Consider the following 56,784-nt stretch of genomic DNA (forward strand, 5'->3'; position numbering starts at 1 on the left):
ACCGTCCATCGGCACCAGCCGGGCGGTCGGGCCGACCGCCGCGACGATCCGCTCGGCCAGCGTGGACTTGCCCGCACCGGGCGCACCGGTGATGCCCAGCAGCTGCCGGGGGCCGGCGTCGGCCAGCGACCGGGCCCGGGCCACCAGGTCGTCGAGGGAGCACGGACGCGCCTCGGGCATCAGGTCAGGACCGGCTCGCTGATGGTGAACCGGGCCCGCACCACCGCGTGCACCGACTGCGGGCGGGGGTCGAGTTCCAGCTCCGGTGAGCCGGCCATCCGGTCCTGGCGGGCGTACATCGCCCCGCCCCCGGCGAACCCCTCGTCGGTGTCGGCCAGCTCCAGCAGGGCGGTCACCCGGGCACCGAGCGCCTCGGCGTACTCCCGGGCCCGGCGCAACGCGTCGGCGATCGCCTCGTGCCGGGCCTCCCGGTGGGCCGGGCTGTCCGGCCGCAGCGACCACCAGGGGCCGGCCACCTCGACGTGGTCCAGCTCGGCCAGCCGCAACATCAGCTCGGCCAGGGAGCCGAAGTCGGTGACGGTGACCGTGGTGGAGACGCTGCCCAGGTAGCCGACGACCCGCTCACCGGACCGGTTCGTCTCGGGTCGCACCCGCAGCTCCCCGGCCTCCCGGCGGTCCACCGCCGGCTCGTGCTCGTCGAGCAGCACCCGGACGGCGGCGGCCCGCTCGGCGAGCCGGGTCAGGGCGACCTGACGGTCCCGTTCCCGGGCCGTCGCGGTCACCTCGAACCGGGCCAGCTCGGGTGCCACCTCCCGGTACGCCTCACCGCGTACCGCCACCACCGGTCCGTCCGCCACGCACCCACCCTAACGGCGCAACCGGACCGCCGCCGGTTTCCGCACGGTCAGGCCGGGGCCTCGGCGGGCCGCAGACCGGTGTACGTCACCGTCTCCCCCGCCACCGTGCAACCGGTGAGGTGCCCACCGGACTCACCCACCGACCGGACGAACGCCAACTCCTGCGCCGGGTCCCCGGCGAGGGCGAACCGCCGGTGGACGGGTCGCACGTCGCCCGGCGGCAGCCGTACCGTCCGGGCCCGCTCGTAGTGCGCCACCAGCGCGGGCAGGTCGTCGTCGCGGACCGCCTCGGTCAGCCCGTCGAGCGCCGCCCGCACCTCGGCCAACTGCCGCAGCACCTGCTCCCGGTTGGCCAGCAGCATGTCGGCGGTACGCCGGGCCGGGGTCGTCGCGACCCGGGTGCCGTCACGGAAGCTGCCCGCCGCGAGCCGGACCACCGCGTCCCGCACCGCCGAGTCGGCGGCGGCCCCGGCCAGGCTGCCGGCCAGCAGGTGCGGTACGTGGGAGGAGAGCGCCACCACGGAGTCGTGCACCCCCGGCGACATCGGTACGACGTGCGCGGCGAAGACGTCGACGATGAGCCCGACCAGCGTCCGGAACGGCACCAACCCGTCGACGCTCGGGCAGAGCACCCAGGCCGCGTCGACGAACAGCCCGGCCAGCGCGGCCGTCAGCCCGGCCCGTTCGGTGCCGGCCATCGGGTGACCGGGGACGAACCGGCCGGTCAGCCCGTGCGCCCCGGCGAACCCGGCGACGGCCGCCTTGGTGCTGCCCACGTCGGTGACGACACACCGGTCGTCGGTCAGCCCGGACACGGTGAGCAGGGTCTGCGGCAGACTCGGCAGGGGACCACCGAGGAACACCACGTCCCGGTCCCGGACCGCGTCGGCCAGCTCGTCGGGGAAGGTGAGGCCCCGGCGACGGCCCTCGGCCCGGGTCGCCGGGTCCGGGTCCCAGCCGGCCACCGGCGTACCCGCCTCGTGCAGCCGCAGCAGGATCGAACCGCCGATCAGGCCGGTGCCGACCACGGCGACCCGGGGCCGGCCCACCTCGTCACCCACCGCAGCCGCCCCTACGGCTGGGCGAGCCGCTGGGCGACCGCCGCGACGTGCGCGTCCGACCCGGTCAACGCCACCCGGACGTGCCGCTGCCCGGCCGGGCCGTAGAAGGCCCCGGCGGCGACCAGGATGCCCCGTCGGGCCAGCCGGTCGACGGTGTCCCAGCAGTCCTCGTCGCGGGTGACCCAGAGGTAGAGGCCCGCCTCGGAGTGGTCCACCCGGAAGCCCGCCCGGGTGAACGCGGCGAGCAGTGTCTCCCGCCGGGCCCGGTAGCGTTCCCGCTGCTCGTCGGCGTGCGCCTGGTCGGCCAGCGCGGCCACCATCGCGGCCTGCACCGGAGCCGGGACGATCATGCCGGCGTGCTTGCGGATCTTCAGCAGCTCGGCGACGAGCGCCGGATCACCGGCGACGAACCCGGCCCGGTAGCCGGCCAGGTTGGACCGCTTGGACAGCGAGTGCACCGCCAGCACCGAGTCGTACGACCCGCCGCAGACCTCCGGCGCGAGCACCGACACCGGCGCGGCGTCGGCCGTCCAGCCCAGCGGCAGGTAGCACTCGTCGCTGGCCACCACGGCACCGCGCTCCCGGGCCCAGTCGACCACCTTGCGCAGGTGGGCGGCGGGCAGCACCCGACCGGTCGGGTTGCCGGGCGAGTTGACCCAGACCAGGCGTACCCGGGAGGTGGGGCCGACCGCGGTCAGCGAGTCGGCGCGGACGGTGGTGGCGCCGGCCAGCCGGGCCCCGTCCTCATATGTCGGATAGGCGACCGACGGCACCACGACCACGTCGCCGGGGCCGATCCCGAGCAGGGTGGGCAGCCAGGCGACCAGTTCCTTGGAACCGATCGTCGGCAGCACCCCGAGCCCGTCGGCACCCGCACCGCAGGCGCGGGCCACCCAGCCGGCGATGGCGTCGCGTAGCGCCGGGGTGCCCGCCGTCAGCGGGTAGCCCGGCGCGTCGGCGGCGTCCGCCAGCGCCTGCCGGATCACCGGGGGCACCGGGTCGACCGGCGTGCCCATGGAGAGGTTGATCAGGCCGTCCGGGTGCGCCGCGGCCAGGGCGGCCGCGGCGTCCAGCGTGTCCCAGGTGAACTCGGGCAACCGCGCCGACACCGGACCGGGCCGGGCCGGGCCCGACGCGGACCCGGCCGACGACCCCGACGCACCACCGGCCGGCACCACCGACCCGGGGCCGACCGGCACCACAGCCGGCCCGGCCGGCGAGCCCGGCACCGCAGCCGGCGAGCCCGGTGTCCCGGCTGCCGGCCGGTTCAGTGGCCCTCGCCGCGCGGCGGCTGGCCGGCGACGAACGTCGCGTCCTTCTCCACCTTGCCGATCTTCGACGCGCCGCCCGGCGAGCCCAGGTCCTCGAAGAACTCGTAGTTGGCCCCGGTGTAGTCCTTCCACTGCTCCGGGACGTCGTCCTCGTAGAAGATGGCCTCCACCGGGCAGACCGGCTCACAGGCACCACAGTCGACGCATTCGTCGGGGTGGATGTAGAGCATCCGGTTGCCCTCGTAAATGCAGTCGACCGGGCATTCCTCGATGCATGCCTTGTCGAGCACATCCACGCACGGCTCGGCGATGATGTAGGTCACCGGTCTTCTCCTCCGCCAGACTCGTCGCGATCACCCGCGACGCTAAGAGCCTAGTATCTCGCCGGGGAGGAGGTCGATCGTGCTCCGACAGCAGGATGTGGGACACCGGATCGTGGTTCGCCGCATTGTGGGGATTCGCGAGGGCCGGCCCCTCTTTTCGGACGCCCTCGGTGAGCTGGTCGAGCTGAGCGAGACTCATCTCACCATCGCCACCGCCCAGGGCCGGCTCCGGGTGCCGGTGGCCGAGGTGCACCGGGCCAAGCGGGTGCCCCCCACCCGCCGGCCCACCGCCTCGGCCGTGGTCGAACTGGAACTCGCCGCCGACGAGGCGTGGCCGGCACCGGTACGCGCCCGGCTCGGCGACTGGCTGCTGCGCTCCGCCGACGGCTGGACCGGCCGGGCCAATTCGGCGCTGCCGGTCGGCGACCCGGACCGCCCGCTGCCGGCGGCGATCGACGCGATCGAACGCTGGTACGCCGAACACGGCCAACCCGCCATGGTCAACACGCCGTTGCCGCTGGCCGTGCCGGTCGGCGCCGAACTGGACGCCCGGGGCTGGACCGCCCGGCCGCTGACCCTGGTGCAGACCGTCCCGCTGGCCACGCTGCGGCCGGCGGAGCCGCCCCCCGCATCGCCCCCCGGTCCCACCCCGCAAGGCCCGGCCGGCGGTGCGGCGGTCGCCCTCACCGGCGTGCCGTCCGAGGAGTGGCTCGCGGTCGCCGCCGGGCGCAAGGGCGGCCTGCCGGACTCCGCCCGGCACATCCTGACCGCCGTGGCCCAGGTCCGCTTCGCCCAGGTGTACGCCGACGGCGCGCTGCTGGCGACGGGCCGGGGCACGGTCACCGGGCAGGGCCGCTGGCTGGGGCTCAGCCTGATCGAGGTGGCCCCGCAGGCACGCCGGCAGGGGCTGGCCGCCCGGGTGATCCGGGCGCTGGCCGACTGGGGCACGGCCGAGGGCGCGACCCACGCCTTCCTCCAGGTGGAACAGCGCAACATCGAGGCGGTCTCGCTCTACCGCAAGCTCGGCTTCACCACCCACCACACCTACCTCACCCGCGTCGCCCCTCCCACCTGACCCACCCCGGGCGGGTGGGTCAGCGGCGGACCACCCGGCGGGGCTTGCCCACGTTACGCTCGGCGTACCGTTGGAGCTGGCGGGAGCGGTGGTCGCGGCCGAGGGCGATGAGCACCAGGTAGCCGATCGCCACGCCGGCCGCCGCGGCGGCGAGATAGAGCCAGATCTGGGCGAAGAAGAGCCCCGCTCCCCCACCGAACGGATCGTTGCCGACCAGCAGCGGGCCGACGAGCACGGTCAGCAGCAGCGCCACCGCCACCGCGGCGGCCACGTCGGCTCCCCAACGCGCCGCCGGCACGACCCGGCCCCAGGCGAAGACCACCCCGGCCAGCACCAGTCCGACCACGATGAACATGCCCAGCGAGACCCGGTCGGCGGCAGTGTCGTTCCCGTCGAAGCCGAGCTTGATGATCACCCGGGCCACCACGTTGACCGCGAACAATGCCGCCGCGAGTACGCCGACAGCCCGCCACCGATCTCTCATCACACGCCTCCTGCCACACCGCCCGCCGCGTCGACGGGGCTCCTGGCAGGAATATCTACCACCGTCGGCTGTGTGCCGTCATCACCCGTCGTGGCGGCGCGGCTGCGGGCTGAGGATCTGCCGGAACGCCATCACCGCGAACGTCATCGCGCCGGTGGTGATCATCGCCAGCCCGACCCAGTTGTCCCCGGCGACCAGCAGGTCACCCTCGGCAGTACGGACCGCTGCCACCGCCATCAGCACGAACCACGGCAGGGCCGGCAACGCCACCGCCCACTTGCGGCCGATCGTGGCGTACGCGAACCAGCTCACCGCGATCGCCCCCAGGATGGTGACCACCACCGACACCCCGATCAGCTGCCCGCCGACCCGGACGGTGGACAGCAGCAGGCCGATCAGGGCGGTGAGCACCCCGCCGACCACGGCGACCAGCCCGCCGACCAACCGCAGCACGACGTCGAACAGGCGTACCGTCGGGCCGGGTGGCGGCGGGACGGCGGCGGTCTCCTCCTCGACTACCGGCATCGGCGTGGCGGGCAGCGTCACCGGAGCCCGGCCGTCGCCGAGGCCGGCCCGCCCCCCACCGGGTACGCCTGCTCCGGCCGACGTGCCGCCGCCACCGGCTGACCGGCAGCCGGGTCGGGCCGGCCGGCGGACGAGCCCGACGGGTTCGTGTCGATCCCGGCGAAGAGGTCACTCTCCCAGCCGTTCGGTCCACCGGCTGGGCCGGGTTCCCCCACCGCCAGGGTGAAGAACTCCACACCCATGAACTCGGCGCCGAAGTTGCCGGCGATCGCGTACAACCAGGAGTTGGCGGGGATCTGGGTGCCGTGCGCCCGCATCGCCGCCTCTTTGGCGGCGTGCTGGTCGGTGGCGTCGATCCGGGCGGCGATCTGGTCGTCCGGGGTGCCGAAGGGCAGTTCGTCGACGCTGTCGATGCCCGCGAACGGGTTGTCCGAGGACTCGGTGAAGTGGCTCATGCCGGCCTCCAGGACGCTGCGTGGCAGCGCCGTCCAGTAGACCTTGGCCGGGGCGATGCCCTCCGCGGCGGCCAGCTCGTGTGCCCGCATCGTCACCCGGTGCGCCTGGATGTGGTCCGGGTGACCGTAGAAGCCGTTCGGGTCGTAGGTGACCATGACCTGCGGGCGGATCTCCCGGATGACGTCCAGGAGCTGACCGGCGGCCACGTCGAGGTCGGCCGCCCAGAACGCCCGGGGGTGCTCGTTGGTGGCCAGCCCCATCATGCCCGAGTCCCGGTAGCGGCCCGCGCCACCGAGGAAGCGGTGGTCGGTGACGCCGAGCGCGGCGCAGGCGGCGGCCAGCTCCCCGATCCGGAAGCCGCCGAGCTGGTCGGCCTCGGCAGCGGCGAGCTGCGCCAGCTCCGGCACGTGGATCTCGCCTTCCTCGCCGAGGGTGCAGGTCACCAGCGTGACGTGGGCGCCGTCGGCGGCGTAGTGCGCCATCGTCGACCCGGTGCCGATGGACTCGTCGTCGGGATGCGCGTGGACCAGCAGCAGGCGTCGGTCGGGCAGCGTCGTCACGACGGTCACTCTAACCGGCGGTCCGTCCGCGCCGGGGCGTACGCGTCCACCCAGGTCGGCCACATCACGCCCGGCACCGCTCTACGATCCGGGTTGTGGACTTTCCCGAGCTGGCCGCCCGTACCCGTCGGTTCAGCCACGGGGCGCCGCGTGCCGTGTCCGTGACCGGTGACGGTTCCCGGGTGGTCTTCCTCCGCTCGGGCGGCCCGGAGGACCCGGCCGACGCGCTCTGGGCGCTGGAGACCGCCTCCGCCGAGGAACGCCTGGTCGCCGACCCGGCCGTGCTGCTCGGCGACGACGCCGACCCGGTGGCGCTGGCCCCCGGTGAGCGGGCGCTACGCGAACGACGTCGGCTCAGCACCGCCGGCATCGGCTCGTACGCCCTGGACGGGGCGGGCCGGGTGGCGGTGTTCGCGCTGGCCGGCCGGCTGTTCCGGGCCGATCTGGTGCACGGCGACGTGATCGAGGTGGCCACCGTCGGCCCGGTGATCGACCCGCGTCCCGACCCGACCGGTCAGCGGGTGGCCTACGTGACCGACACCGCCGACGGGGTACGCCGGGGCGAGCTGCGGGTGGTCGCCCCGGACGGCACCGACTCCCTGCTGGCCGGCGAGGACGGTGGGGTGAGCTGGGGGCTCGCCGAGCATGTGGCGGCGGAGGAGTTCGGCCGGTTCCGGGGTTACTGGTGGGCCCCGGACGGGCGGATGGTGCTCGCCGCCCGGGTCGACGAGTCCCGGCTGCCGCGCTGGCACCTGCACGACCCGGCGGACCCGGCGACCCCGCCGACCACCGTCGCGTACCCCCGGGCGGGTGGGCCGAACGCCGAGGTCAGCCTGCACCTGCTCGACCTGGACGACGGCTGGGTCGACGTGCACTGGGACCGGGAGACCTACCCGTACCTGGCCTCGGTCGACTGGGCCGACGGCAACCCGCTGATCACGGTGCTGCGCCGGTCGCAGCAACACGGCCTGGTGCTGGCGGTGGACCCGCGTACCGGGGAGACGCAGGTGCACGCGGAGCTGGCCGACCCGCGCTGGGTGGAGCCGATCCCGGGCACCCCCGCGCACCTGCCGGACGGCCGGGTGCTGGTCGGCGGCGAGCTGGCCCACGACGGGTACGACGCCCGCTGCCTGTTCGCCGACGGCACCCTGCTCACCCCGCCCTCGCTGTACGTACGACGGGTGGTGGGCCGGCTGCCCACCGGTCCCGGGCCGGCCGACCTGCTGGTGGAGGCGAGCGAGGGCGAACCGAGCCAACGGCACCTCTACCGGGTCCGTACCGTGATCGGTGGTGGGGTGGACGCCCGCCGGATGAGCAGCACCCCCGGCTGGCACACGGCGGCGGTCGGCGGGGACACCCTGGTGGTCGGCACCGCCTCGCTGGACGAGGCCGGGACGAGCTGGTCGGTGTGGCGCGGCGACCGGGAGGTGGCCCGGCTACGGTCGCTGGCGGCGACCCCGTCGTCGGCGCCCCGGCCGATGCTGGTCCGGGTGACCGACCGCCGGTTACCGTCGGCGGTGCTCTACCCGACCGAGCACGTCAAGGGCACCCGGCTGCCGGTGCTGCTGGACGTCTACGGCGGCCCCGGCCACCAGGAGGTGGTGGCCGCCCGGTCGGCCTGGCTGGAACGGCAGTGGTGGGCGGACTGCGGGTTCGCCGTGGTCACCATCGACAACCGGGGTACGCCGGGCGTGGCACCGTCGTTCGAGAAGGCCATCCACCGGCGGGTGGCCGACGTGATCCTGACCGACCAGGTGGACGCGTTGACCGCGCTCGCCGGCAAGCACCCCGACCTGGACCTCGACCGGGTGGCGATCCGGGGCTGGTCGTTCGGCGGCTGGCTGGCCGGGTTGGCCGTGCTACGCCACCCGGAGCTGTTCCGGTGCGGCATCGCCGGCGCCCCGGTCACCGACTGGACGCTGTACGACACCGCCTACACCGAGCGCTACCTGGGCCTGCCCGACGACGGCATCGACGTGTACGGGCACCACTCGCTGGTGGAGCTGGCGGCGGAGCCGCTGCATCCCGGCGAGCCGGCCCGCCCGCTGCTGCTGGTGCACGGGATGGTCGACGACAACGTGGTCGCCGCGCACACGCTGCGGCTGTCGGCGGCACTGCTGTCGACCGGCCGGCCGCACGCGGTGCTGCCGCTGACCGGGGCCACCCACATGGCGGCCGGTGGGCTGTCCGAACGCCTGCTCCGCCTGGAACTCGACTTCCTCCGCACCCACCTGGGTTGACCTGGTCGGCGCGGACCGGACCGGTCTGCTGGTCGGGGCGGGCCAGCAGGGCGAACGCGTTCGGCAGGCGGCCCCGAAAGCCCGCCGCGTCAACGTCACCACCACCCCACCCCCACCCCACCCCACCCCCGCCCCGGTGATCAAGAGGTTTACGTCATTCTGCGGCCGAATTCTGACGCATACCTCTTGATCACCGGGGCGGGGCGAGCAACCGGTCACCGGGTGGGACGGGGAACGGAAACAGGGCTGCGGTGGGGGGCGGGTTCGCGCAGACTTTCCGGTGATTCCGCCGCCCCGAACCCGGAGATGACATGCAGACGTTGCGTCCAGAGCCGACCGCGCGGCGTGCCGGCTGGATGTGGGCCGGGGCTGCGGCTGGGCTCCTGCTCGCGGTGGGCATGTTCGTGAACAGCAACAAGTCCCGTACCCCTGCCTCGGCGAGCCGGCCGCCGACGGAGACCTTCGTGGCCTCCGGCACGGTGCTGCTCGGCGACGGGGCGTCCTTCGTCGCCGACGGGCACGGCGGCTGCGCCGGTACGGGCGACCATGCCGGCGTCAAGGAGGGGGCAGCGGTGATCGTCACCGCCGGAGCCGGGTTCGCCGGCGGACGCTTGACCGATGCCCGGGCGTTCCCTGGCGGCAGTTGCCAGTTCCGGTTCTCCGTGCCGGGGATACCCACCAAGCAGGACGGCTACCTGCTGATGGTCGCCGACGGCGACCCTCGCCGGTACCTCGAACACGAGTTGAGGAGCGCCCTGCTGGCTCTGAGGGTCGACTGACGATCCGCGCGGAGGCTCCCGGACGCTGGAGCCCACCCGCCCGCCGGAGCCGTGACCCGATTTCACCCAAGGTCACGCTGGATCCAGGAGGTAGTGGCCTCGCAGTCGCCGGAAGCCACTACCTCCTGGATCCAGCACGATCTCCAGCCGAGGCCGGGCCGGGTGGCGGGTCTACACCGGCGTCGGCAGCCTCAGAGCAGTCCGAGACTGACGGCGAGCGGGGTGATCGTGGTGGGGGCGTGCGGGTCGTGGGCGACCTGGGCGACCACCTCCCGTACCGCCGGCCGGTGTCGGACCTCGGCGGGAGCGATGCTGTCGGCGCGGATCAGCACCCGCGCCGCGCTGACCGCATCGCCGGTCAGCAGGTACCCGCGAGCGGCGTCGACCAGGTGCGCGGCCCGGTGCTCGACCGGCAGCCAGCGCCACCCCTCCCAGCCGATCACCTCATCGTGCCGGGCGACCGCCTGCGGGCCGTCGCCCAACTCCACGGCGGCGGTGACCCGTCCCGCCTCGACGGCAGCCGGCCCGAACCCCGTCCGGTGGTGGTCGTGCCCGTCGCCCACCCGGGCGGCCATCTCGGCGGCCTCGTTCAACAGCTCACCGGCCGCCCGGTCGTCTCCGGCCCGCGCCGCGATCAATGCGGCCTGCACCAGCAGCGACCCACACAGCGACCACTCCTGCGGCGTACCACCGTCAGGGTCGGCCGGGGCCACCTGGTAGGCCGCAGCCAACATCACGGACCGCGCCCCCGCCGACGCCCGCAGCACCTGACCGAGTTGCACCGCCGCACCCGCCAGCAACACCCGCTCACCGGTGGCGGCGCACATCGCCCGCTCGGCGGCCATCCAGGCAAGACTCCCCTCGTCCAGCTTCACCAGCAGCGCCGCCGTCACCCGGTACGCCTGCACCACCGCCGCCCGACCCGCCTCCGGGTCCCGCACGTGGGCGCGGTGCACCTCGGTCAACAGCCCCGGCAGCAACTCCACGAGGCGCGGGTAGCGGGCCTGCTGGAATGTCGTCCACGCGTGCTCCACCGCCCGCGCCAGTCGATCCGTCGACGGCACCTCCCGGCCCGCCGTCGGCCGACCAAGTGCCATCTCGTACGTCGACAACGCCGCCCTGATCCGGCCGACGTCTCCTCTACGGGTATCCGCTCCGCCTCGGCCTGCGCCAGAATCCGCTGCCGCGCCGCCTCCCGCTCGGCGGCGTCGATCTGCTCGCCCCGGCCCGTCGTCGACCCGTCGCCACGACGCTTCATCGTCACCCCCATCAACATCGCGGCGGCAAGCTCATGCCAACGCGTGCTTCATAGATTGACGCTGGAGTGTCGCCATGCGCGGCGGCATAAGGAGTGACAATAGGGTCACTTAGTGGACGACATTAAGGCGACAGAGCGGTACGGTGACCGGCATGGCTGCCCCCAACATCACGCTGCGTACGGTCCGGACCAGGATGCGGATGAGCCAGGACGACTTCGCCCGTGCGCTCCAAGCAGCCGGCCACCGCGTCGGCGAGCCCAATGACGCCAACAAGCGACTCGTCCAACGCTGGGAGGCCGGGGTGATCGCCGCCCCTCGGCCCCTCTACGCCCGCGCGTTGGAGGTCGTCACCGGCCTGCCCATCACACTGCTCGGTTTCGCCGCGATGCCGGACGGCGGCGCGGTGGATGATCCCCACGGCGGCAACGGCCTCACCTCGCCCATGGGCGACCTGGCCACCCCGACGCCCAGATCAGCCGCCGTGCACGGGTCACACGAGGGGGTGTGGCTGAGCCGCTATCAATACCACTCCAGCAGCCGGGGCGAGTCCTTCGCCGGGCAGCACTTCATAGTCGTGCTCCAGCACGGTGACCGGTTGACCGTGCGCAGCCTGCCCGGCTCGGCGGCCTCGTCGCTGTCGCTGGATCTCAGCGTGGACGGTGCCGTCGTCACCGGCACCTGGGTGGAGCAGACCGACCCCGCCGGCCACTACCGGGGAGCCCGCTACCACGGCGCGATCCAACTGCTGGTGGAGCCGACCGGCCGGCGGATGGCGGGGAAGTGGGTCGGGTTCGGCAAGGACATGGACGTCAACACGGGCCCCTGGGAGCTGACCTTCCAGGACGCTTCGACGTCCAAGACGACGCTCGACCGCTACAACACCCCGCCCGAGTAGTCTCTTGACGCCATGTGCCTCCGTTCGGGATCCCACTACTCACCGATCAGGGCGCGAGGGGGCGATTCCCCCGCCGCCACAGGGCCGTCCATGGGTGGCATGCTTCGTCGGACCGTCGCGGCGAAGCGTCGTGCGCCTGCGCTGGCCAGGTAGTCCAATACCTGGTGGGCCGTCAACTGACGACCACGTCGGCCCGTGCCGGCCGCCTGCTCGCCGAGAATCCGCAGCAGGGTTCGCGGCTCACGGGCCCACAGATCGAGGAGAACGGTGTCGGGGTGTTCGGCGACCACCCCGTGGGGTTCGCAGGCGGCGAGGGGGAAGTCCCGCAGGTTGCAGGTGATGATCGAGTCTGCTCCGGTTGCCACCGCAGCGGCCAGCACGTGCCGGTCCTTGGGGTCGTTGCGCATCTGGTCGATCAGGTGCTCGTAGCCGGTGACCAATGCGTCCTCGAAGGCCGCGTTCATGAACGCGATTCGCCGGTCGATCGCGGCTGCCGGCACCGGCACGTGTCGTCGGACCTCCGCAAGAATGGCCGGTGACCAGCGCGGTTGATAGAGGTCTTCCTCAGCCAGCCGCAACAGGAAGTCGCACAGTGCGTTGGGGATCAGAACGTTGGCGTCCAGGACCGCGATCGTCGTCACCCGTCAGGCCGCGTCATCCGTCTCGACCGGTGCGGGCTGTCCGTACATGCCCATCTCGACCGCGTCTGCAGTCAACTCGTCGAGGAGCGCCCGCCGGGCCTGCCCACGCCGATCCCGATAGGCCAGAACCTGGTCAAGCGGGATCCGGCGCGACGAGTTCGGCCGCGAATAGCCGATCTCGCCGGCCTCCAGCAGTTTGATCAGGGTGGGACGGGACACTCCGAGCAACCCCGCTGCCTCGGTGGTCGTCAACTCCCGGTCCACCGGCACGATTGCCACCCCCCGACCGGAGGCCAGGACATCGGCGATCCGGGTCAACACGTCCCGCACGGACGACGACACCTCGACCTGCACCCCACCACGGGTTACCGCCAAAGCCCCCGAGCCGTCGTGGAGCAGGCTGACCAACTCGGTAAGCGAATGGCGTTCGCTGTCCCCCGGCATGATCGCTTCCGCAGCCATAGCCCCTCCCTACCGTTCGACGCCATCACCATCATCCCCTGAAGTGAAAAAAGTGCAACCACCTTCGCGGTTCGGAGCGGCCCGAGCTGGCGGCGGGCTCGCTCATGTCACCAATTGCGCAAATCGTACGAGTCGTACAAGCTTCGACGGACGCCGCCATTACCACTCAGCGCGCCCACGAGCGCCGACGGGCTCCCTCCCGACGCCGACCGGGGAGGGAGCCCGCCGGCTCAGGGTGGCGTCACTGTTTGACGTGGGCGTTGACGAAGGACGGGTAGCCGAAGACGCTGGAGATGAAGACCCCGCCGGCCTTGGACCCGTGGACCGTGTAGGCCACGTCGACGAAGAGCGGCACCACCGGGGCGTACTCGGTCATGATCCGCTGGTCGAGCTTGCCCCACTCGGGCCCCTGGTCGGCCGGGGGCATCGCCTGGATCCGGTCGATCTCGGCGTTGACCGCCGGGTCGTTGAAGTACGCCTGGTTGCTGTTGCCCTCGGCCTTGATGGTGCGGCCGTCGTAGAGCACCGGCAGGATCGACGCGCCGCTGGGCCAGTCGGCGGCCCAGTTGCCGATGTAGAGGTCCCACGGGTTGTTCTTCTTCTTGATCTCGTCGAGCTTCGCGTCGTCCGGGATGTTCCGCACAGTGATCTTGAAGCCGGCGCGTTCCAGGTTGCCCTTGAGCTGGGTGCCGATCTGCTGTTCGGTGGCGCTGTCGGCCACCCCGAGGACCAGCTCCGGGGTTTTCCCGCCGAGCAGTTCCTTGGCCTTGTCGACGTCGCCGTTGGCACCGGCCGGGTAGGCGTCGTACGCCTGGTAGCCGATGGTGGACGGCGGCATCAGGGTGGTCATCGGCTGGGCGACGGTCTGCCCACCGAGGGCCTTGACCAGGCCGTCCCGGTCGATGGCGTAGTTGAGCGCCCGCCGGACCGCGAGGTCGGTCACCCGCTGGTTGTTGATCACCAACTGGTTGGCGCTCGGCGTCGGGGACAGGATGCTCCGCGCCTTGAGGGCCTGGTCCTGGGCGACCCGCGCGACCAGCGAGGCGGGCACGTAGTTCCAGGCCAGCGCGCTCTGGTCGGTGCCGTTGTCGGCGATCACCCGGTTGACGGCCGCGTCGGGTGTCGGCCCGAAGGTCCAGACGAACTGGTCCGGATACTGGTGGCGGACCGGGTCGGTGGCGGCGTCCCAGTGCGGGTTGCGGTCCAGGGTGAGTTGCACCCCGGCCTGGTTCTTGGCGATCTTGTACGGTCCGGAGGAGAACGGCTTCTGGTCCAGGTTGACCCCGGTGTCCCGGTCCGGCCGCAGTGGCGCGGTCGTCGGCAGCGAGACCGCGAACGGCAGGTCGCAGCGGGGCTTGGCGAACTCGAACCGCACCGTCTTGGCGTCCGGGGTGGTCAGGCCCGGCGGCAGCGACGTCCTGTTCTTCGCGAAGTCCCACTTCGTGTCGTACTGCGGGCTGTCGGCCAGCCACTCCTGCAGGTAGGTGGGGCCGCCGGTCAGGTCGGGGTCGAAGGAGCGGGCGATGCCGTACGCGATCTCCTTGGACGTGATCGGGCTGCCGTCCTCGAACTTGACCCCGTCCTTGACGGTGAACTCCCAGACCCGGCAGTCGCTGTTGACGTTGTTGCCGGGGGTCTGCGCCAGGTCACCGACCAGGACCAGGCCACCCTTGCCGTCGTCCTTCCAGGTGGTCAGGTAGCGGGCGAAGAGCGGGTTGGCCATCAGCCCGGCGAAGGAGTACGTCCGCTGCGGGTCCAGGTGGGAGATGGGCGTCTCCCGGATGACGGTGAAGGTGCCGCCCTTCGCCGCGCCGGCCACCTCGGCGGCGGGGCCCTGCGAGTCCTTCGGGTCGGTGGCGATCACCCCGGTCTGCTGCCGGCCGGTGTCCACGGTGGTGCCTTCGCCCGTGTTCTCCGAGCAGGCCCCCAACGCCACCACCAGGGCGATCGCGCCGCCTGCGGCGGCTGCTGCGCGTGGTCGCATTCCTACCTCCTCCACCCCGTCACCGTCGGGCGTGAACGCCGACGTCCCGAGGATCGTCAAGAAGAAAAACTTCGGACTGTCTAACAGATGTCGACAACTCTTGTCGCCCGGCGGGCCGGGTGCGCTGCACCCGACAGGCCGCCCGCCGGCTCAGCGCAGCCGTACCCGGGGGTCGATCGCCGCGTACAGCAGGTCCACCAGCACGTTCGCCAGCACCACGAAGACCGCCGCGATCAGCACGGTCGCCATGATGGTGGGCAGGTCACCGGCGCGCACCGCGTCGACCGCCGTGCGCCCCATGCCGTTGAGGCCGAAGGTGGTCTCGGTGATCACCGTGCCGCCGAGCGCGCCGCCGACGTCCAGGCCGGCGATGGTCACCACCGGGGTGATCGCCGCGCGCAGCGCGTGCCGGCCGTACACCGTGGGTTGGGACAGACCCTTGGCCCGCGCGGTGCGGACGAAGTCCTCGGACAGCGTCTCCAGCATCTGCGCCCGGGACAGCCGGGCGTAGATGGCGGAGAAGAGGAACGCCAGCGCCAGCCAGGCCAGCACCAGGCCACTGGCCCAGCGCACCGGGTCGTCCAGCAGCGGCGTGTAGCTGGGCACCGGCAGCCAGCGCAGCGTGTAGACGAACACCAGCAGCAGCACCGCCCCCACGAAGTACAGCTGCAACGACGCCCCGGTCAGTGAGAAGCCGATCGCCGCCCGGTCCAGCCAGGTGCCCCGGCGCAGCGCCGACACCACACCCAGGCCCACCCCGAGCAGCAGCCACAGCACCGCCGCCGGGACGACGATGCTCAACGTCACCGGCAGCACCCGGGAGATGGTGTCGCTGACCGCCTCGTTGGACACGTACGACCAGCCCAGGCAGGGCGCGTCGCACCGGCCACCCTGGGCGCTGCCGAGGTCCCGGCCGGTGACGATGCCCTTCATGTAGCCGGCGTACTGGCTGATCAGCGGGTCGCGCAGGCCCAACTCCTGACGGACCCGTTCCAACCGTTCCGGGTTGCAGTTCTTCGGGCACATGCCGGTGACCGGGTCCCGGGGCAGGGCGAAGAACATCAGGAAGCTGAGCACGCTCACCGCGAAGAGCGTCAACGTCGCCGAGAAGAGCCGCTTGACCAGGAACCGCGCCACCGCCGCGCCCTCCTACCGGGACGACTTCGGGTCGAGCGCGTCGCGCAACGCGTCACCGAAGAGGTTGAAGGCGAACACGAGCGCAAAGATCGTGACGCCGGGGAAGAAGACGTACGCCGGGTCGGTCTGGAGGTAGTCCAGGCTGCGGTAGATCATCCGGCCGAAGCTGGGGGTGGCGTCGGTCAACCCGACCCCGATGAACGACAACGCCGCCTCGCCGGTGACGTACGCCGGCACCGCCAGCGAGAAGGACACCAGGATCGGCGCCCAGAGGTTGGGCAGCAGTTGCCGGAACAGCATGTGTCCCAGCCCCGCGCCGCTGGCCCGCGCCGCCTCCACGAACTCCCGCTCGCGCAGCGCGATCACCTGCCCGCGCACCAGCCGGGCGGTGCTCGTCCAGCCGAACAGCGCGAAGACGGCGATCAGCACCCCGATCTGGAACGCGGCCGGCACCTCGTCCCGCTGGCCGTAGAAGCGCAGCGCGAGGGTCGGCGTCAACGCCAACGCGATGATCAGGAACGGCATCGCCAGGGTCAGGTCGGTGACCCAGTTGACCACCGCGTCCACCCAGCCGCCCAGGTAGCCGGCGACGGTGCCCAGCACGACACCGATCACCGCCGTGGTCACCGCCGCCGCCACGGCGATGAACAGTGAGGTACGCAGCCCGTGCACCAGCCGGATGAAGATGTCCCGGCCCAGCCCCGGCTCCAGCCCGAACCAGTGTTCCCCGGTCACCCCGCCGGCATAACCGAGCGGCATCCCGAACCCGTCCAACCGGGACTGGAACTGCTCCCGGGGTCCGACCCCGTACGCCCACTCGATCAGCGGGACGGCGAGCGCCACCAGCACGAAGAAGACCAGCAGCGCACCGCTGAACAGCCCGGTCCGGTCGCGCCGCAGCCGGGCCCAGGCGAGCTGTCCGGGCGAGCGTCCGACGAACCCGGGCCCGGACCGGTCGCCACCCGGCCCCGTCCCGGTCTCGGCTTCGGCCAGCGCCGCCGGATCGACCGGGGACACACTCATCGCGCCACCTCCCCGGCGTTCCCGTCCAGCCGACCCGCACCGTCGCCCGCAGGCGTCGCGTCCACGACGGCACCGCCCGGACCGGCCGCGCCCGGGTGGGACGGGGTCGGCGGTCCGGCCTCCGGGAAGTGGCAGGCGGCCGCCTGCCGGGCCTCGTCGCGGGCCACCAGCGTCGGCTCCTCGCGGGCGCACACCTCCTGCGCCCGGGGGCACCGGGTACGGAACCGGCACCCCGACGGCGGGTCCAGCGGCGTCGGCACCTCCCCGGTCAGCCTGATCCGCCCGGCCGGGCCGAGCGTGCCCACGTCCGGGATCGCCGACAGCAACGCCCGGGTGTACGGGTGCCGGGGTCGCTGGTAGATGTCGTCCCGGTCGCCGATCTCCACGATCCGGCCCAGGTACATCACCGCGACCCGTTGGCAGAAGTGCCGCACCACGGCCAGGTCGTGCGCGATGAACACGAACGCCAGGCCGAGGTCGCGTTGCAGGTCCCGCAGCAGGTTCACCACCTGTGCCTGGATCGAGACGTCGAGGGCGGAGACCGGCTCGTCGGCGACGATCAGCCTGGGTCGCAGGGCCAGCGCGCGGGCGATCCCGATCCGTTGCCGCTGCCCACCGGAGAACTCGTGCGGGTACCGGTTGTAGTGCTCCGGATTGAGCCCGACCAGTTCCAGCAGTTCCCGGACCCGCGCCTTCACCCCGCCGGGTGGGTCGATCCCGTTGACCTGCAACGGCATCGCCACGATCCGCCCGACGGTGTGCCGGGGGTTCAGCGAGGCGTACGGGTCCTGGAAGATGATCTGGAGGTCCTGCCGCAGCGGGCGCAGCTCACGCCGACGGGCGTGGGTGATGTCCCGGCCGGCGAACTCGATCGTCCCGGCGGTCGGCTCCAGCAGCCGGACCAGCATCCGGCCGGTGGTGCTCTTACCGCAGCCGGACTCCCCCACGAGCCCCAACGTCTCGCCGGGCCGCACGTCGAAGTCGAGCCCGTCGACGGCCCGCACCAGCCCCCGGGACCGCAGGCCGCTGCGTACCGGGAAGTGCTTGGTCAACCCCCGCACCCGCAACAACGGCTCGGCCGCGTTCACGGCATCCGCCTCTCGCCCGCGACTGCGGGACTCCGCTGCGCTACGTTCCTCGCGCTCATGGCAGCCGCCTCTCGCCAGCGACTGCGGGACTCCGCTGCGCTACGTTCCTCGCGCTCATGGCAGCCGCCTCTCGCTCAAAGCCCCGGCTGCCAGGCGGGTGCGCTCGTCGGGGGGCAGGTGGCAGGCGACCAGGTGGCCGTCCGCGCCGGTCGGGACGAGGCGCGGCACCTCGGCGCGGGAGCGGTCGCCGGCGTACCGGCAGCGCGGGTGGAACGCGCAGCCGGGGGGCAGGTGGATCAGGGAGGGCGGGTTGCCCGGGATGGGCACCAGGTCCGCGTCCGGGTCGCCGTGCAGCGACGGCACGCTGGAGAGCAGTCCCCAGGTGTACGGATGCTGCGCCCGGCGGAGCACCTGTGCCGCGCTGCCCTGCTCGACCACCCGACCGGCGTACATCACCAGCACGTCGTCGGCGACCTGGGCGACCACCCCCAGGTCGTGGGTGATCAGGACGATCGCGGTGTGGAACTCGGCCTGGAGGTCGGCGAGCAGATCGAGGATCTGCGCCTGCACCGTCACGTCCAGGGCGGTGGTCGGCTCGTCGGCGATGATCAGCGCCGGGTCGTTGACCAGCGCCATCGCGATCATCGCCCGCTGCCGCATGCCGCCGGAGAACTCGTGCGGGTACTGGTCGTGACGGCGGGCCGGCTGCGGGATGCCCACCCGGTCGAGCATGTCCACGGCACGGGCCCGTGCCGCCCGCCGCCCCGCCCGGGGGTGGTGCACCCGGTACGCCTCCGCGATCTGCCGCCCCACGGTGTAGTAGGGGTGCAGCGCGGAGAGCGGATCCTGGAAGATCATCGCCACGTCCCGGCCGCGCAGCCGGCGCATCCGGTCCTCGGGGAGGCCGACGAGTTGCCGGCCGCCGACGGTGATCGCGCCGGTGACGGTGCTGCGCCGGGGGTCGTGCAGGCCGAGGACGGCCAGCGAGGTGACGCTCTTGCCGGAGCCCGACTCGCCGACGATGCCGAGCGTCCGGCCGCGCCGGACGGTGAAGGACACCCCGTCGACCGCGCGCACCACACCGTCGGCGGTGTCGAACCGCACCCGCAGGTCGTCCACCCGCAGGTACGGCTCGTCGCCGACGCGCTGTCCCGGCACGGCCGGGCCGGCGTCCGGCGGACCGGGCGGCGCTGCTTGCGGACTGTCCACGACCGCCTCCCTCGGGTTGTAGGGAACCTACAACAAAGAGCCGAGGCTGAAAATAAGCTACGGACCGTGAGCTGACAGCGGACCACAGCGTAACGACCCGATGACCCCGCCGCGCGCCCCGGCCGCCCCGCCCGAACCAGCGCGCCCGCCGTCGCGGCCCCGCGTCGCCGTGCGGTGTCGTCACCCGCCTGTCGCACCCGGGGTGCGACCATGGCCATGGTGCCCGATGGAGGATGCCCGGCGACACGAGGTGGAGGTGACCGACCATGACCGCAGCGGTGTTCGGCCACGACGGACCGTGGACCGAAGAGGAGTACCTCTCCCTCGATGAGACGTCCCAACGCGTCGAACTCTTCGACGGGAGCCTCCAAGTGACCCCAGCCCCCACCCCCCGCAACCAGCGCATCTCGCGCAAACTGGGCAACATACTCGAACCGGCGGCCGAGAAGGTCGGTCTGGAACTGCTGGAGGCGGTGAACGTTCGACTCCGGCCCGGCCGCATCCCCATCCCCGACCTCATCATCACCGACCCGGTGAATCTGGACGTGCTCATGATCGAGGCAGATGAAGTGCACCTCATCTGCGAGATCATCTCGCCGAGCAACGCGTCCACCGACAAGGTCCTGAAGATGCACTACTACGCGGCAGCCGGCATCGAGTGGTACCTGCTGGTGGAGCAGAAGACCGGCACGCTACGCCTCTACCGTCGGCGGGGCCGCCACTACACGGAACACTCCGCCACCAAACGCGGAGAAACCCTGCGCCTGCTTGAGCCGGTGCAGGCCACGATCCGCCCGGAGGAGCTGGTGCCCTGACGGATGTCGGTCGGCTCGCTAGGGTCGGTCCATGACCGAGTTCGATGCCGCAGCCGCCGCCGTGCAGGCCGCCCTCGACGCGGGCGCCCGGTATGCCGACGCCCGGGTGATGCACCTGCGCTACGAGTCGATGTCCGCGCGCAACGGCGACATCGAGGAGCTGACCCAGGACGAGAGCCTCGGCCTGGGGGTGCGCGCGCTGGTCGGGTCGGGGTGGGGCTTCCACGCCGTACCCGAGCTGTCCGACGCGGCGGCGCGCGAAGCCGGCCGGCGGGCCGCGCAGGTCGCCGCCGCGAGCGCCCGGGTGCCCGGCCCGCCGATCACGCTGACCCCGGCCGAGCCGGTGGTGGCGAGCTGGGCCTCCGACTGCGCCGTCGATCCGCTCGGGGTGGCCCTGTCCGACAAGGGCGACCTGCTGGTCCGGGCCACCGAGGCGGCCCGCGGGCAGGGGGCCGACCTGGCCCAGGGGCTCTACCAGGTCTGGGACACCCGCAAGTGGTTCGTCTCCAGCGAGGGGCACCGCATCGACCAGCACATCCGCGAGTGCGGCGGCGGCATCTCGGCCACCTCGATCGGCGAGCACGAGACCCAGCGCCGCTCCTGGCCGAGCTACCGGGGCCAGTACGGCACCACCGGCTGGGAGCTGGTCGAGTCGCTGGATCTGACCGGGCACGCCGCCCGGATCGCCGACGAGTCCCGGGCGCTGCTCACCGCCCCGGAGTGCCCGGCCGGCGAGACCGACCTGATCCTCGGCGACGAGCAGCTCGCGTTGCAGATCCACGAGTCGGTCGGGCACGCCATCGAGCTGGACCGCATCCTCGGCTGGGAGGCGGCGTTCGCCGGCACCTCCTGGCTCGACCTGGCCCAGCTCGGCTCGCTGCGCTACGGCTCCGAGCTGATGAACGTCACCATCGACCCGACGATCCCCGGCGCGCTGGGCAGCTTCGGCTTCGACGACGAGGGCTCCCCGGCGGTCAAACGCGACGCGGTACGCGAAGGCCGCTGGGTCGGGGTGCTCGCCGGCCGGGACTCGGCCGCCGTCGCCGGCCTGGACCACGGCGGCAGCGTACGCGCCGACGGCTGGGCCCGGCTGCCGATGGTGCGGATGACCAACGTGGGCCTGGAACCCGGCCCGCACACCCTCGACGAGATCATCGCGGCGACCGACGACGGGGTGCTGATGGACGTCAACCGGTCCTGGTCGATCGACGACCGGCGGCTCAACTTCCAGTTCGGCTGCGAGATCGCCTGGGAGGTGCGCAACGGCCGGCGCGGCCGGATGCTGCGCAACCCCACCTACACCGGCATCGGGCCGCTGTTCTGGCGGTCGATGGACATGCTCTCCTCCGAGATCGTCCCGTGGGGCACCCCGAACTGCGGCAAGGGTCAGCCCGGCCAGATCGGGCACACCGGCCATCCGGCCGCACCGGCCCGGTTCCGGGGCGTCCGGGTGGGGGTACGGGCATGACCGGCCTGCGGGACGCCGGGGCGACCGAGCTGGACGTCGCCGCCCGGGTGGTGGAGCTGGTCCACCAGCTCGCCGGGCCGGCCGCCGAGGCCGAGGCCATCGTCGTCCGGCACGACCTGGCGCTGACCCGGTTCGCCAACTCGTTCATCCACCAGAACGTCGCCGGGTCTCAGGTGACGGTGCGGCTGCGGGTGCACGTCGACGGCCGCACGGCCACCGGTGGCGGCAGCCTGGTCGACCCGGACGGGCTGCGCGCCCTGGTCGGGCGGACCCTCGCCGCGGCCCGGCTCTGCCCGCCCGACCCGGCCTGGCCGGGGCTGACCCCACCGTCGGCGGTCCACTCCAACGGCCTGCTCGACGAGGCGACCGCCTACGCCGAGCCGGCGGACCGCGCCGACCGGGTCCGGGCCTTCGTCGACGCGGTGGGCGGGCTGGAGGCAGCCGGCTACTGCCGCACCTCCTACCGGTCGGGGGCGTTCGCCAACTCGGCCGGCCAGTCGGCGCAGGGGCGCACCACCGAGGCGGCGATGGACGGCATCGCCCGCACGGGCGGCGCGGACGGGGTGGCCCGGCTCTGCGCCGGTCGCCTCGACGAGGTGGACGGCACGCTCCTGGGGGTCCGGGCGGCGGCGAAGGCACGGGCCGCCGCCGACCCGGTCGAGCTGCCCCCGGGCCGGTACGAGGTGGTCCTCGAACCGGCCGCCGTGGCCGACCTGTTGCAGAATCTCGCCTGGTCCGGTTTCAACGGCAAGCGGTACGTCGAACGTCAGTCGTTCGCCCGCCCCGGCACCGCCCAGTTCGATCCGGCGGTGACCCTGGTCGACGACCCGACCGGCACGCTGCCGTTCGACCTGGAGGGCACCCCGCGTCGGGCGCTCACCCTGGTCGAGGCGGGCACCACCCGTGCGGTGGCCCACGACCGGCGCAGCGCCGTCGCGGCGGGCACGACGTCGACCGGGCACGGGACGCCTGACGGGTCCACCTTCGGCCCGGTCCCCAGCAACCTGCGGTTGCTCGGGGCACCCGACGGCGGCCCGACCGGCGGGGCGGTGGACCCGGCGACAGACGGCGACCCGACCGGCGACCCGGTGCCGGGGGCGGTGGTGGATGCGGACACCGCCGCGCTGGTCGCCCCGATGACCCGGGGGCTGCTGGTCAGCGACTTCTGGTACACCCGGGTGCTCGACCCGTTGAGCCTGGTGATCACCGGGTTGACCCGCAACGGGGTGTGGCTGGTGGAGGACGGTGTGCCGGTGCGGGCGGTGCGGAACTTCCGCTTCACCGAGTCGTACCCCCGGGCGTTGGGGCCGGGCACGGTGCTCGGCCTCGGCCGGCGGCCGGTCCGCCAGCCGGACCGCACCGACGGCGGCTGGTGGGAGGGACCACCGCTGCGGCTGGCCTCGTGGAACTTCACCGGTGGCGCCTCGGGCTGACCGGTTCCCGCTGGTCCGCCGGGGGGTGTGGCCGGTTGGCCGCAACCGGTCAGGATTGATCACGGTCCGGGTCTTTCCAAGGTGCGGGACACACGGGACACTGCGTTGCGCGGCCCGACCGTGATGATCGGCGTAACGTGTGTCACTTAGCTGCGCCGATGTCCCGGCGTGGTCGCCTGCTTGCGCACGACGCGGCAGTGGACACGGTCCGGCCGGTCCACTGACCGGCACGGAACGTGAACCGCCCGCCCGCGAGGGCCCGTCCCGTCAGGAAGACGACTCGAATGACATCAACGGCAACGAAGCCGCGGGGTGCGCGGGCGCGCGCCGCCATCGCGGCGAAGACGTTGCGGACCGACCGCTGGTGGTTCGCCCCCCTGATCACCGTCGTCGGGCTCAGCGCCTGGGTGGCGTACGCGACCGTCCGGGTGTTCATGCACAAGTGGTACTGGGTGGACCAGTACCACTACCTGACGCCGTTCTACTCCCCCTGTGTGACCGACCGGTGTGTCGAGGGTTCCTCGCACTTCGGCACTCTCCTGCCCGGCTGGTGGATCATCCCGGACGCGGCGCTGACCCTGCCGTTCCTGCTGCTGTTCCGGTTGACCTGCTACTACTACCGCAAGGCGTACTACCGGTCGTTCTGGTTGTCGCCGCCGGCCTGCGCGGTGCCGGACGGGCACAAGTCCTACTCCGGGGAGACCCGGTTCCCGCTGCTCGGGCAGAACCTGCACCGCTACTTCTTCTACGCCGCCGCGATCATCTCGCTGATCAACACCTGGGACGCGGTCCTGGCCTTCCACTCGCCCGAGGGCTTCGGCTTCGGGCTGGGCAACATCGTCCTGCTGGTCAACGTGGTGATGCTGTGGGCGTACACGATCTCCTGCCACTCCTGCCGGCACATCATCGGCGGGCGGCTCAAGCACTTCTCCGCGCACCCGGTGCGGTACCGGGCCTGGACGTTCGTGTCCAAGCTGAACACCCGGCACATGCAGCTCGCCTGGATCACCCTCGGCACGCTGGCCTTCACCGACTTCTACGTGATGGCCATCGCCGCCGGCTGGTTCACCGACCTGCGGTTCATCAACTAGAGGGCGCGGCGACATGACCACTACCACTCGCATCGAACGACACCACTACGACGTCGTCGTGATCGGGGCCGGCGGCGCCGGCCTGCGCGCGGCGATCGAGGCCCGGCTCGCCGGCAAGAAGACCGCGATCATCTCCAAGTCGCTCTTCGGCAAGGCGCACACCGTGATGGCCGAGGGCGGCGCGGCTGCCGCGATGGGGAACGTGAACAGCCGGGACAACTGGCAGGTGCACTTCCGCGACACCATGCGCGGCGGCAAGTTCCTCAACAACTTCCGGATGGCCGAGCTGCACGCGAAGGAGTCGCCGCAGCGGATCTGGGAGCTGGAGACGTACGGGGCGCTCTTCGACCGGACCAAGGACGGCAAGATCTCCCAGCGCAACTTCGGTGGGCACGAGTACCCCCGGCTGGCGCACGTCGGTGACCGGACCGGCCTGGAGCTGATCCGCACCCTCCAGCAGAAGATCGTCTCCCTCCAGCAGGAGGACAAGCGCGACCTCGGCGACTACGAGGCCCGGATCAAGGTGTTCTCCGAGACCACCGTCACCGAGCTGCTGCTCGACGGCGACCGGGTGGCCGGGGCGTTCGGCTACTACCGGGAGTCCGGGGAGTTCATCCTGTTCGAGGCCCCGGCGGTGGTGCTGGCCACCGGCGGCGTCGGCCGCTCCTACAAGGTCACCTCGAACTCCTGGGAGTACACCGGGGACGGGCACGCGTTGGCCCTGCGCGCCGGGGCCACGCTGATCAACATGGAGTTCCTCCAGTTCCACCCGACCGGCATGGTCTGGCCGCCCTCGGTGAAGGGCATCCTGGTCACCGAGTCGGTGCGCGGTGACGGCGGGGTGCTGAAGAACTCCGACGGCAAGCGGTTCATGTTCGACTACGTCCCCGACGTCTTCCGCAAGCAGTACGCGGAGACCGAGGAGGAGGCGGACCGCTGGTACACCGACCCGGACAACAACCGACGCCCGCCGGAGCTGCTCCCCCGCGACGAGGTCGCCCGTGCGATCAACAGCGAGGTCAAGGCCGGTCGGGGTACGCCGGCCGGCGGTGTCTACCTGGACATCGCCTCCCGGCGTTCGGCCGACGAGATCCGTCGCCGACTGCCGTCGATGTACCACCAGTTCAAGGAACTGGCCGACGTCGACATCACGGCCGAGCCGATGGAGGTCGGGCCGACCTGCCACTACGTGATGGGCGGCGTCGAGGTGGACCCGGACTCCGGGGCCGCGTACGGCACCGTGCAGGGGCTGTTCGCCGCTGGTGAGGTGTCCGGTGGCATGCACGGCTCCAACCGGTTGGGCGGCAACTCCCTGTCCGACCTGCTGGTCTTCGGCAAGCGGGCGGGCGGGCACGCGGCGTCGTACACCGATCAGCTGACCTCGCGGCCGAAGGTGCCGGTGGGTGCGGTGGAGACCGCCGTGGAGGCGGCGCTGGCGCCGTTGCAGCGGGACACCGGGGAGAACCCGTACACCCTGCAGCAGGACCTCCAGGCGGTGATGGGGGATCTGGTCGGGATCATCCGCCGGGAGGGCGAGCTGGTCGACGCGCTGCACAGGCTGACCGAGCTGCGCGAGCGGGTGGCGAAGGTGAGCGCGGCCGGCGGCCGGCGCTACAACCCGGGCTGGCACCTGGCGTTGGACCTGCGCAACATGCTGGTCGTCTCGGAGTGCACCGCGAAGGCGGCGCTGGAGCGGCAGGAGTCGCGCGGCGGGCACACCCGCGAGGACTTCCCGACCATGGATCCGAGCTGGCGTCGGGTCAACCTGGTCTGCGCCCTGGACGGCGACACCGTCCGGCTGGAGCACAAGCCGCTGCCGAAGATGCGGGCCGAGTTGATCGGTCTCTTCGACCGGACCGAGCTGGCCAAGTATCTGACCGACGAGGAGCTGGCCGACTTCGACGCCCTCACCGAGGAGGCGAACTGATGGGAAGCAAGAGGGAGTTCCGCATCTGGCGGGGCGACGAGACCGGCGGTGACCTCCAGGACTACTCGGTCGAGGTGAACGAGGGCGAGGTCGTCCTCGACGTCATCCACCGGCTCCAGGCCACCGAGGCGCCGGACCTGGCCTGCCGGTGGAACTGCAAGGCGGGCAAGTGCGGCTCCTGCTCGATGGAGATCAACGGCAAGCCCCGGCTGAGCTGCATGACCCGGATGTCGACGTTCGAGGAGTCGGAGACCGTCACGGTCACCCCGCTGCGGACCTTCCCGGTGATCCGGGACCTGGTCACGGACGTCTCGTTCAACTACGAAAAGGCGCGGGAGACGCCGGCCTTCGCCCCGCCGGCCGACCTGGCCCCGGGCGAGTACCGGATGCAGCAGGTCGACGTGGAGCGCTCGCAGGAGTTCCGCAAGTGCATCGAGTGCTTCCTGTGCCAGAACGTGTGCCACGTGATCCGCGACCACGAGGAGAACAAGCCGGCCTTCTCCGGCCCCCGGTTCTTCATCCGGGCCGCCGAGCTGGACATGCACCCGTTGGACGCGAAGACCGACCGCAAGCAGTACGCGCAGCAGGAGCAGGGGCTCGGCTTCTGCAATATCACCAAGTGCTGCACGGAGGTCTGCCCCGAGCACATCAAGATCACCGATAACGGGATCATCCCCATGAAGGAACGGGTCGTCGACCGCAGGTACGATCCCCTGGTATGGCTCGGTAGCAAGATCTTCCGTCGGGGCGAGACGCCCCAGAGCACCGCGAACAGCGCGGGAAAGGGGTCCGTGGTGCACAGCGGCGCTCGTCAGACCGGGGTCCACTCGCACGCCGGCGGTTCCGGCGACCCGGCCGCGGAGGCCCAGGCGCAGCAGGGTGTGAACTGGCACCGCGAGGTCCCGCACCCGACGATGCCGGCGGTCGACGACCGGGGCAGGCTCCCGCTGACGGAGCTGACCTTCGACCGGGCGGCGGCCCCGTCGCCGTTCGGTGACGACGTCACCTTCCCGCTGCCGCCGGAGCACCTCAACTTCGCCCACCCGAGCCAGGACGACAAGCCGGCAGGCGAGGGCGACAGGCACTGACGCCACCCGGCGGGCCCGCAAGCACTGACGCCACCCGGCGGGCCCGCAACGGGCACGACAGACGACGGGGGTCGCGGCGCAAGCCGCGGCCCCCGTCGCCGTCCGCACCCGGGTGGCCGACCCGTCAGTCGGCGGCCAGCAGCGGGCGGAGGGCGGCGACGATCGGCGCGTCGGCGGGAAGCCAGGTGACGCTGTCCAGCTCACCGGCGGCGAGCCAGCGCAGCGCGGAGTGTTCCAGCGCGCGCGGCTGGTCGCCGTGCAACAGGCGGGCCGCGTACACCTTCAACACCGACCGGCCGTGGGCCATCCGGACGTCCCGGCCGATCCGGTCGCCGATCTCCACCCGGACGGCCAGCTCCTCGGCGCACTCGCGGATCAGCGCGGCCGTCTCGCTCTCGCCCGGCTCGACCTTGCCGCCGGGAAACTCGAACATGCCGGCGACCTCGGGGGGCGCGGTGCGCGCACAGGCGAGCACCCGCCCCGCGGAGATGATCGCCGCACCCACGACCACCCGCGGCTCACGCCGGTCGGTCTGCCCGTCACCGCTACACCGTTCGGTCTGCACGGGCGTCCAGCGTGCCAGATCAATCGTCGGTTTGGGTACCGTCCTCGACCGGTAGGCCAATAAGAGACGGAAGTGTGGGCGTGGACACACCGCCGTCAGGTCGACAGACTGTTAACACCACGAGGACACGGGACGGCGACGATTTGGCCACAAGCCGGCAACGGCGCCTGGGAGGTGCGGTGATGCGTGCGCTGTTCACCAGCCGAACCAAGCACGACTATCTCAGTGACGCCCTCACGCTCCTGCACGGGTGGACCCGTGACGGTGAGCAGATCCGCCGCACCCTGGTAATGGACGACTCCCAGCACGCGGAGCTGACCGAGCGGGTCAAGGTCGTCGCGGACGCGCTGCGGTTGCGACCGGACATCAGCCGACAGGACACCGAGACGCGCATCCGGGTCGGCCACGGCGACGGCGAGCCACTCACCGACGGTGAGGTGCTGCTCGCCGCCCGCATCGAGGACGCGTACCGTGCGGTGACGGCGGACTGAGCGCCCCGCGACGGCGGGCACCCGTCCGACGGCAGCACGCCCACGGCCACCCCCGTCATCGTCGGCCCCCGTCCGCCACCGCACCGTCGCCACCAGCCTCAGCCTAGGGCCGATCAGCGGCCGACCAGCTCCCCGGAACGTCCGACCCACCCCCACCGAGTGGTCAACTCGACACCGTCGGTCACGGTCACCGCATCGGTTCACCCTGCGCGGTGGGCAACCGAAGGGCCTGGCGTACGGCGAGCTCGGTGGCCGGGTCCGGGTGCTGCCCCGCCTGTGCCACGATCTGGAGCAGCCTGCCCCGGTCGGGCTCGCCGTCGGCGTCCCGCCAGGCCGGCTCGTCCTGCTCCATCTCGGTGAGCAGCCGTTCCATCGCCGGCCGGACCGCCTCCGGCCAGGGTTCCCGGCGCAACCGGAACCACATGTCGGTGTGGGTGCCCTCGGCCCGGCGGACCGCGTCACGCAACGTCGCCGGGGTGGCGGTCGACCCGCTGGCCACCAGGGCGGCCCGCGCCTCGGTCCAGTCCCGGCTGGCCAGCAGGTAGCCGAGCTGCGCCGGGTCGAGCACCGTACTGTCCATCCGCAGCGGACGGGACAGCTGGGTCGGTGAGGTCAGATAGCAGGTGATGGTGGGATCGGTGGACCAGTCGACCCGGGTCGGCAGGTACCAGCTCAACCGCACCTCGGCGGGCAACCCCAGCGGGTCCACCACGTAGCTGCGCTGGCGCTGCCGGCAGAGCGTCTCCGCCCGCTGGGAGAGCGCCGCCGCGCCGGGGTAACGCTCGTCGGCGGAGCGTTCGTACGCCGGAAAGTCGTCGACGTACTCGGCGTTGTGGGGCGCGTCACAGCCGACCCGGGTGACCTGCTCCGGCGCGGTACGGCTGGCGGTGGCCCCGGTTGGCACCCGGAAGCAGTCCCCCACCCGTAGCCCCCGCAGCCCGGTGTCCGGGTCGGTGCCGGTCGTCGTGACGCCCCACGCCACCAGGCCGGCCAGCACCCAGCCGCCGAGAAGCACCAGCCCGGCGGTCACCAGACCCTTCCCCCGCTCGCCCTCGCGCCTGATCCGTCGCAGCGCGAACACGGCGGTGACCGGCGCGAGCACCCCGCCGAGCAGGCCGAACACGAGGGTGACGACGGCCATCCGGTTCAGCCGGCCCCGGGTGGGCGGCCGCTGCGGCCACGGCTCCCAGTCGGGCACGTCGGTGGTGCCCGCCCGGCGGGGCGCAGCCGCGTCCGCGCCACCGGTCGGTGCCGACGAGGGCTCCGGCCGGGCCTCGTCGGTGGGTTGCGCCTCGGAATGCTCGCTGGTCACGCCGCTTCCCTCCCCCGTCGCCCGCGTCTGGCCAGGCATGGGGAGACTAGTCGACGGGGCCAACCGGCGGGCAACCGCCGACGCTGGCGGGCACCTCCTACCGTGGATTCCATGGCAAATGCGACGTACGACCGCAAGGAGCAGTTCAACCAGATCCGCAGTGGACTGCTCGACGGGGAACAGATCATCGCCGTCTACGACGCCGTCGGCACCGGCACCGGGTTCATCGGCCTGACCGACCGGCGGGTGATCATCCAGGACCGGTCATTCGTGGGGAAGAAGTTCGCGATCACCAGCATCCCGTACTCCAAGATCACTAGCGTGAGCGTGGTGAGCAACAAGTCGTGGGGCGGGGAGTTCTTCTCCACCGGCTCGATCGCGGTGCACGTCGGCACCCACACCTACGAGGTGGAGTTCCGGGGGGCGCAGAAGAGCCACCACGTGCACAACGTGATCCTGCACTACATCTCCTGACCGCCCCCGCGCTGCCGGCCACCGACCCGCCCGCCGACCCGCCCCTCCCGCCGCGCCGCCGACGGGTGCCCACCCCGCTCCGCCTGACCCCCGGATCGGGCGGTCCCTGGAATACTCGGCCCATGCGGACGACTCTCCACTGTGGCCGGCGGGGGCAGGTGCGGCGTGTTCCTGCGTGACGTGCTGGCCACCGACGTCGAGGCGTACCTGCGGATGCGCTGCGACCCGGTGATGATGGCCGAACTCGGCGGGCCGCTGCCGCCGGCCCACGTGACCCGGCAGGTCCGCCGGGACGCCCGGTTGGCCGCCGACGGCACCGCCCTGATCAAGATGATCGTGGTGGACGACGCCGTCGCCGGGACCGTCACCCTCTGGCGGCCCGCGCCGGACGACGGGACGGCCGCCGAGATCGGCTGGATGGTGCTGCCCGAGTTCCAGGGCCGGGGCCTGGCCAAGCGGGGCGTCCGCGCGCTGCTCGACCAGGCCCGGGCCGAGCGACGGTGGGACACCGTGCACGCCTTCCCGGCCGTCACCAACGGCCCGTCCAACGGGATCTGCCGGGCACTCGGATTCACCCCGCGCGGCGAGGAGGACGTCGAGTTCAACGAGCAGGTGATCCGTACCCGGCACTGGACGCTGGACCTGGCCCGCCCGCCGGAAACCGGGTTGCCCCACTGACGGGCCGCTGCTTGGCTGGGCGTGAAGCCGACCGGAAGGAGCTGACGACATGTCGTACCCGACGGGGTCCACCCAGGCACCGACAATCCTCCAGCAGCGGGAATCGAGGCTTCGTGACCACCAGCGACACGGCAGTGCCGGCGCGGCTCAGCGCCGGTAACGACAGAGCGGTCCGGCCCGGGGAAGGGGGCCGCTGATGTCGGTCTTCGACGACCCGGGCCACTTCGGCAGGATGTGGGCCGACAGCTACGACAACCCCGGCAACCCCGACCCGGCACCGGCGGTGGACTTCCTCGCCGGTCGGGCCGACGGCGGACGGGTGCTGGAACTCGCCATCGGGACGGGCCGGGTGGCGTTGCCGCTCGCCGCCCGGGGCGTACCCGTCGACGGGGTCGAGGCGTCACCGGAGATGGTGGCGAAGCTGCGCGCCAAGCCCGGCGGAGACGGCATCCCGGTCACCGTCGGCGACCTGGCCGACGTGCCCGTCACGGGTCCGTACCAGCTGATCTACCTGGTGTTCAACACCCTGTTCAACCTGGTGCGCGCGGAGCGGCAGCAGGACTGCTTCCGCAACGTGGCCCGGGTGCTGGCCCCCGGTGGCGAGTTCGTCGTCGAGGCGTTCGTGCCCGACCCGGCCAACTTCGACCGGGACGAGCAGGTACAGATGCGGGCGGTGACCGAGGACTCCGCCACCATCCGGCTGCACCAGTACGACCGGGCCGCACAGACCTTCATCCGGCAGACGATCACCTTCGACCGCGACGGGGTGCACCTGGAACCGTTCGCGATGCACTACCGCTGGCCGGAACAGATCGACGAGCTGGCCGAACAGGCCGGTCTACGGCTCGTCGCCCGGTACGCCGACTGGCACCGGCAACCCTTCGACGACGGCAGCAGATCGCACGTCTCGGTCTACCGGCGCTGACCCGGTGACCGGCCGGGCCAGCCGTCGATCGTCGAGGTGCCGGTGTTGGCGCCGGCACGCCGTCGCCCGCTCCCGGGGCGCTCGTTCGGGCGGCCCGGGATCCGCACGTCACAGCCGCTTGGCCATCCGGATCGCGGTCACCTCGAAGCCCATCTGCTCGTAGAGCGCCCGCGCGCCGGTGTTGAACCCGAACACGCTCAGCCCGATGGCGACCACGCCCCACTCCCGGCAGAGCCGCTCGGCGGCCTCGATGATCGCCCGGCCGTAGCCCCGGCGGCGCAGCTCCTCGCGTACCGCGAAGTCGTAGCCGAAGGCGTGCAGGCCGTCGGACTTCTGCTCCAGGTGCAGCCAGAGCCGACCGACCTCGACGTCGTCGTCGTACGCCGTCCAGAGCCGGTGCCCCTCGGTGGCCAGGCCGTCGGGCAGCAGGCCCTGGAAGTCCTGCCGGGCCTTCTCCCGCGCCTCCGGCAACGGCATCGCCCCGGAGGCGGCGATGTTACGCGCGTAGTCCTCCTCGGCGCGTTCCCGGTAGCGGAGGTACTGCTCGTCGGTCATCGGTTCCAGCCGCAAGGTCACCACACCACCACCGTAGGGTCAGCACCACCCCGCCCGCTGTCCCGTGGTCGCAGGGTCGACCGGTGACCCGCGAGAGCGCCGGTTCCCGACTGGCGTCCGGCGGGGCCGGCTGTCAGCCTGGGTCCCGTGCGGTACGACCCTCAACGGCACCTCTGGTCCGCGCTCTCGGTCGCCGAGGTGCACGAGTTGTTCGCCGGCTGCCCGGCGCGCTGGTGGCTCTCCGGGGGATGGGCCATCGACCACTGGCACGGCAGCCCGAGCCGACCGCACGGCGACATCGACGTCAGCACCCTGCGGCCGGCGCTGCCCGCCCTGCTGCACGCACTACCGGCGGACCTGCGGCCGTTCGCGGCCCGGCGGGGGCACCTGTTCCCGCTGGCGGACGGGCACGACGCCACCGGGCTGCACAACATCTGGGTGTACGACGCCGGCCGGGACCGCTTCGTCCTCCAGATCAACCTGGAGGACGGTGCCGAGACGGACTGGCGCTACCGCCGCGATCCACGGATCACGCTCCCGTGGGACTCGGCGGTAGTGTCCGTCCGCGCCGTACCGACCGGGACGCCCGGCACCCAACTGCTGTGGAAGTCACCCGACCCGCGCCCCCGCGACGAGCACGACCTGGACGTCGCCCGACACCTGCTGACCCCGGCGCAGCGCCGGTGGTTGCGCGACGCGGTCCGACTGGCCCACCCGCACTCACCGTGGGCGGACGACCCCCGGCTGGGGCACCCCTGACCCGCGCCCCTCGGCGGCGGCGAGGCACCCGCGGTCCGCGGCTGGGCGGGCTGGGATCAGACGTTGAAGCGGAACTCCACCACGTCGCCGTCCTGCATGACGTACTCCTTGCCCTCGATCCGGACCTTGCCGGCGGCCTTCGCCGCCGCCATCGAACCGGCCGCGACCAGGTCGCCGTAGGAGACCACCTCGGCCTTGATGAAGCCGCGCTGGAAATCGCTGTGGATCACCCCGGCGGCCTCCGGGGCGGTCGCGCCGACCGGCACCGTCCAGGCCCGCGCCTCCTTCGGCCCCGCCGTGAGGTACGTCTGGAGCCCGAGCGTGCGGAAGCCGACCCGGACGAGCTGGTTCAGCCCCGGCTCGGACTGCCCGATGGACTCCAGCAGCTCGCGGGCCTCCTCCTCGGGCAGATCCACCAGCTCGGATTCGATCTTGGCGTCCATGAACACCGCCTCGGCGGGGGCCACCAGGGCGCGCAACTCGTCGAGGAAGGCGGCGTTGGCCAACTCCGCCTCGTCGACGTTGAAGACGTAGAGGAACGGCTTGGTGGTGAGCAGGTGCAGCTCCCGCAGGTGCTCCAGCTCGATCTTGGCGGCGGCGGCCCCGGCGTACAGGGTGATGCCGCCGTCGAGCACCTCGACGGCCTGCTTCGCGGCGGCGACGGCGGCGGCCCGGTCCTTACGGAGCTTGGCCTCCTTCTCCAGCCGGGGCAGCGCCTTCTCCAGGGTCTGCAGGTCGGCCAGGATCAGCTCGGTGTTGATCGTCTCGATGTCGTCGGCCGGCGAGACCTTGCCGTCGACGTGCACCACGTTCGGGTCGGAGAAGGCCCGCACCACCTGGCAGATGGCCGAGGCGTCCCGGATGTTCGCCAGGAACGCGTTGCCCCGGCCCTGCCCCTTCGACGCCCCCCGGACCAGACCGGCGATGTCGACGAACGACACCGGCGCGGGCAGCACCTTCTGCGACGAGAAGATCTCCGCGAGCTTGTCGAGCCGCCCGTCCGGCAGCCCCACCACCCCGACGTTGGGCTCGATGGTGGCGAACGGGTAGTTCGCCGCGAGCACGTCGTTCTTGGTCAACGCGTTGAACAGGGTGCTCTTGCCGACGTTGGGCAGGCCGACGATGCCGATGGTGAGACTCACGACGGGCCAGCTTACGCCGTCGGCCCCCGGTACCCGGCAGGCAGGCCCGTCGGAGACTCTCAGGCGGTCAGCAGCCGGGGCTCGATCCGGGTCTCCCGCACCCCACCCGCACCGTCCGGCACCACCTCGTACGCGGCCACGCCGGGCCGGTCGGCGACCGCCTCGGCCAGCCGGGTGCCCCGGTAGACCAACCCCACCCCGTCGTCGGTGCAGTGGCTGGCCGGCAGGGTGCCGTCGGCGACCAACCGGTGCAGCAGCGGCCGGCGCTGCGCCTCACTGTCGTAGTGCACCCCGTTGCCGTACCGCAACCAGCCCAGGCCGTCGGTGTAGGCGCGCAACTGCCGCCCGAAGCTGTCGGTGGGCCCGCCGACGTGCCAGCAGATCGAGCCCGCGGAGACCCCACCGAGCACCACCCCGGCCTCCCAGCACTCGCGCAGGATCTCCGGCAGGCCGTGCACCCGCCACACCGCGCACAGGTTGGCCACGCTGCCGCCACCGACCCAGATGATGTCCTGGCCGAGCAGGTGGGCCCGGACGTCCTCGACGTTGGGCATCGGAAACAGCGCCAGGTGCGACGGGCGGTAACGGGTACCGGCGAATGCGCCGTGGAAGATCGTCAACGAGGTGGGCTGGTCGCCGACGGCCTGGTTGAGATAGCAGATCCTCGGCTCGTCGACCTGCGCCAACTCGGCCATCAGGTCGAAGACCGGCCCGGGGGCGGCATCCAGGGGCCCCCGACCCCGGCTGGTGAAACCCATGCTGGTGGCGACGATCGTCGGTTGAACGGCGGGCATCCTGGTCCTCTCGCTGGCTGACTCCCGCCCCATCCTGCGCCACCGCCGGCCCCGCCCACCCCAACCCCCGGCAACCGCCACCCGGCGGGTCGCCCCGCCGCTGCGGTCACCGGCCCGGGTCACCCGGCGAGACGCCAGCCCACCCCGCCGTCGGTCACCCCGGGCAACTCACCCGCCGCCGCGAGCGGCAGGGTGAACCGGTCCGGAGCGGTCGGGCCGGCCCGCTCGGACTCACCGAGCATCCAGTGGACCTCGTCGGCCGTCCAGCCCAGCCCCCGCCGGCCGGAGATCTCCCGGACCAGCCGCCGGCCGACCCGGGTGTCGTCGTCGTAGAACCGCATGCACCAGTGGTGCGCCCACATGCCCAGCGCCCGCAGACCGGCCGCGTCGAGGGACCCGGCCAGCCGACCGCACGCGGTGTCGGCGAACGGCCGCGCCGGGTCGTCGGCCCGGTCCCGCTCGATCGCGCCGAAGGCGGCCGGCGCGACCACCCGCATCCGGTCGTAGAGGCCCTGCGCGGCGGCCTCGTCCAGCCGCGCCCGCCCTGACCGAGGGTCGCCCCGCCCGGTCACGCTCGCCATCGCCGCACCCTTCTGGAGTTGGTGCCGGGACGCTACCGACCACTACCGACACTTTGCGGCGGGAAACTTCCCGCGGATCCCGGGATAGCTGCGCCGGGCTGGGGCGTCTGTATCGGTGACAGCCAACATCGGGGAGGGCGGGTGGACGAGGACGACCGGGCCCGGCTGGCCGAGTTCGTGGCCAGCCGGACGCCGGCCCTGATGCGGGTCGCGTACCTGCTCACCGGGGACCGGCACGCCGCCGAGGACCTGTTCCAGTCGGCGCTGGCCAGGACCATTCCGAAGTGGCGCGACCTGCGTCACGCCGACCCGGAGGGTTACCTGCGCGCGGTCATGTACCGGGAGCAGGTCAGCTGGTGGCGGCGACTGCGCCGGTACCGGGAGACGTTGCTCACCGGTGCCGCCGAACGGGCCGGTCCCGACCCGTTCGGCGGCACCGACGTACGCCTGGCGATGCGGGCCGCGCTGCGCGCGCTGCCGGCGGCCCAGCGCACGGTCGTGGTCCTGCGCTACTACGAGGACCTGACCGAGACCCAGGTGGCCGCCGCGCTCGGCTGCTCGGTCGGCACCGTGCGCAGCCGCACCCACCGGGCCGTGGCCCGGTTGCGGCAACTCCTGCCGGACATCGAACTGCTGGAGGTACGGCGGTGACCACGCCCATCGAGGACCTCATCCGCGCCACCCTCACCGACCTTGCCGAGGAGGCACCGACAGTGCACGACCAGTTGACCCGCGCGGAACACCGGGCCCGCACCCGACGCCGCGCCACCGTGACGATGAGCGCCGTGGGTGCCGTCGCCGCCGTGCTGATCGCCGCCCCGCTCGCGATGGCCGCCAGCGGTCGCGGGGACGCCCCGCCCGCCGTACCGGCCTCGACGCCGAGCAGGGGGCCGGCCGCGCCGGTCCCCGCCCCGGCCCGGACCGCACCACCCGTAGACCGGCCACCGCTGACCGGCCGGACCGCCGAACCGGGCGCACCCGTCCCGGCCCGCACCGCCGCACCGGCGGCACCCGGGATGCCCGCACCGGCCCGCACCGCACCACCCGTCGACCAGCCCCGGACCGGCCGGGTCCCCGCCGCACCGGTCCCCGCCCGCACCGCACCGCCCGTCGACGAGGGCCCGCGGGGCGGCCGGCCGGCCGCCCCGACGACGGGGAACTGACGCACGGCGACCCTGCCGGCCGTCGACTTACTGCTGTCGGCCGGCGGGGTCGCCCGCCCTCGCGCCGGGTGGCGCGGACGGTGGCCGCCCTCGGACCGGGCACGCTCAGGTCCGATTCCCGCGAGCCACCGCTGCTGAGCTGCGGGCATGATCGGTGGCGTGGAGTTGGACTTTGAACGGTGCTATCGGGCCGTGGACAGCCGTGACCAGCGGTTCGACGGCTGGTTCTACACCGGCGTCACGTCGACCGGGATCTACTGCCGGCCGTCGTGTCCGGCGATGACGCCGAAGCGGCGCAACGTCCGGTTCTTCCCGTCGGCCGCCGCCGCGCAGGGGGCCGGGCTACGGGCCTGCCGCCGGTGCCGGCCGGACGCCGCGCCCGGTTCCCCGCAGTGGGACGTCCGCGCCGACGTGGTGGGTCGGGCCATGCGGCTGATCGCCGACGGGGTGGTCGACCGGGACGGCGTGCCGGGGCTGGCCGCCCGGCTGGGCTACACCGAGCGGCACCTGCACCGGATGCTCCGGGCGGAGTTGGGTGCCGGCCCGTTGGCGCTGGCCCGGGCGCAACGGGCACAGACCGCACGGACGCTGATCGAGACCACCGGACTGGGCCTGGCGGAGGTGGCGTTCGCGGCCGGCTTCGGCAGTGTGCGGCAGTTCAACGACACCGTCCGCGAGGTGTACGGGACGGTGCCGTCGCAACTGCGTACCGGGCGGGGCAGCCGACCGGCACCGGGCGGGGCGGGCACGATCACGCTCCGGTTGGCGTACCGGCCGCCGCTGCACGCCGCTGCCCTGCTGGAGTACCTCGCCGCCCGGGTGCTGCCCGGCCTGGAGGAGGTGCGCGACGGGACGTACCGCAGGGGGTTGCGGTTGCCGCACGGCCCGGCGGAGGTCGCGTTGACGCCGACGAGCGGACACGTCGTGGCGACGCTGCGGCTGGCCGACCTGCGGGACCTGGCCCCGGCGGTGGCCCGGTGCAGGCGTCTGTTCGACCTGGACGCCGACCCGGAGGCGATCGACCAGACACTGGCCGCCGACCCGGTCCTCGCCGGGGTCGTCGCCGCCGAACCCGGGGTCCGTGTGCCCCGGTCGGTGGACGGCTTCGAGTTGGCCCTGCGCGCCATCGTCGGCCAGCAAGTCTCCCTCCCCGCCGCCCGCACCACCCTCACCCGCCTCCTGACCCACCCCACCCCCACCCCCGGCCCCACCCCCACCCCCGGCCCTGGCCCCGGTGATCAAGAGGTTTGCGTCACGGAGAGCGCTTCCCCGCGACGCAAACCTCTTGATCACCCCGGCGGGGCGGGCGGGGGCGGCGGGGCGGGCGGGGCGGGCAGTGGGGGGTGGGGGGTGTGGGGGGTTCCGGGGGCGGAGGAGGTGCTGGGGTTGCCGGATGCGGCGTTCGGGATGCCGGTCGCCCGACGGGAGACGATCCGGGCGCTCGCCCGGGCGGTCGCCGCCGGGGAGATCGACCTGGAACCGGGCGGGGACCGGGCCGAGACGGTACGACGGTTGACCGCGCTGCCCGGGATCGGCCCGTGGACGGCCGGTTACCTGGCCATGCGGGCTCTCGGCGACCCCGACGTGCTGCTCCCCACCGACCTCGCGATACGCCGGGGCGCCGCCGCCCTCGGCCTGCCCCACACCCCCACCACCCTGGACGCGTACGCCGACCGTTGGCGGCCCTGGCGGTCGTACGCGGCGATCAGACTCTGGAGAGCGGCATGACCACCATCGGCACCACCACCATGGACACCCCGGCCGGCCCGCTCAGCGTGCTGGTCGACCCGGACGGCGCGGTCCGGGCCGCCGGGTTCACCGCCGACCCGCAGAGCCTGCTGCCGTTGGTGCACCCGAGCCTGCGTGGCCCACTGGAGCCGTACGCCGACCTCGGGCCGGTGACCGCCGCCGTCCGCGCCTACCTCGACGGGGACCTGACCGCGATCGACGGGGTGCCGGTACGGCAGCAGAGCGGCGGCGCGTTCCAGACCCATGCGTGGACCGTGCTGCGCGACGTCAAGCCCGGTGAGCCGATCACCTACACCGGGTACGCCGCGCTGGCCGGCCGGCCCGCCGCGGTCCGGGCGGCCGCCGCCGCCTGTGCCCGTAACGCCGCCGCCCTCTTCGTCCCCTGTCACCGGGTGCTGCGCACCGACGGGACCCTCGGCGGCTACCGGTACGGGCTGCCGGTGAAGAAGTGGTTGCTCGGGCACGAGCGCCGGCTGACGGCAACCTGACAGCGGCATCGACGCGGATCGACGCTACCGTCGGGTAGTGCCTGCGCAGCGCGACGGCGACCCGGCCATCCCGAGGGCGGACGGCCGGGTCCCTCCGCTGCGCAACCTCTGGCGGCTGCGCCGCTACCTGCGCCCGTACGCCGCCGCGTACGTGCTGTTGCTGCTGGCCGCGCTGGCCGCGACGGGGGCGGGTCTCGCCGTACCCCTGGTGGCGCAGCGGGTGGTGGACGGGCCGATCGCCCGGCACGACCCGGCGGGGCTGCTCCGCCTCGGCGGGCTGGCCCTGCTGCTCGGGCTGGTCGAGGCGGTGCTGATCTTCATCCGGCGGTGGAGCCAGTCGTCCTCCTCGGTCGGCATGGAGGCGACCATCCGCGCCGACCTCTACGCCCACCTGCAACGCCTGCCGGCCGGCTTCCACGACCGCTGGCAGTCCGGGCAGCTGCTCTCCCGGGCGATCAGCGACCTGTCGGTGCTGCGCCGGTTCCTCTCCTTCGGCCTGCTGTTCCTGGTGCTCAACGTGGTCACCTACGTCGCCGTGGTGGCCCTTCTGCTCCGGCTGCACGGGCCGCTGGGGCTGCTGGTGGCCGCCAGCGCGGTGCCGCTGTTCCTGATCAGCCGCCGGTTCGGCCGGCACTACCACACGGCGTCGCGGCGGATGCAGGACCAGCAGGGCGACGTGGCCACCCTGGTCGAGGAGACCGCGCAGGGGCTGCGCACCATGAAGGCGTACGGGCGGGGGCCGGAGCTGGCCGACCGGTTCGCCGGGCGGGCCCGCGCGCTGCACGACACCGGCGTCGGCAAGGGCGCCCTGCTGGCCCGCGCGTCGGCCCTGTTCGACCTGGTGCCCAACCTGACCCTGGGGGCGACCCTGGTCGGCGGCGCGACGCTTGTCGCCCGGGGCACGTTGACCATCGGGGAACTGGTCGCGTTCGTCAGCCTCCAGCTCATGCTGATCTGGCCGGTGCAGTCGCTCGGTTGGATCATCGCCAACGGGCAGGAGGCGGCGACCGCGGCGGACCGCATCCAGGAGGTGATGGACACCCCGCCGTCGATCGTGGACGCCCCGGACGCGGTCGCACTGACCCGGTCGGCGGTGCGCGGCCGGCTCCGCTTCGAGGGGGTGTCGTTCCGCTACCCGGGCAGCGCCGAACCGGTGCTGCGGGAGATCGAGCTGACCGTCGAGCCGGGCGAGACGCTGGCCCTGGTCGGGGCGACCGGCTGCGGCAAGAGCACCCTGCTCTCCCTGGTCCCCCGGCTCTACGACGTGACCGCCGGCCGGATCACCCTGGACGGACACGACCTGCGGGGGGTACGCCTGGACGCGCTGCGCCGGCTGGTCGGGGTGGCCTTCGAGGAGCCGACCCTGTTCTCCATGTCGGTCTGGGAGAACCTCACCCTGGGCTGCCCGGACGCGACCGGCGACGAGGTCCGGGCCGCGTTGGCGCTGGCCCAGGCCGACTTCGCGTACGACCTGCCGTGGGGGTTGGCGACCCGGGTGGGCGAGCAGGGCCTGTCGCTCTCCGGCGGGCAGCGGCAACGGTTGGCACTGGCCCGCGCGGTGCTCGGCCGGCCGGCGCTGCTGGTCCTCGACGACCCGCTCTCCGCCCTGGACGTGCAGACCGAGGCGCTGGTCGAGGCGGCGTTGCGCCGGGTGCTGCGGGACACCACCGCGCTGCTGGTGGTGCACCGGCCGTCGACCGTCGCGCTGGCCGACCGGGTGGCGCTGCTCGACGGGGGGCGGATCACCGCCGTCGGCCGGCACTCCGAACTGCTGGCCACGGTGCCGGCGTACCGTGCGGTGCTCGCCGCCGAACCCTCGCCGGCACCGGGCCTGGTGCGTTCGTGAGCCGTCGACCACCGCGGCAGCACCCCCCGGCCGGTGACGACGGCCAGCCCGGCACCGCGTTGTCGCACTGGCGGGGCCGGGCCACCGACCCGGACGCCGACCGCAGCCGCGCCGAGGACGACTCCCCCGAGGCGGTGGCCCGGCTGCGGGGTCGCAGTCGGGCGCTGCTGCGGGACCTGCTCCGTCCGCACCGCCGGCCGTTGGGCGTGGCGGTGGCCCTGCTGCTGGCCCAGAACACCGCCGCGATGGCCGGTCCGTACCTGGTCATGCTCGGTATCGACCGGGCGGTGCCGCCGCTGCGGGCCGGCGACCCGGGTCCGTTGGCGGCCGTCGCGGGCGCGTTCGCCGTCGCGGCCGTCACCGAGTACGTCGCCCGGCGCAGCTACCTCACCCGCTCCGCCCGGATCGGCCAGGCCGTCCTGCTCGACCTGCGCCAGCGGGTGTACGGCCACCTGCTGACCCTCTCGGTCGGGTTCCACGAGCGGTACACCTCGGGTCGGGTGGTGTCCCGGCTCACCAGTGACGTGGACTCCATCGCCGAACTGGTCGACGGGGGGATCGACACCCTGGTCGCCGCCGCGCTGTCGGTGCTGTCGGTCGCCGCCATCCTGCTCTGGCTGGACCTGCCGCTGGCGGCGGTGACCCTGCTGGCGTTCCCGTTCCTTTTCTGGCTGTCCCGCTGGTTCGCCCGGGCCTCGGCCCGGGCCTACCGGCACAGCCGGGAGGCGGTGGCGCTGGTGATCGTCCACTTCGTGGAGTCACTGCGCGGCATCCGTGCGGTGCAGGCGTTCCGGCGTGAGCCGCGCAACCAGCAGATCTTCGTGACGGTCAACGACGAGTACCGGCGGACCAGCCTGCACGGCTTCCGGCTGATCGCCACCTACTCGCCGGGGATCAAGGTGATCGGCAACGTGACCGTGGCGATGGTGCTCGGGTACGGCGGTTGGCGGGTGCTGGGCGGCGCCACCGAGGTCGGGGTGCTCGCCGCGTTCCTGCTCTATCTGCGCCGGTTCTTCGAGCCGATGCAGGAGCTGAGCCAGTTCTACAACTCCCTCCAGTCGGCGACCGCCGCCCTGGAGAAGCTCGCCGGGGTGCTGGACGAGCAGCCCGGGGTGCCCGAACCGGCGTCGCCGGTGCCGTTGCCGGCCGGGCCGGGCCGGGGTGCGGTGACGTTCCACGCGGTGTCCTTCGGCTACCTGCCGCAGACGCCGATCCTGACCGGGTTGGACCTGGTCGTGCCGGCCGGGCAGACGGTCGCCCTGATCGGCCCGACCGGCGCCGGCAAGTCGACGGTGGCGAAGCTGCTCGCCCGGTTCCACGACCCGGACGCCGGCACGGTCGAACTGGACGGCGTCGACCTGCGGGACCTGTCCGACGCCGAGCTGCGGCGCGCGGTGGTGCTGGTGACCCAGGAGAACCACCTGTTCGGCGGCTCGGTGGCGGAGAACATCCGGTTCGGGCGGCCGGACGCCACCGACGCGGCGGTGCAGGCGGCGGCGCGGGCGATCGGTGCGCACGACTTCATCGCCGCCCTACCCGACGGGTACGCCACCGAGGTGCACCGGCGCGGCGGCCGGCTCTCCGCCGGGCAGCGGCAGCTCGTCGCGTTCGCCCGCGCGTTCCTGGCCGACCCCCGGGTGCTGATCCTCGACGAGGCCACGTCGTCGCTGGACGTGCCGACCGAGCGGTTGGTGCAGCGGGCGCTGTCCACCGTGCTGCGCGACCGCACCGCGCTGGTGATCGCGCACCGGCTCTCCACGGTGGAGACCGCCGACCGGGTGCTGGTCGTCGACTGTGGACGGATCGTCGAGGACGGCCCACCCGCCCGGCTCGCCACCACCGGCGGCCGGTACGCCGCACTGCACCGGCAGTGGCGCGATTCGCTGGTCTGACCCGGCCGGGGGGCAGCCCGGTGGCCGTGGCACGACTAGACTCTGCCCGCATCGATGGGCCTCGCCCCCGTTTCCACCGGTCCGCCCGGTCGGGTGCGGCGGGGCCTATCACATCGCCGGCATACGGGGAGGTTGCGGCGTGCGGATCCGTGGACGAGTGGTGCTGGCAGCGGCATTGGCGCTGAGCACGATGGGGACGACAGGCGTGGCGTTGGCCGTGGACCGGGATGCCGGTGCGGCCACCGGCGCGACCGGGGGCACCTGGGCGGCGGGGACGGTCCCGGTCGCCGGGGAGGTCCGCGCGTCGGCCCGCGCCGACACGGCTGGCCGGGCGGCGGCGCCGGCCGCAGCACGCCCGGCGCCGGTGGTGACCCGCCCCGCGACCCAGGTCGCGCAGGCCGCCCCCGCCTCGGTGAGCTACCTGAGCGACCGTTACCGGGTCGCCCCGGGCGAGGCCGCCCGCCGGCTGGCCCTCCAGGAGCTGTCCGCGCCGCTGGCCGACACCCTCGCCGCCCGTTTCCCCGATTCGTACGCCGGGATGTGGCTGGACCAGGCCGGTGGCGGGGTGCTCACCATCGCCGCCACCGATCCGGCACCGGTCACCGAGGCGGTCGCCGGCCTGCCGGACGCCCGGCACGTCACCGTCGTGCCGGTCCGCCACTCGCGGCGCGACCTCGACGCGGCGGCGGCCCGACTGGCCGGGACGCTGGGCGTCACCGCCGGTCGGGACGTGCTGGTCGACGAGCGGGCCAACGAGGTGCTGGTGCTCACCGGCGACGCGGTGCCCGCCGACGACGCCCGGCTGGCCGGCACGCTCGACGCGGCCGGGGTGCCGGTGCGGGCCCGGGCCCGGCTCGACGGCTCCGCGATCCCCAAGGCGTGCGACCCGCGCTACTGCGCCAAGGCGCCGATGCGGGGCGGCATCCGGCTCGACGTGCCCCGCGACGACGGCACCGTCGGCGGCTGCACCACCGGCTTCAACGTCCGGGCGAAGTCCGGGCAGTACTACGTGCTGACCGCCGGGCACTGCGTGGTCGGCGGCCGGCACCAGCGCGTCGACGACACCTGGCACCAGTTCCTCGGGCCGAAGGTGCCGGTGGGCCTGGAGTCGACCAACCCGGTGCTGGCCGAGAACGCCTTCCCCAACGACTACGCGGTCCTGCCGTACGCGAAGGGCGCGACGACCCGCTGGGCGTACCCGAGGCGGACCGTGGGCAACGCGCCGAGCCTGGTCAACTACTGGTGCGTGGCGGACAATCCGGCCTGCGCCAGCAAGGGCAGCCGCGACGTGCCGATCACCGGCGTCACGCCGTACTCCGCCGTGCAGGCCGGCTGGGTGGTCTGCGCCACCGGCTCGGCGTACACCCCGAAGGCCGGCGAGCAGTACGTCGACTCGGGCGCCGGAGCCGGCTACCTGCCGGGCACCCGCTGCGGTGAGGTCATCGGCAAGGCCAGTGGCGGCATCGACGTGCGGGTGTGCGCCCGGCCGGGTGACAGCGGCGGTCCGCTGTTCACCGAGTCCGACGGGCGGGCGCTGGGCATCCTGAACAACGGCGACCCCGGTGAGGGCCCCTGCACCAACCCGGACGAGAAGAACACCTACGCGCCGGTCTCGGTGATCCTCGACCGGGTCAACGGCCGCACCGGGCTCGGCTTCCAGATCGCCACCCAGGGCCCACTGCTCACCCCGCCGGTCGGCTCCTCGAACCGGTAACCCACCGGGTCCGGCCGGCTCCCCGAACCGTTAGGTCGACGGGTCCGGCCGGCTCCCCGAAGCGGTAGGTCGGCGGGTCGGGTCGGTCGGCGGGTCGGGTCGGTCGCCGCGCCCGGCCCGCCCCACGTCGCACCGCACACCCGGCCCGCCACGAACCATGACGTGCCGGCACCCGGCGCGAGGAAGCCGGCACGCCGGATAAAGCCGGTGGGCGGGAGGTCGCACGCTGCCTACGATCGACCGATGACTGATACGGCGAGGACGGCCCGCGCCGGTATGCCCGAACGTCCCACCCTGGACGGCATCGAGGAGCACTGGGCGCACCGCTGGCAGGAGGAGGGCACGTACGCGTTCGACCGGGAGAAGGCGACCGTAGCGGGTCGCGGGACGGCGGGAACCCCGCGTCGGCACGGTCGCGGCGACGACGTGTACTCCATCGACACCCCGCCGCCGACCGTATCCGGCGAACTGCACATGGGGCACGTCTTCTCGTACACGCACACCGACACGGTGGCCCGGTTCCAGCGGATGCGCGGCCGCAACGTGTTCTACCCGATGGGCTGGGACGACAACGGCCTGCCCACCGAACGCCGGGTGCAGAACGTCTACGGGGTGCGCTGCGACCCGTCCCTGCCGTACGACCCGGCGTGGCAGCCGCCCGACGCCCCGGTCACCGAGGCCCGACGCCGGGAGCCGACGCCGATCTCCCGACGCAACTTCGTCGAGCTGTGCGCACGGTTGACCGCCGACGACGAGCAGGTCTTCGAGGCGCTCTGGCGGCGGCTCGGGCTGTCCGTGGACTGGTCGCTGACTTACACCACGATCGGGCGGGCGGCGCGGGCCACCTCGCAGCGGATGTTCCTGCGCAACCTGGCCCGGGGTGAGGCGTACCAGGCGGAGGCGCCGACGCTGTGGGACGTCGGGTTCGGCACCGCCGTGGCGCAGGCGGAACTGGAGGACCGGGAGCGCCCGGGGGCGTACCACCGGCTGCGGTTCACCGGGCCGGGCGAGCGGGAGGTGCTGATCGACACCACCCGGCCGGAGCTGCTGCCGGCCTGCGTGGCGCTGGTCTGCCACCCCGACGACGAGCGGTACGCCGACCTGGTGGGCGCGACGGTGCGTACCCCCGTGTTCGGGGTGGAGGTGCCGGTGCGCGCGCACCCGCTGGCGGACCCGGCGAAGGGCACCGGCGTCGCGATGGTGTGCACGTTCGGTGACCTGACCGACGTGACCTGGTGGCGGGACCTCGACCTGGAAACCCGGGTGGTGATCGGCCGGGACGGTCGGCTGCTGGCCGAGCCACCGGCCGACGTGCCGGCGGCCCCCTACGCGGCGTTGGCCGGGCAGCCGGTCAACGCCGCCCGCCGGGCCCTGGTGGAGCTGCTGCGCGAGGCCGGTGACCTGGTCGGCGAGCCGCGCGAGATCACCCATCCGGTGAAGTTCTACGAGCGCGGCGACCGGCCGTTGGAGATCGTCTCGACGCGGCAGTGGTATCTGCGCAACGGCGGCCGGGACGCCGGGCTGCGGGCGGAGCTGCTGGCCCGGGGTGACGAGCTGCGCTGGGTGCCGGAGCACATGGGGCACCGCTACGCGCACTGGGTGGGTGGGCTGACCGGTGACTGGCTGGTCAGCCGGCAGCGCTTCTTCGGGGTGCCGGTGCCGGTGTGGTACCGGCTCGACGCCGTTGGCGAGCCGGACCACGCCAACCCTCTCACACCGGACGAAGCGTCGTTGCCGATCGACCCGTCCAGCGAACCGCCGCCCGGCTACGACGAATCGCAGCGCGGCGTGCCGGGCGGTTTCGTCGGCGACCCGGACGTGTTGGACACCTGGGCCACCTCGTCGTTGACCCCGCAGATCGTCGGCGGCTGGGAGACCGACCCGGAGTTGTTCGACCGGATCTTCCCGATGGACCTGCGCCCGCAGGGGCAGGAGATCATCCGGACCTGGCTCTTCGCCACCGTGGTCCGCGCCCACCTGGAACACGGGGTGCTGCCCTGGCGGGACGCGGTGTTGTCCGGCTGGATCCTCGACCCGGACCGCAAGAAGATGTCCAAGTCCAAGGGGAACGTCGTCACCCCGATGGCGCTGCTGGAGCAGCACGGGTCGGACGCGGTCCGCTACTGGGCGGCCAACGGCCGCCCCGGCATGGACCTGGCCTTCGACCCGGCGCAGATCAAGGTGGGGCGGCGACTGGCCACCAAACTGCTCAACGCGTCGAAGTTCGCGCTCGGCCTCGGTGCCGGCGACGCCCTGCGCGCCCCGGCGACCACCCCGCTGGACACCGCCATGCTCGCCGAACTGTCCGCCGTGGTCAGCACCGCGACGACCGCCTTCGACGGGTACGACCACACGACCGCCCTACAGGCCACCGAGGCGTTCTTCTGGCGGTTCTGCGACGACTACATCGAGTTGGTGAAGGAACGCGCCTACGGCACCGGGCCGGGTGCCGACTCGGCCCGGGCGGCACTCGCCACCGCCCTGTCGGTGCAGCTACGGCTCTTCGCCCCGGTGCTGCCGTACGTGACCGAGGAGGTCTGGTCGTGGTGGCGGTACGGCTCGGTGCACCGGTCGACCTGGCCCACCACGTACGAGGTGGACCGGGCCATCACCGGCACCGGTGACCCGGCCCTGCTCCGGCTGGCCGGGGACGCCCTGGCCCAGATCCGCCGGGCCAAGTCCGACCGCAAGTTGTCGATGCGGGCGGAGATCCCGCTGGCCGAGGCGTTGGGCCCGGCGGCCCTGCTCGACCAGCTCACCCTGATCGCCGACGACGTGCGCGCCGCCGGCCGGATCACCACCCTCGACCTGCTCCCCGACCGCACGTCCGAGCTGGTGATCGCCAGCGCCTTCTGACCGGCAGGGCCCCGCACGGGGTCGGCATGGCCGCGCGGGGTCGGCGACCCCGCGCGGAGGTTCGCAATATCGCCGATATAGCGGTGTCAGCGTGGGGCGGATGCCGCTATATCGGCGCACCTGTGTCGATCATGCTGCCCCATCCGGCCCGCCCAGCCCAGTCGCACCACCGCCCGGCCCGGGACAAGGCTGCCGGGCCGGGCGGGGTGCCGGGATCAGCTGGTTTCGCCGGCGACGCTGAAGGAGCGGAGCCGGTCGATCGCCAGGACGGTGAAGCCGACGCTCACCAGGGCGATCAACACGACCGCCACCGGCACCGAGACGGTCGTCGACAGCAGTGCCGTGGGGGCCATCCGGTCGGCCAGGGCGATCACCCACTGCTGGATCGACAGCACCCTGGTGCCGCTGACGAAGTTGCCCAGCAGCCCCTCCCAGATCAGCACGTACACCAGGCCGAGCAGCACCGGCCGCCGGGTGACCAGGCTGAGCGCCAGGAACAGCGCCGAGTAGGCCAGCGCACCCAGCGCCGAAGCGGCGGCGAGGGCCAGGCCGAGGCGTACCGAGTCGGCGAGCACGCCCGCGACGTAGAGCGGCACGGCGACGGTGACCGCGCTGACCCCGGCGGCCACGGCGAGTTTCGGCAGCACGATCTGCCAGCGCGGCAGCGGCTTGGTCAGGATGTGCACCACCGTGCCGTCGTCGATCTCCGCGCCCAGCACGCCGGTGCCGACGATGAGCGCCACCACCGGCAGCACCACGGCCAGACCGAGGCCGACCAGCACCGGCGACGCCCACTCGCCCGGGTCCACCCCGAGCGACCGGCAGAGCACGGCGAGCAGCACCAGCACCGCCGGCAGCGGCAGCAGCATGAGGAACCGGCGACGGCCGAAGAGCCCACGCGCGGTGATCCAGGAAACGGTTGACATCAGGCCTCCACCAGGTAGGAGAAGACGCTCTCCAGGGACTCGTCCTCGGGGGTCAACTGCCGGACCCGGATCTGCCGGGCGAGCGCGATCTTGGGCAGCGCCCGGGTGAACGCGCCGTAGTCGCCGGCCCGTACGGTCAGGCCGGTCTTGTCCAGCTCGACGCCGGTGACCGACGGGTCGGCCATCAGCGCCACGGCCAGCGCCCGGTCGTCGGTGGAGCGGACCGCGAAGACGTGCGGTCGGTTGGTCATCAGCCGGCGGATGGTCCGGAAGTCGCCGGAGGCGGCCAGCCGCCCGGCGACCATCACCTGCACCGTGCCGGAGACCTGCTCGACCTCCTCCAGGATGTGCGAGCTGAACAGGATGGTCCGCCCGGCGTCGCCGAGGGAGTGCAGCAGACCCATCATGTGCAGCCGCTGGCGCGGGTCCATCCCGTTGAACGGCTCGTCGAGCAGCAGCACCTGCGGGTCGTGCACCAGCGCGGCGGCCACCCGGGTGCGTTGCCGCATCCCCTTGGAGTACGTGCCGATCCGGCGGTCCTGAGCGTCGGTCATCTCGACCAGCTCGATCGCCCGGCGGGCGGCGGCCTCCGGGTCGGGCAACCGATGCAGCTTCGCGCTGGCCAGCACGAACTCCTTGGCGGTGAGGAAGGAGTGCACCGCCTCCCGCTCGCTGACCAGCCCGAGCCGGCGGTAGACGGCCGGGTTACGCCAGGTCGACTCGCCGTCGAGGGTGAGCGTGCCCCGGGACGGGGCGAGGAAGCCGGCCATCATGTGCAGCAGGGTGGTCTTGCCGGCGCCGTTCGGGCCGAGCAGGCCGGTCACCCCGGAGCCGAGCCGCATGGTGACGTCGTTGACCGCCACCACGTTGCCGTACCAGCGGGAGACCCCGGCGAGATCCAGGGTGCTGGTGGTGACCGCCGGCCGGGCGTCGGTGTCGAGTGTGGTCATCGGGCGGCCACCTTCCGGTATCGCAGCAGCAGCAGGGCGGTGCAGGCGGAGACCAGCAGCACGGCGACGACCGCGTAGACCGGGCCGAAGCTGCCGATCGGTGGGCCGGTGCCGGCGCCCGGGTAGAGCAGGTCCTGCAACGCCCACGAGCCGACCCCCTGCACCAGGGTCGACGGCGAGGCCAGGAGGGCCAGCTCGTTGACCGCGCGGGACGGCAGGATCGACAGCACGCCGACGACCGGGGTGGTCATCAGGAAGACCGCCACGATCCCACCGGCGGCGAAGGCCCGCTTGCCGGTGAGCGAGGCGACCAGCAGACCGATCGAGGCGAAGACCACCGCCCACAGCCCGGCGTAGAGCAACCCGGGCAGCAGGTCCAGCAGCTCGTTCCAGGTCCCGCGCAGGCCGTCGGGGGTGGTGAACGCCGCCCCCAGGAACATCACCAGCTGCGGCCCGCCCAGCAGCAGCCAGATCGCGCTGACCAGGGAGAGCAGCTTGGCCAGCGCGTAGTCGTCGCGCGGCAGCGGCCGGGAGAAGTAGAGCGGGAGCACGCCGCTGCGCAGGTCCCGGGAGACCAGCTCGGGGGCGGCCACCGCGACGAAGAAGATGACCAGCCAGCTCATCGCGTCGGCGAACTGGGCGTACGTCATCACCACCTCGCCGAGCTGGCTGCGGACGGCGGTAAGGCCCGCGGCCACCACGGTCACGATGCCGACGACCAGCCAGGGGAAGATCTTCGCCTTGGCGCTGCGGCCCAACCCGAAGACCGTCCGCAGGCCGTGCCCGTAGAGCGCGCCGAAGACGTGCCGGCGGCCCAGCCTCGGGCCGGTGTACCGCTGGTAGCCGATGTCGTGGATGACGCCGGTCGGCTCAGGCATTGCTGGGCTCCCTCGGGGCGAAGAGTTCGGCCACCCGGTGCCGGCGCTGGTCCAGCCGGTGCAGCGGCAGGTCCAGCTCGGCGACCACGCCGAGGATCAGGTCGTAGGTACGCTCGTCGACCAGCGGGACGAGCAGCATCCGGCCGTCGCGGGTCACCGGCAGGTCGAGCGCGGCGAGCCGGCCGGCCAGCTGGTCGGTGCCCTCGCTGACCTCGACGGCGAGCAGGTCGGTGGCCGAGGTCATCGCGTCGATCCGGTCGGCGCGCAGGAGCCGGCCACCGTCGATGGCGATCAGGGTGTCGCAGATCCGCTCCACCTCGCCGAGCAGGTGCGAGCAGACCAGCACGGAGATGCCGAATTCGGTGCCGATCCGGTGGACCAGGGCGAGCATGGCGTCCCGGCCGGCCGGGTCGAGGCCGTTGGTGGGCTCGTCGAGCAGCAGCAGGTCCGGGTCGTGCACCAGGGCCTGGGCGAGCTTGACCCGCTGCTTCATCCCGGTGGAGTAGCCGCCGACCGGCCGGTACCGCTCCTCGTAGAGGCCGACGTGCCGCAGCGTCTCGGAGGCGCGCTCGCGGGCCACCGTCCGGGGCAGGCCGCTCATCCGCCCGAGGTGGGTGACGAGTTCGGCGGCGGACAGGTCGGGTGGGAGCGCCTCGTGCTCCGGCATGTAGCCGACCCGGGCGCGGACCGCCGCCGGGTCGGTGGTGGGGTCGAGGTCGAGCACGGAGACCCGTCCGCTGGTCGGCGGGAGCAGGCCCAGCAGGATCTTTATCAGGGTCGACTTGCCGGCGCCGTTGGCGCCGACCAGCCCGATGATCCCCGGCTCGACCGCGACGGTGAGGTCGGTCAACGCGGTGACCCGGCCCCCGTACGTCTTGGTCAGCGACTCGGTCGCGATCAGTGTCACGCCGCCAGCCTAGGGAGGCGGCACCCTGGCGGGTATCCGGAATCGCCCGGGGACTTCCCTGAGGTCGGTGACGGGACGCGGGCCTGGTGCCGGCCCGCGTCCCGTCGGCTTCAGCTCCGGGTGATCACCTCGTGCTTGCCCAGGCTCTCGGTCCGCTGGCCGATAAGGGTGCGTAGCTGGGCCACGTCGGAGTCGACGGCGGCGGCGTCCGCCCCATCGACCTTCTTCAGCACCGTGCTGATCGCGGTGAGTGACTCCGCCGCCTTCCCGCTGCCGAAGACCTGTTGGTACAGCTCCCGGTAGGCGTCCTCGTAGGTCGCCTTGAAGGCGTCGCTGGCGAGGAAGCGCTCCTTGAGCTTGTGGCCCATCATCATCCCGCCGCGCGGGCCACCACCCTCGTTGTCCGCACCCCGGGCACCCGGCCCGGCTGGCTGCCCGGGTGGCGCTCCGGCCTGCTGACCCGGCTGCTGACCGGCCTGTTGCCCCGGCTGCTGGCCCGGCCCGCCCGGTGCTGCCTGGTCCGTGACCGCACCGTTGGCACCGGCCGCGCCGGGGAAGCCCCGGCCCGGGCCGAACCCGCCGCTGTCGTGCGGGCCCTGGCTGGCGTTGCCGCTGAAGGTCAGGTTGTGGTCCCAGCTGATCACGCTGAACTTCTTCGTCCCCAGGTCGTACCAGAGGTAGTAGTTCTTCCCCGGGCCGGCCATGTCGTCGAAGTTGAGCAGCAGGTTCTGCAACGCGACGTACCGGGCGAAGGACGCCACGTCCACCCTGTCGGCGAGGTGCGCGTCGAACTCCTCGTCGCTGGCCGAGTTCACCCACCGGATCAGGTTGATCACCGGTTGCAGGTCCTGACTGCCCTTCATGGTGATCTGCTTGAAGTCGTCGGCGTACTCGGTCGGATCGTCGCCCTGGTCGGTGAAGCTGCCGCTGGCCAGCGACTTGTAGAGCACCCCTGTGCCGTCCATCTGATCGGCGAAGTGCTCGTCCGGGTGCTCGACCAGCAGCCGGGCGGTGGTGGGCCGGTCGTTGACGGTGAACGAGGAGTACGCGTACCGCTGCGCGGGCTCACCCGTGGCGTCGAGCAGCGACAACGACAGGGCCTCGTTGAGCACCGTCGAGCCGCCGCCCATACCGCCCACCCGGACGGCCACCTCCCGGTGCCCCTGGTAGCGCCGGCCGTCGACGAACTCGTCGAAGCTGAGCAGCCACGGCAACGTCTCCGGCTCCTCGGCCTTCAACGCCGCCCGGGTCATCCCACCGGGGAACTGACCACCACCGGCCTGCTGACCGCCGCCGGCCTGCTCGCCTGTTCCGGGCTGCTGAGTGCCGGGAGCAGCCCCGTCCGGCAGCCCGCCGCCGGGGAATCCTGCGCCCTGCGGCAGCCCGCCGCCGGGGAATCCTGCGCCCTGCGGCAGCCCGCCGTCGGGGAATCCTGCGCCCTGCGGCAGCCCGCCGTCGGGGAATCCTGCGCCCTGCGGCGGCCCGCCGTCGGGTGGCCCGCCCGGGAACCCGCCGCCCGGTCGCGGCCCACCGCCGTTCTCACCCCGGCCCCCGGAGGGCCGCGTCTCGCCCTTCCAACTGAGCTGGCCGAGCGTCGAGTTGCCCTTGAGTCGGATGCCCACGCTGGGGATCGTGGTCCCGTCGACGGTCAGGTCGGCCTCGACGTACCCCTTCTCGCCCTCCTTCCAGTAGGCGTCGAGCATCCGCTCGTAGTCGGCGTTGCGGAACGTCAGCGAGATCTCGTGCGCGCGACCGGCGTCGAAGAGGTCGACGGTGCCGGGGATGTCCACGCTCACCACGTCGCCCCCGGAGCCCCCGGCACTTGTCACGTAGGGGCGGATCCGTTCCGTCCCCAGCACCAGGGTCAGTACGGCGAGGAAGGCCGCGCAGGTGGTGAGCAGCTTCCAGTTCTGCCGCACCCGGACCGGCAGTCGGCGACGCAGCCGGGGCGGCAGCACCGACCGGGTACGCAGGGACTGCGCCATCACAGGTCCGTCTGGTCGTAGCCGGTCAGCACGGTCACCCGCTGGCCCGAGGTCCGCTCGCTGAGCGCGCTGATCAGGTCACCCGGCTCGCCGCCCTTCTTCAACCGGACCGTGTACGTCATCTCGGTGAGCGCACCGGCCCGGATCGTCTCCATGCTGACCAGTTCGAATTCGGTGGTGTGCCGGACCAGCACGTCCTGGATGTCAGCGGTGTGGTTGCCGCCGGCCGGGACCTGGACCTTGACGACCTGCCGCTGCACGTTGAGCGCGAACCAGTTGAACCGGTACATCACCACGATGATCAGGCTGATCGCCACGGCGGCGACGACGGCCAGGCTGTAGAACCGGGTGCCGCAGGCCATCCCGACGCCCATCACCAGGAAGATGAAGCCGACGTCGCGGGTCTCCTTGATGGCGTTGCGGAACCGCACCACTGACAGCGCGCCGACCAGGGCGAAGGCCCGAGCGATGTTGGAGCCCACCACCAGCATGATCAGCGAGATCAGCATGCCCAGGATGATCAGCGTCTGGACGTACGACTGGCTGTACGACACGTTGCGGTGGGTGGACCGGTAGACCCAGCCGATCATGGCGCTGAGCAGGAAGGACAACGACAGCGTGAGGGCGATGTCGCCCGTGCTGAAGGTGCCGGACAGGTCCTGGAACGTGATGTCCATCGGGGTTCAGGCCTCGCTTCTCGGGGTGGGGGCCACCAGGTCGGCGGCGGGATCGGCATCCTGGACGTGGAAGATCGAGCGCGGCACGCGGCCGAACGCCTCGACGCTCTGGCAGTACTTGGAGACCCGCACCACCGACAGCTCGGCCCGGCCGGCCAGGTCGGTGAGCCAGTACGGGACCCGTTCGTTCGCCTTGACCTCGACGATCGACTTCGAGGCCGGAATGATCAGGCGGTTCTCGGCGTCCGCGCTGAGGTGGAAGTCGCGGTCCCGGCCGCGCACCCGGTGGTCGAGGGTGACCCGCAGGCCCAGGTCGGCTGCTTGGCCGACGAACGCCTCACGCTGGTAGCCGGTCATCGCCACCGGACGCAGGTCGAGGCCGGAGACGAGTCCCAGCACCTCCTCGACGAAACCGCGCTGGGAGGGATCGTGTTCGATCATGACGCGCTCGTCGCAGAGTTGGCGGGCCACCCGGTAGGGCACGGCGATCCGGCGCTTCTGGGTGACCCGGTTGACCCGCTGCTTGATCTCGACGTGCACGGTCCCGTCGTCGGTCACGCCGGACCGGTCGCCGTAGTGGCGTACCCGCAGCTTGCGACGGAACTTCAGCCCCTCGATCTTCTCCCAGTAGAAACGCAGGTCGGTGGTGTCGTAGTAGACGCTCCAGACGCCGTAGCCACCGTCACCGCCGTGCGCGTCGGGCGTCATCCGGGCGGCGAGTGCGGCCCGCAACGCCGGTACCTTCGTCGTCTCGACCAGGTACTTGATCTCGTACCGGTTGAACGCGTGCAGCTTGCTCGGCGCCCGGAGGGCGTGGCCGGCGTGGTCGGTGTCACCAGCAGGGGGCGACGACTCGCGGTGCCCTCGGGCGGAGGGTTCGGCGATGGTGGACGGATCGGATCCGGGGGTCCGGCGGGGGAATCGTAGTCGCATGCGGTGGGCGCTCTCTGGTCGCGAAGGGGTCGCCGGCAGCTAAGGTGACCGGACCGGAAAGTCGATGTGAACGACCTATGAACGAGCTATGGATCGTGGATGTCCGACGACGGTAAGGCTTTCGTAACGCCGCCGGCCGGTGCCCGGCCGCCGCGGTCCGGCAAGACTGGGCGGCATGTCCCGTCGACCGTTTCGTACCCCGCTGACCTGGGTCGCCGTCGCCGTCCTCGGTGTCGGCGTCGCCTTCGGCCTGTACTGGTTCCAACCCTGGAAGGTGGTGACCGACAACCAGGTCGACGAGCAACTCTCCGAGGTGGACGCCGCCCCGGCCGGCACCACCCCGACCGACGCCCCCGGCGGCACGCCCACCGGGACCACCCCCGCCGGCACCACGCCGACCACCGGCACCCCCTCCGGCAGCCCCACCAGCACCCGGCCGGTGGTGGTCAGCCGGGGAGAGTTCGTCAGTCATGAACACGACACCTCGGGCACCGCCCGGATCGTCCGTACCGCAGACGGGGGGCACCGGCTGGAACTGGTCGGGTTGGACACCTCCAACGGCCCCGACCTGAAGGTCTGGCTGACCGACCAGCCGGTCCGCACCGGCCGGGCCGGCTGGGGCGTGTTCGACGACGGCCGCCGGGTTGAGCTGGGCCGACTCAAGGGCAACAAGGGCGACCAGGCGTACGCCATCCCGTCCGGCACCGACCCCGCCGGGCTGACGAGTGTCGCGATCTGGTGTCAGAGATTCGCCGTCTCGTTCGGTGCCGCACCCCTGGTTCCGGTGGGTTGACCTCGCTCATCGACCGGTCGACACCCTCCCCCGTTGATCCACTTCCGGGTCGGCAGTGGAGTGGCGCTCTCGACCGATCGCCGGCCGACTGAGAAACTGTGATCCGGCCAGCGAGTGAGGGGTACGGATGAGCAACGGTTCAGTGCTGCCCGAGGACGTGCTGCGGGATGCCCCCGCGTACGCGCCGCGCCCCGGTGAGCTGGCCGATCTGGAGTTGCTGCTGAGCGGGGCGTACACCCCGCTGGCCGGCTTCATGACCCGCGCCGACCTGGCCTCGCTACAGCGTCGCGGTCGGCTGGCCGACGGCACCTCCTGGCCGGTCCCGGTGACCCTCCAGGTGCCCACCGCCGTCGCCGACGGGCTGGACCAGGCCGACCCGGGCCGACGGACGCTGGTGCTCACCGACGGCGAGGGTGCCCCGGTGGCGGCCCTTGAGGTGACCGACGTCTGGCCGGTCCGCGAGGGTGTGGCCGGGCTGGGCGGCCCGGTCCGCCGGCTCGGCGACGGCGGGCACGGCCCGTTCCAGCGGCTGCGCCGGGGTCCGGAGGAGATCCGACCGCTGCTGCCCCCGGGACGGGTGCTCGGGGTGATCGCCGACCGGCCGCTGCACCGGCCGCAGCTGGCGCAGATCGCGCACGCGGCCCGTACCCTCGGCGCGCACCTGCTGGTGATGATCCCGGTCGGCGAGGACGGCGCGGGTGGGTTGCCCACCGAGGCCCTGGTCCGCAGCGTTTTCGCCGCCCGGGACCGGATGCCCCCGGCGACCCTGGTCGCGGTGCCGCTGCCCCGCCGCGCCGACGAGATCAGCGACGCCCTGTTGCGGGCGAGGATCTCCGCCGCGTACGGGGTGACCCACCTCCTCTCCACCGGCGCCATGCTCTCCGGGGCGGGGCTGCGGGTGCTGGTCCCCCGCGAGCTGGCCTACGACAGCCGGGACGGCCAGTGGCGCTGGCGGGACGACATCCCGCCGCGTAACCGCAAGCTGGCGCTGAGCGAGGCGGAGATCGACGACCTGCTCGACCGGGGGTTCCCGCTGCCCGAGTGGCACACCCCGCCGGCAGTGGCCAAGGAGCTCGCCCGGGCCCGCCCGCCGCGCCGGCACCGGGGGCTGGTGGTCTTCCTGACCGGGCTCTCCGGTTCCGGCAAGTCGACCATCGCCCGGGGGCTCGCCGACCTGCTCCGGGAGCAGGGCGAGCGCACGATCACCCTGCTCGACGGCGACGTGGTACGCCGGGAGTTGTCGGCCGGGTTGACCTTCAGCCGGGCCGACCGGGACGCCAACGTCCGGCGGATCGGCTGGGTGGCGGCCGAGATCGCCAGGCACCGGGGGGTGGGCATCTGCTGCCCGATCGCCCCGTACGCCCAGGCCCGGGCCGCCGTGCGGGAGATGGCCCGATCCGCCGGGGCGGGGTTCCTGCTGGTGCACGTGGCCACCCCGTTGGAGGTCTGTGAGCAGCGCGACCGCAAGGGGCTGTACGCCCGCGCCCGGGCCGGCCTGCTCACCGGGATGACCGGCATCGACGACCCGTACGAGACGCCGACCGATGCCGATCTGGTGGTCGACACCACCGGCCAGAGCATCGAGGAGGCGGTGCAGGCGGTGATGAACCACCTCACCGAGACCGGCTGGGTGGAGCCG

Annotated in this window: 53 protein-coding genes and 2 pseudogenes (2 of these 55 running past the window's edge); 26 read left to right on the forward strand and 29 right to left on the reverse strand. The window is 72.7% G+C overall.

The features are described 5' to 3' along the window. The 5 genes from AB0C22_RS13970 to fdxA all read right to left on the reverse strand — a co-directional run. Positions 1 to 180: the 5' portion of a nucleoside/nucleotide kinase family protein gene (locus AB0C22_RS13970; RefSeq protein WP_219464607.1), read on the reverse strand. The gene continues 462 nt to the left of window position 1, outside the view; 180 of the gene's 642 nt are visible here — the first part of the coding sequence; the start codon lies at positions 178 to 180; its stop codon lies off the left edge, out of view. Continuing rightward, positions 180 to 818 carry an SIMPL domain-containing protein gene (locus AB0C22_RS13975; RefSeq protein ID WP_208568046.1) on the reverse strand — a complete coding sequence of 213 codons (639 nt, stop codon included), beginning with the start codon at positions 816 to 818 and terminating at the stop codon, positions 180 to 182. The genes AB0C22_RS13970 and AB0C22_RS13975 overlap by 1 nt, the downstream gene beginning before the upstream one ends. A 47-nt stretch (positions 819 to 865) precedes the next feature. Continuing rightward, a complete protein-coding gene (locus AB0C22_RS13980; protein ID WP_219464610.1) occupies positions 866 to 1,879 on the reverse strand; it encodes a prephenate dehydrogenase/arogenate dehydrogenase family protein in 1,014 nt (337 codons plus the stop codon). 11 nt (positions 1,880 to 1,890) lie between these two features. Beyond that, positions 1,891 to 3,057, reverse strand: a complete 1,167-nt coding sequence (dapC, locus tag AB0C22_RS13985) for a succinyldiaminopimelate transaminase (RefSeq protein WP_357535287.1) — start codon at positions 3,055 to 3,057, stop codon at positions 1,891 to 1,893. A gap of 89 nt (positions 3,058 to 3,146) precedes the next feature. Beyond that, the gene (gene fdxA, locus AB0C22_RS13990) at positions 3,147 to 3,473 is read right to left on the reverse strand and encodes a ferredoxin (RefSeq protein WP_007072862.1); all 327 of its coding nucleotides are present in this window, start codon (positions 3,471 to 3,473) and stop codon (positions 3,147 to 3,149) included. A 79-nt stretch (positions 3,474 to 3,552) separates the two neighbouring features. Here fdxA and AB0C22_RS13995 point away from each other — a divergent pair, with 79 nt between their 5' ends. After that, positions 3,553 to 4,548 (forward strand): GNAT family N-acetyltransferase, encoded by a 996-nt coding sequence (locus AB0C22_RS13995; protein ID WP_219464612.1) that lies wholly within the window; start codon positions 3,553 to 3,555, stop codon positions 4,546 to 4,548. Positions 4,549 to 4,567: 19 nt separating this feature from the next. Here the strand turns inward: AB0C22_RS13995 and AB0C22_RS14000 are convergent, their stop codons facing one another. The 3 genes from AB0C22_RS14000 to mshB all read right to left on the reverse strand — a co-directional run bounded on the left by AB0C22_RS14000 (position 4,568) and on the right by mshB (position 6,582). Next, positions 4,568 to 5,032 (reverse strand): hypothetical protein, encoded by a 465-nt coding sequence (locus AB0C22_RS14000; RefSeq protein WP_208568042.1) that lies wholly within the window; start codon positions 5,030 to 5,032, stop codon positions 4,568 to 4,570. 81 nt (positions 5,033 to 5,113) lie between these two features. Next, positions 5,114 to 5,557 carry a hypothetical protein gene (locus AB0C22_RS14005; protein ID WP_219464613.1) on the reverse strand — a complete coding sequence of 148 codons (444 nt, stop codon included), beginning with the start codon at positions 5,555 to 5,557 and terminating at the stop codon, positions 5,114 to 5,116. A gap of 17 nt (positions 5,558 to 5,574) precedes the next feature. Further along, positions 5,575 to 6,582, reverse strand: a complete 1,008-nt coding sequence (mshB, locus tag AB0C22_RS14010) for an N-acetyl-1-D-myo-inositol-2-amino-2-deoxy-alpha-D-glucopyranoside deacetylase (protein WP_219464614.1) — start codon at positions 6,580 to 6,582, stop codon at positions 5,575 to 5,577. Between the two features lie 86 nt (positions 6,583 to 6,668). On the opposite strand from mshB, the gene AB0C22_RS14015 reads away from it, so the two are divergent. Both AB0C22_RS14015 and AB0C22_RS14020 read left to right on the forward strand, forming a co-directional pair. After that, the gene (locus AB0C22_RS14015) at positions 6,669 to 8,813 is read left to right on the forward strand and encodes a prolyl oligopeptidase family serine peptidase (RefSeq protein ID WP_357535154.1); all 2,145 of its coding nucleotides are present in this window, start codon (positions 6,669 to 6,671) and stop codon (positions 8,811 to 8,813) included. Positions 8,814 to 9,124: 311 nt separating this feature from the next. Then, complete coding sequence (locus AB0C22_RS14020) at positions 9,125 to 9,592, forward strand: hypothetical protein (protein ID WP_357535156.1); 468 nt, start codon at positions 9,125 to 9,127, stop codon at positions 9,590 to 9,592. 191 nt (positions 9,593 to 9,783) lie between these two features. Here the strand turns inward: AB0C22_RS14020 and AB0C22_RS14025 are convergent, their stop codons facing one another. Further along, complete coding sequence (locus tag AB0C22_RS14025) at positions 9,784 to 10,689, reverse strand: XRE family transcriptional regulator (protein ID WP_357535159.1); 906 nt, start codon at positions 10,687 to 10,689, stop codon at positions 9,784 to 9,786. A gap of 313 nt (positions 10,690 to 11,002) precedes the next feature. Between AB0C22_RS14025 and AB0C22_RS14030 the strand changes: the two genes are divergently transcribed. Next, positions 11,003 to 11,746 carry an XRE family transcriptional regulator gene (locus AB0C22_RS14030; RefSeq protein WP_357535161.1) on the forward strand — a complete coding sequence of 248 codons (744 nt, stop codon included), beginning with the start codon at positions 11,003 to 11,005 and terminating at the stop codon, positions 11,744 to 11,746. 35 nt (positions 11,747 to 11,781) lie between these two features. Here the strand turns inward: AB0C22_RS14030 and AB0C22_RS14035 are convergent, their stop codons facing one another. From AB0C22_RS14035 to AB0C22_RS14065, 7 genes are all read right to left on the reverse strand, one after another. Then, complete coding sequence (locus tag AB0C22_RS14035) at positions 11,782 to 12,387, reverse strand: PIN domain-containing protein (protein ID WP_219464620.1); 606 nt, start codon at positions 12,385 to 12,387, stop codon at positions 11,782 to 11,784. A 3-nt stretch (positions 12,388 to 12,390) separates the two neighbouring features. After that, entirely contained in the window at positions 12,391 to 12,849 is a 459-nt protein-coding gene (locus AB0C22_RS14040) for an excisionase family DNA-binding protein (protein WP_357535163.1), read from the reverse strand. A gap of 241 nt (positions 12,850 to 13,090) precedes the next feature. Continuing rightward, positions 13,091 to 14,833, reverse strand: a complete 1,743-nt coding sequence (locus tag AB0C22_RS14045) for an ABC transporter substrate-binding protein (RefSeq protein WP_357535165.1) — start codon at positions 14,831 to 14,833, stop codon at positions 13,091 to 13,093. Positions 14,834 to 14,983: 150 nt separating this feature from the next. After that, positions 14,984 to 15,970, reverse strand: coding sequence for an ABC transporter permease (locus AB0C22_RS14050; protein WP_219464623.1), 987 nt, complete (start codon positions 15,968 to 15,970; stop codon positions 14,984 to 14,986). A gap of 12 nt (positions 15,971 to 15,982) precedes the next feature. Beyond that, positions 15,983 to 16,993 (reverse strand): ABC transporter permease, encoded by a 1,011-nt coding sequence (locus AB0C22_RS14055; protein WP_357535168.1) that lies wholly within the window; start codon positions 16,991 to 16,993, stop codon positions 15,983 to 15,985. Beyond that, entirely contained in the window at positions 16,990 to 18,081 is a 1,092-nt protein-coding gene (locus AB0C22_RS14060) for a dipeptide ABC transporter ATP-binding protein (RefSeq protein ID WP_357535170.1), read from the reverse strand. The genes AB0C22_RS14055 and AB0C22_RS14060 overlap by 4 nt, the downstream gene beginning before the upstream one ends. Before the next feature lie 114 nt (positions 18,082 to 18,195). After that, entirely contained in the window at positions 18,196 to 19,239 is a 1,044-nt protein-coding gene (locus AB0C22_RS14065) for an ABC transporter ATP-binding protein (protein WP_357535289.1), read from the reverse strand. Positions 19,240 to 19,556: 317 nt separating this feature from the next. Here AB0C22_RS14065 and AB0C22_RS14070 point away from each other — a divergent pair, with 317 nt between their 5' ends. The 6 genes from AB0C22_RS14070 (at position 19,557) to AB0C22_RS14095 (ending at position 27,112) form a co-directional block, all read left to right on the forward strand. Next, on the forward strand, positions 19,557 to 20,105 hold the full coding sequence (locus AB0C22_RS14070) for a Uma2 family endonuclease (protein ID WP_357535172.1): 549 nt from the start codon (positions 19,557 to 19,559) through the stop codon (positions 20,103 to 20,105). A gap of 31 nt (positions 20,106 to 20,136) precedes the next feature. Beyond that, positions 20,137 to 21,573, forward strand: a complete 1,437-nt coding sequence (locus tag AB0C22_RS14075) for a TldD/PmbA family protein (protein ID WP_357535174.1) — start codon at positions 20,137 to 20,139, stop codon at positions 21,571 to 21,573. Next, on the forward strand, positions 21,570 to 23,006 hold the full coding sequence (locus tag AB0C22_RS14080; RefSeq protein WP_357535176.1) for a metallopeptidase TldD-related protein: 1,437 nt from the start codon (positions 21,570 to 21,572) through the stop codon (positions 23,004 to 23,006). Before AB0C22_RS14075 ends, AB0C22_RS14080 begins: the two co-directional genes overlap by 4 nt. A 284-nt stretch (positions 23,007 to 23,290) precedes the next feature. Next, a complete protein-coding gene (locus AB0C22_RS14085) occupies positions 23,291 to 24,097 on the forward strand; it encodes a hypothetical protein (RefSeq protein WP_204957815.1) in 807 nt (268 codons plus the stop codon). 13 nt (positions 24,098 to 24,110) lie between these two features. After that, positions 24,111 to 26,024, forward strand: coding sequence for a fumarate reductase/succinate dehydrogenase flavoprotein subunit (locus AB0C22_RS14090; protein ID WP_219464630.1), 1,914 nt, complete (start codon positions 24,111 to 24,113; stop codon positions 26,022 to 26,024). Further along, a complete protein-coding gene (locus AB0C22_RS14095; protein ID WP_208568030.1) occupies positions 26,024 to 27,112 on the forward strand; it encodes a succinate dehydrogenase/fumarate reductase iron-sulfur subunit in 1,089 nt (362 codons plus the stop codon). Before AB0C22_RS14090 ends, AB0C22_RS14095 begins: the two co-directional genes overlap by 1 nt. Positions 27,113 to 27,236: 124 nt before the next feature. Here the strand turns inward: AB0C22_RS14095 and AB0C22_RS14100 are convergent, their stop codons facing one another. Then, the gene (locus tag AB0C22_RS14100) at positions 27,237 to 27,677 is read right to left on the reverse strand and encodes a (deoxy)nucleoside triphosphate pyrophosphohydrolase (protein WP_357535179.1); all 441 of its coding nucleotides are present in this window, start codon (positions 27,675 to 27,677) and stop codon (positions 27,237 to 27,239) included. Between the two features lie 182 nt (positions 27,678 to 27,859). On the opposite strand from AB0C22_RS14100, the gene AB0C22_RS14105 reads away from it, so the two are divergent. Then, positions 27,860 to 28,168 carry a 4a-hydroxytetrahydrobiopterin dehydratase gene (locus tag AB0C22_RS14105; RefSeq protein ID WP_357535181.1) on the forward strand — a complete coding sequence of 103 codons (309 nt, stop codon included), beginning with the start codon at positions 27,860 to 27,862 and terminating at the stop codon, positions 28,166 to 28,168. 187 nt (positions 28,169 to 28,355) lie between these two features. Here the strand turns inward: AB0C22_RS14105 and AB0C22_RS14110 are convergent, their stop codons facing one another. After that, the gene (locus AB0C22_RS14110; protein ID WP_357535183.1) at positions 28,356 to 29,480 is read right to left on the reverse strand and encodes a septum formation family protein; all 1,125 of its coding nucleotides are present in this window, start codon (positions 29,478 to 29,480) and stop codon (positions 28,356 to 28,358) included. A 111-nt stretch (positions 29,481 to 29,591) separates the two neighbouring features. Between AB0C22_RS14110 and AB0C22_RS14115 the strand changes: the two genes are divergently transcribed. From AB0C22_RS14115 to AB0C22_RS14125, 3 genes are all read left to right on the forward strand, one after another. Further along, on the forward strand, positions 29,592 to 29,954 hold the full coding sequence (locus tag AB0C22_RS14115) for a PH domain-containing protein (RefSeq protein ID WP_208568026.1): 363 nt from the start codon (positions 29,592 to 29,594) through the stop codon (positions 29,952 to 29,954). 165 nt (positions 29,955 to 30,119) lie between these two features. After that, positions 30,120 to 30,632, forward strand: coding sequence for a GNAT family N-acetyltransferase (locus AB0C22_RS14120; protein WP_219464633.1), 513 nt, complete (start codon positions 30,120 to 30,122; stop codon positions 30,630 to 30,632). A gap of 196 nt (positions 30,633 to 30,828) precedes the next feature. Continuing rightward, positions 30,829 to 31,557, forward strand: coding sequence for a class I SAM-dependent methyltransferase (locus AB0C22_RS14125; RefSeq protein WP_357535185.1), 729 nt, complete (start codon positions 30,829 to 30,831; stop codon positions 31,555 to 31,557). A 108-nt stretch (positions 31,558 to 31,665) separates the two neighbouring features. Here the strand turns inward: AB0C22_RS14125 and AB0C22_RS14130 are convergent, their stop codons facing one another. After that, positions 31,666 to 32,136, reverse strand: coding sequence for a GNAT family N-acetyltransferase (locus tag AB0C22_RS14130; RefSeq protein WP_219464635.1), 471 nt, complete (start codon positions 32,134 to 32,136; stop codon positions 31,666 to 31,668). Between the two features lie 123 nt (positions 32,137 to 32,259). Here AB0C22_RS14130 and AB0C22_RS14135 point away from each other — a divergent pair, with 123 nt between their 5' ends. Next, positions 32,260 to 32,871 carry a hypothetical protein gene (locus AB0C22_RS14135; RefSeq protein WP_219464637.1) on the forward strand — a complete coding sequence of 204 codons (612 nt, stop codon included), beginning with the start codon at positions 32,260 to 32,262 and terminating at the stop codon, positions 32,869 to 32,871. Positions 32,872 to 32,927: 56 nt separating this feature from the next. Here the strand turns inward: AB0C22_RS14135 and ychF are convergent, their stop codons facing one another. From ychF to AB0C22_RS14150, 3 genes are all read right to left on the reverse strand, one after another. Beyond that, a complete protein-coding gene (ychF, locus tag AB0C22_RS14140) occupies positions 32,928 to 34,013 on the reverse strand; it encodes a redox-regulated ATPase YchF (protein ID WP_219464639.1) in 1,086 nt (361 codons plus the stop codon). A gap of 59 nt (positions 34,014 to 34,072) precedes the next feature. Further along, the gene (locus AB0C22_RS14145; protein ID WP_219464640.1) at positions 34,073 to 34,807 is read right to left on the reverse strand and encodes a peptidase E; all 735 of its coding nucleotides are present in this window, start codon (positions 34,805 to 34,807) and stop codon (positions 34,073 to 34,075) included. A 119-nt stretch (positions 34,808 to 34,926) separates the two neighbouring features. After that, positions 34,927 to 35,304, reverse strand: coding sequence for a hypothetical protein (locus AB0C22_RS14150; protein WP_357535291.1), 378 nt, complete (start codon positions 35,302 to 35,304; stop codon positions 34,927 to 34,929). Between the two features lie 225 nt (positions 35,305 to 35,529). Between AB0C22_RS14150 and AB0C22_RS14155 the strand changes: the two genes are divergently transcribed. The 9 genes and pseudogenes from AB0C22_RS14155 (at position 35,530) to valS (ending at position 47,096) form a co-directional block, all read left to right on the forward strand. Beyond that, the gene (locus AB0C22_RS14155; RefSeq protein ID WP_219464642.1) at positions 35,530 to 36,039 is read left to right on the forward strand and encodes a SigE family RNA polymerase sigma factor; all 510 of its coding nucleotides are present in this window, start codon (positions 35,530 to 35,532) and stop codon (positions 36,037 to 36,039) included. Next, positions 36,036 to 36,551 (forward strand): hypothetical protein, encoded by a 516-nt coding sequence (locus tag AB0C22_RS14160; RefSeq protein ID WP_219464643.1) that lies wholly within the window; start codon positions 36,036 to 36,038, stop codon positions 36,549 to 36,551. The genes AB0C22_RS14155 and AB0C22_RS14160 overlap by 4 nt, the downstream gene beginning before the upstream one ends. 159 nt (positions 36,552 to 36,710) lie before the next feature. Next, positions 36,711 to 37,733: pseudogene (locus AB0C22_RS14165) on the forward strand (DNA-3-methyladenine glycosylase 2 family protein); the annotation flags it as partial. A 180-nt stretch (positions 37,734 to 37,913) separates the two neighbouring features. Next, positions 37,914 to 38,279 (forward strand): annotated as a pseudogene (locus tag AB0C22_RS14170) (DNA-3-methyladenine glycosylase 2 family protein); the annotation flags it as partial. Next, the gene (locus AB0C22_RS14175; protein ID WP_219464644.1) at positions 38,276 to 38,788 is read left to right on the forward strand and encodes a methylated-DNA--[protein]-cysteine S-methyltransferase; all 513 of its coding nucleotides are present in this window, start codon (positions 38,276 to 38,278) and stop codon (positions 38,786 to 38,788) included. The pseudogene AB0C22_RS14170 and the gene AB0C22_RS14175, both read left to right, overlap by 4 nt. Before the next feature lie 37 nt (positions 38,789 to 38,825). Beyond that, positions 38,826 to 40,634 (forward strand): ABC transporter ATP-binding protein, encoded by a 1,809-nt coding sequence (locus AB0C22_RS14180; protein ID WP_357535189.1) that lies wholly within the window; start codon positions 38,826 to 38,828, stop codon positions 40,632 to 40,634. 59 nt (positions 40,635 to 40,693) lie between these two features. Further along, the gene (locus tag AB0C22_RS14185) at positions 40,694 to 42,526 is read left to right on the forward strand and encodes an ABC transporter ATP-binding protein (protein WP_357535293.1); all 1,833 of its coding nucleotides are present in this window, start codon (positions 40,694 to 40,696) and stop codon (positions 42,524 to 42,526) included. A 160-nt stretch (positions 42,527 to 42,686) separates the two neighbouring features. Further along, positions 42,687 to 44,240, forward strand: coding sequence for a trypsin-like peptidase domain-containing protein (locus AB0C22_RS14190; protein WP_219464648.1), 1,554 nt, complete (start codon positions 42,687 to 42,689; stop codon positions 44,238 to 44,240). 243 nt (positions 44,241 to 44,483) lie between these two features. After that, on the forward strand, positions 44,484 to 47,096 hold the full coding sequence (gene valS / locus AB0C22_RS14195; RefSeq protein ID WP_357535191.1) for a valine--tRNA ligase: 2,613 nt from the start codon (positions 44,484 to 44,486) through the stop codon (positions 47,094 to 47,096). A 215-nt stretch (positions 47,097 to 47,311) separates the two neighbouring features. On the opposite strand, the gene AB0C22_RS14200 is transcribed toward valS, so the two are convergent. From AB0C22_RS14200 to AB0C22_RS14230, 7 genes are all read right to left on the reverse strand, one after another. After that, complete coding sequence (locus AB0C22_RS14200; RefSeq protein WP_208568005.1) at positions 47,312 to 48,022, reverse strand: ABC transporter permease; 711 nt, start codon at positions 48,020 to 48,022, stop codon at positions 47,312 to 47,314. Next, a complete protein-coding gene (locus tag AB0C22_RS14205) occupies positions 48,022 to 48,972 on the reverse strand; it encodes an ABC transporter ATP-binding protein (RefSeq protein WP_357535193.1) in 951 nt (316 codons plus the stop codon). The genes AB0C22_RS14200 and AB0C22_RS14205 overlap by 1 nt, the downstream gene beginning before the upstream one ends. Further along, a complete protein-coding gene (locus AB0C22_RS14210) occupies positions 48,969 to 49,850 on the reverse strand; it encodes an ABC transporter permease subunit (RefSeq protein ID WP_357014601.1) in 882 nt (293 codons plus the stop codon). Before AB0C22_RS14210 ends, AB0C22_RS14205 begins: the two co-directional genes overlap by 4 nt. After that, a complete protein-coding gene (locus AB0C22_RS14215) occupies positions 49,843 to 50,757 on the reverse strand; it encodes an ABC transporter ATP-binding protein (RefSeq protein WP_208568002.1) in 915 nt (304 codons plus the stop codon). Before AB0C22_RS14215 ends, AB0C22_RS14210 begins: the two co-directional genes overlap by 8 nt. Before the next feature lie 110 nt (positions 50,758 to 50,867). After that, on the reverse strand, positions 50,868 to 52,742 hold the full coding sequence (locus AB0C22_RS14220; RefSeq protein WP_357535195.1) for a CotH kinase family protein: 1,875 nt from the start codon (positions 52,740 to 52,742) through the stop codon (positions 50,868 to 50,870). Beyond that, the gene (locus AB0C22_RS14225) at positions 52,742 to 53,419 is read right to left on the reverse strand and encodes a DUF4956 domain-containing protein (protein ID WP_219464653.1); all 678 of its coding nucleotides are present in this window, start codon (positions 53,417 to 53,419) and stop codon (positions 52,742 to 52,744) included. Before AB0C22_RS14225 ends, AB0C22_RS14220 begins: the two co-directional genes overlap by 1 nt. A gap of 6 nt (positions 53,420 to 53,425) precedes the next feature. Further along, entirely contained in the window at positions 53,426 to 54,352 is a 927-nt protein-coding gene (locus AB0C22_RS14230) for a polyphosphate polymerase domain-containing protein (RefSeq protein ID WP_357535198.1), read from the reverse strand. Positions 54,353 to 54,527: 175 nt separating this feature from the next. Here AB0C22_RS14230 and AB0C22_RS14235 point away from each other — a divergent pair, with 175 nt between their 5' ends. Together AB0C22_RS14235 and cysC are read left to right on the forward strand one after the other, a co-directional pair. After that, positions 54,528 to 55,145, forward strand: coding sequence for a DM13 domain-containing protein (locus AB0C22_RS14235; RefSeq protein ID WP_357535200.1), 618 nt, complete (start codon positions 54,528 to 54,530; stop codon positions 55,143 to 55,145). Between the two features lie 127 nt (positions 55,146 to 55,272). Further along, on the forward strand, positions 55,273 to 56,784 hold the 5' portion of the coding sequence (cysC, locus tag AB0C22_RS14240; protein WP_219464656.1) for an adenylyl-sulfate kinase. It continues 18 nt past the right edge of the window; 1,512 of the gene's 1,530 nt are visible here — the first part of the coding sequence; it begins with the start codon at positions 55,273 to 55,275; its stop codon lies beyond the right edge, outside the window.

The sequence above is a fragment of the Micromonospora sp. NPDC048894 genome (assembly GCF_040649765.1).
GTDB classification, from domain to species: Bacteria; Actinomycetota; Actinomycetes; order Mycobacteriales; family Micromonosporaceae; genus Micromonospora; species Micromonospora antibiotica.

Bases quoted from the DNA above. Each gene is read 5' to 3' on its own strand.
- AB0C22_RS14000 (WP_208568042.1), bottom strand. From the start codon at position 5,032: ATGAGAGATCGGTGGCGGGCTGTCGGCGTACTCGCGGCGGCATTGTTC.
- AB0C22_RS14005 (WP_219464613.1), bottom strand. From the start codon at position 5,557: ATGCCGGTAGTCGAGGAGGAGACCGCCGCCGTCCCGCCGCCACCCGGC.
- AB0C22_RS14020 (WP_357535156.1), top strand. From the start codon at position 9,125: ATGCAGACGTTGCGTCCAGAGCCGACCGCGCGGCGTGCCGGCTGGATG.
- AB0C22_RS14025 (WP_357535159.1), bottom strand. From the start codon at position 10,689: ATGGCACTTGGTCGGCCGACGGCGGGCCGGGAGGTGCCGTCGACGGAT.
- AB0C22_RS14030 (WP_357535161.1), top strand. From the start codon at position 11,003: ATGGCTGCCCCCAACATCACGCTGCGTACGGTCCGGACCAGGATGCGG.
- AB0C22_RS14040 (WP_357535163.1), bottom strand. From the start codon at position 12,849: ATGGCTGCGGAAGCGATCATGCCGGGGGACAGCGAACGCCATTCGCTT.
- AB0C22_RS14045 (WP_357535165.1), bottom strand. From the start codon at position 14,833: ATGCGACCACGCGCAGCAGCCGCCGCAGGCGGCGCGATCGCCCTGGTG.
- AB0C22_RS14055 (WP_357535168.1), bottom strand. From the start codon at position 16,993: ATGAGTGTGTCCCCGGTCGATCCGGCGGCGCTGGCCGAAGCCGAGACC.
- AB0C22_RS14070 (WP_357535172.1), top strand. From the start codon at position 19,557: ATGACCGCAGCGGTGTTCGGCCACGACGGACCGTGGACCGAAGAGGAG.
- AB0C22_RS14075 (WP_357535174.1), top strand. From the start codon at position 20,137: ATGACCGAGTTCGATGCCGCAGCCGCCGCCGTGCAGGCCGCCCTCGAC.
- AB0C22_RS14080 (WP_357535176.1), top strand. From the start codon at position 21,570: ATGACCGGCCTGCGGGACGCCGGGGCGACCGAGCTGGACGTCGCCGCC.
- AB0C22_RS14085 (WP_204957815.1), top strand. From the start codon at position 23,291: ATGACATCAACGGCAACGAAGCCGCGGGGTGCGCGGGCGCGCGCCGCC.
- AB0C22_RS14090 (WP_219464630.1), top strand. From the start codon at position 24,111: ATGACCACTACCACTCGCATCGAACGACACCACTACGACGTCGTCGTG.
- AB0C22_RS14095 (WP_208568030.1), top strand. From the start codon at position 26,024: ATGGGAAGCAAGAGGGAGTTCCGCATCTGGCGGGGCGACGAGACCGGC.
- AB0C22_RS14105 (WP_357535181.1), top strand. From the start codon at position 27,860: ATGCGTGCGCTGTTCACCAGCCGAACCAAGCACGACTATCTCAGTGAC.
- AB0C22_RS14115 (WP_208568026.1), top strand. From the start codon at position 29,592: ATGGCAAATGCGACGTACGACCGCAAGGAGCAGTTCAACCAGATCCGC.
- AB0C22_RS14125 (WP_357535185.1), top strand. From the start codon at position 30,829: ATGTCGGTCTTCGACGACCCGGGCCACTTCGGCAGGATGTGGGCCGAC.
- AB0C22_RS14145 (WP_219464640.1), bottom strand. From the start codon at position 34,807: ATGCCCGCCGTTCAACCGACGATCGTCGCCACCAGCATGGGTTTCACC.
- AB0C22_RS14150 (WP_357535291.1), bottom strand. From the start codon at position 35,304: ATGCGGGTGGTCGCGCCGGCCGCCTTCGGCGCGATCGAGCGGGACCGG.
- AB0C22_RS14175 (WP_219464644.1), top strand. From the start codon at position 38,276: ATGACCACCATCGGCACCACCACCATGGACACCCCGGCCGGCCCGCTC.
- valS (WP_357535191.1), top strand. From the start codon at position 44,484: ATGACTGATACGGCGAGGACGGCCCGCGCCGGTATGCCCGAACGTCCC.
- AB0C22_RS14200 (WP_208568005.1), bottom strand. From the start codon at position 48,022: ATGTCAACCGTTTCCTGGATCACCGCGCGTGGGCTCTTCGGCCGTCGC.
- AB0C22_RS14205 (WP_357535193.1), bottom strand. From the start codon at position 48,972: ATGACCACACTCGACACCGACGCCCGGCCGGCGGTCACCACCAGCACC.
- AB0C22_RS14210 (WP_357014601.1), bottom strand. From the start codon at position 49,850: ATGCCTGAGCCGACCGGCGTCATCCACGACATCGGCTACCAGCGGTAC.
- AB0C22_RS14220 (WP_357535195.1), bottom strand. From the start codon at position 52,742: ATGGCGCAGTCCCTGCGTACCCGGTCGGTGCTGCCGCCCCGGCTGCGT.
- AB0C22_RS14225 (WP_219464653.1), bottom strand. From the start codon at position 53,419: ATGGACATCACGTTCCAGGACCTGTCCGGCACCTTCAGCACGGGCGAC.
- AB0C22_RS14230 (WP_357535198.1), bottom strand. From the start codon at position 54,352: ATGCGACTACGATTCCCCCGCCGGACCCCCGGATCCGATCCGTCCACC.
- AB0C22_RS14235 (WP_357535200.1), top strand. From the start codon at position 54,528: ATGTCCCGTCGACCGTTTCGTACCCCGCTGACCTGGGTCGCCGTCGCC.